The sequence below is a fragment of the Streptomyces racemochromogenes genome (genome assembly GCF_044129415.1).
GTDB classification, from domain to species: Bacteria; Actinomycetota; Actinomycetes; order Streptomycetales; family Streptomycetaceae; genus Streptomyces; species Streptomyces racemochromogenes_A.
This window is the reverse complement of sequence record NZ_JBBDHD010000002.1, coordinates 55,383-110,518: the sequence shown is the minus strand read 5'-3', so window position 1 is coordinate 110,518 and position 55,136 is coordinate 55,383. Positions and strand designations below refer to the sequence as shown.

General features: G+C 72.6%; 59 protein-coding genes and 1 pseudogene (2 of these 60 cut by a window edge). 39 read left to right on the top strand and 21 right to left on the bottom strand.

The features are described 5' to 3' along the window. The 5 genes from WDV06_RS01470 to WDV06_RS01450 all read left to right on the top strand — a co-directional run. A protein-coding gene (locus WDV06_RS01470; RefSeq protein ID WP_395507724.1) for a thioredoxin domain-containing protein crosses the window boundary here: on the top strand, positions 1 to 113 show its 3' end. 1,942 nt of this gene lie to the left of the window's left edge; 113 of the gene's 2,055 nt are visible here — the last part of the coding sequence; its start codon lies off the left edge, out of view; the stop codon is at positions 111 to 113. 255 nt (positions 114 to 368) lie between these two features. After that, the gene (locus WDV06_RS01465; protein WP_395507723.1) at positions 369 to 1,664 is read left to right on the top strand and encodes a glycosyltransferase; all 1,296 of its coding nucleotides are present in this window, start codon (positions 369 to 371) and stop codon (positions 1,662 to 1,664) included. Positions 1,665 to 1,927: 263 nt separating this feature from the next. Next, positions 1,928 to 3,478 (top strand): ArnT family glycosyltransferase, encoded by a 1,551-nt coding sequence (locus WDV06_RS01460; RefSeq protein WP_395507779.1) that lies wholly within the window; start codon positions 1,928 to 1,930, stop codon positions 3,476 to 3,478. A 6-nt stretch (positions 3,479 to 3,484) separates the two neighbouring features. Further along, complete coding sequence (locus WDV06_RS01455) at positions 3,485 to 4,723, top strand: glycosyltransferase (RefSeq protein WP_395507722.1); 1,239 nt, start codon at positions 3,485 to 3,487, stop codon at positions 4,721 to 4,723. A 22-nt stretch (positions 4,724 to 4,745) separates the two neighbouring features. Then, a complete protein-coding gene (locus WDV06_RS01450; protein ID WP_395507721.1) occupies positions 4,746 to 7,163 on the top strand; it encodes a galactose oxidase-like domain-containing protein in 2,418 nt (805 codons plus the stop codon). Positions 7,164 to 7,275: 112 nt separating this feature from the next. Here the strand turns inward: WDV06_RS01450 and trhA are convergent, their stop codons facing one another. After that, positions 7,276 to 7,962, bottom strand: coding sequence for a PAQR family membrane homeostasis protein TrhA (trhA, locus tag WDV06_RS01445; RefSeq protein ID WP_395507720.1), 687 nt, complete (start codon positions 7,960 to 7,962; stop codon positions 7,276 to 7,278). A 220-nt stretch (positions 7,963 to 8,182) separates the two neighbouring features. Here trhA and WDV06_RS01440 point away from each other — a divergent pair, with 220 nt between their 5' ends. Further along, a complete protein-coding gene (locus WDV06_RS01440) occupies positions 8,183 to 10,018 on the top strand; it encodes a phosphoenolpyruvate carboxykinase (GTP) (RefSeq protein WP_395507719.1) in 1,836 nt (611 codons plus the stop codon). 159 nt (positions 10,019 to 10,177) lie between these two features. On the opposite strand, the gene WDV06_RS01435 is transcribed toward WDV06_RS01440, so the two are convergent. Genes WDV06_RS01435 through WDV06_RS01420 form a run of 4 tightly spaced genes read right to left on the bottom strand, consistent with a single transcriptional unit; the run spans position 10,178 to position 14,739 of the window. Beyond that, a complete protein-coding gene (locus tag WDV06_RS01435; RefSeq protein WP_395507718.1) occupies positions 10,178 to 10,795 on the bottom strand; it encodes a hypothetical protein in 618 nt (205 codons plus the stop codon). Next, positions 10,782 to 12,425 carry a substrate-binding and vWA domain-containing protein gene (locus WDV06_RS01430; RefSeq protein ID WP_395507717.1) on the bottom strand — a complete coding sequence of 548 codons (1,644 nt, stop codon included), beginning with the start codon at positions 12,423 to 12,425 and terminating at the stop codon, positions 10,782 to 10,784. The genes WDV06_RS01435 and WDV06_RS01430 overlap by 14 nt, the downstream gene beginning before the upstream one ends. Next, the gene (locus WDV06_RS01425) at positions 12,422 to 13,642 is read right to left on the bottom strand and encodes a toxic anion resistance protein (RefSeq protein WP_395507716.1); all 1,221 of its coding nucleotides are present in this window, start codon (positions 13,640 to 13,642) and stop codon (positions 12,422 to 12,424) included. The genes WDV06_RS01430 and WDV06_RS01425 overlap by 4 nt, the downstream gene beginning before the upstream one ends. Next, a complete protein-coding gene (locus WDV06_RS01420) occupies positions 13,639 to 14,739 on the bottom strand; it encodes a hypothetical protein (protein ID WP_395507715.1) in 1,101 nt (366 codons plus the stop codon). Before WDV06_RS01420 ends, WDV06_RS01425 begins: the two co-directional genes overlap by 4 nt. A 137-nt stretch (positions 14,740 to 14,876) precedes the next feature. Here WDV06_RS01420 and WDV06_RS01415 point away from each other — a divergent pair, with 137 nt between their 5' ends. Further along, positions 14,877 to 15,332 (top strand): hypothetical protein, encoded by a 456-nt coding sequence (locus tag WDV06_RS01415; RefSeq protein WP_395507714.1) that lies wholly within the window; start codon positions 14,877 to 14,879, stop codon positions 15,330 to 15,332. On the opposite strand, the gene WDV06_RS01410 is transcribed toward WDV06_RS01415, so the two are convergent. Together WDV06_RS01410 and WDV06_RS01405 are read right to left on the bottom strand one after the other, a co-directional pair. Then, entirely contained in the window at positions 15,316 to 15,525 is a 210-nt protein-coding gene (locus tag WDV06_RS01410; RefSeq protein WP_395507713.1) for a hypothetical protein, read from the bottom strand. The genes WDV06_RS01415 and WDV06_RS01410 overlap by 17 nt on opposite strands. Before the next feature lie 107 nt (positions 15,526 to 15,632). Then, positions 15,633 to 15,998: a hypothetical protein gene (locus WDV06_RS01405; protein WP_395507712.1), complete on the bottom strand. Its 366-nt coding sequence runs from the start codon at positions 15,996 to 15,998 to the stop codon at positions 15,633 to 15,635. Between the two features lie 146 nt (positions 15,999 to 16,144). On the opposite strand from WDV06_RS01405, the gene WDV06_RS01400 reads away from it, so the two are divergent. The 6 genes from WDV06_RS01400 (at position 16,145) to WDV06_RS01375 (ending at position 22,229) form a co-directional block, all read left to right on the top strand. Then, positions 16,145 to 17,143: a LuxR C-terminal-related transcriptional regulator gene (locus tag WDV06_RS01400; RefSeq protein ID WP_395507711.1), complete on the top strand. Its 999-nt coding sequence runs from the start codon at positions 16,145 to 16,147 to the stop codon at positions 17,141 to 17,143. 518 nt (positions 17,144 to 17,661) lie between these two features. Then, positions 17,662 to 18,825: a multinuclear nonheme iron-dependent oxidase gene (locus WDV06_RS01395; protein ID WP_395507710.1), complete on the top strand. Its 1,164-nt coding sequence runs from the start codon at positions 17,662 to 17,664 to the stop codon at positions 18,823 to 18,825. After that, a complete protein-coding gene (locus WDV06_RS01390) occupies positions 18,825 to 19,643 on the top strand; it encodes a multinuclear nonheme iron-dependent oxidase (protein ID WP_395507709.1) in 819 nt (272 codons plus the stop codon). The genes WDV06_RS01395 and WDV06_RS01390 overlap by 1 nt, the downstream gene beginning before the upstream one ends. After that, complete coding sequence (locus tag WDV06_RS01385; RefSeq protein ID WP_395507708.1) at positions 19,582 to 20,133, top strand: hypothetical protein; 552 nt, start codon at positions 19,582 to 19,584, stop codon at positions 20,131 to 20,133. The genes WDV06_RS01390 and WDV06_RS01385 overlap by 62 nt, the downstream gene beginning before the upstream one ends. Then, a complete protein-coding gene (locus tag WDV06_RS01380) occupies positions 20,130 to 21,494 on the top strand; it encodes an MATE family efflux transporter (RefSeq protein WP_395507707.1) in 1,365 nt (454 codons plus the stop codon). Before WDV06_RS01385 ends, WDV06_RS01380 begins: the two co-directional genes overlap by 4 nt. Before the next feature lie 81 nt (positions 21,495 to 21,575). Beyond that, the gene (locus WDV06_RS01375; protein WP_395507706.1) at positions 21,576 to 22,229 is read left to right on the top strand and encodes a hypothetical protein; all 654 of its coding nucleotides are present in this window, start codon (positions 21,576 to 21,578) and stop codon (positions 22,227 to 22,229) included. 112 nt (positions 22,230 to 22,341) lie between these two features. On the opposite strand, the gene WDV06_RS01370 is transcribed toward WDV06_RS01375, so the two are convergent. After that, on the bottom strand, positions 22,342 to 22,743 hold the full coding sequence (locus tag WDV06_RS01370) for an SCO4983 family protein (protein WP_395507705.1): 402 nt from the start codon (positions 22,741 to 22,743) through the stop codon (positions 22,342 to 22,344). A 99-nt stretch (positions 22,744 to 22,842) separates the two neighbouring features. Further along, entirely contained in the window at positions 22,843 to 24,054 is a 1,212-nt protein-coding gene (locus tag WDV06_RS01365; RefSeq protein ID WP_395507704.1) for a pyridoxal phosphate-dependent aminotransferase, read from the bottom strand. A gap of 357 nt (positions 24,055 to 24,411) precedes the next feature. Between WDV06_RS01365 and WDV06_RS01360 the strand changes: the two genes are divergently transcribed. Together WDV06_RS01360 and WDV06_RS01355 are read left to right on the top strand one after the other, a co-directional pair. Further along, entirely contained in the window at positions 24,412 to 24,969 is a 558-nt protein-coding gene (locus WDV06_RS01360) for a hypothetical protein (RefSeq protein WP_395507703.1), read from the top strand. A gap of 88 nt (positions 24,970 to 25,057) precedes the next feature. Further along, positions 25,058 to 25,621: a GNAT family N-acetyltransferase gene (locus tag WDV06_RS01355; RefSeq protein WP_395507702.1), complete on the top strand. Its 564-nt coding sequence runs from the start codon at positions 25,058 to 25,060 to the stop codon at positions 25,619 to 25,621. 22 nt (positions 25,622 to 25,643) lie between these two features. Here the strand turns inward: WDV06_RS01355 and WDV06_RS01350 are convergent, their stop codons facing one another. The 5 genes from WDV06_RS01350 to WDV06_RS01330 form a co-directional block, all read right to left on the bottom strand. Then, complete coding sequence (locus tag WDV06_RS01350; RefSeq protein WP_395507701.1) at positions 25,644 to 26,096, bottom strand: nitroreductase/quinone reductase family protein; 453 nt, start codon at positions 26,094 to 26,096, stop codon at positions 25,644 to 25,646. Positions 26,097 to 26,277: 181 nt separating this feature from the next. Then, on the bottom strand, positions 26,278 to 26,463 hold the full coding sequence (locus WDV06_RS01345; protein WP_395507700.1) for a hypothetical protein: 186 nt from the start codon (positions 26,461 to 26,463) through the stop codon (positions 26,278 to 26,280). Positions 26,464 to 26,543: 80 nt separating this feature from the next. Then, a complete protein-coding gene (locus tag WDV06_RS01340) occupies positions 26,544 to 27,554 on the bottom strand; it encodes a YdcF family protein (RefSeq protein ID WP_395507699.1) in 1,011 nt (336 codons plus the stop codon). A gap of 62 nt (positions 27,555 to 27,616) precedes the next feature. Next, positions 27,617 to 29,182: an N-acyl-D-amino-acid deacylase family protein gene (locus WDV06_RS01335; RefSeq protein WP_395507698.1), complete on the bottom strand. Its 1,566-nt coding sequence runs from the start codon at positions 29,180 to 29,182 to the stop codon at positions 27,617 to 27,619. 18 nt (positions 29,183 to 29,200) lie between these two features. Further along, positions 29,201 to 30,481 (bottom strand): alanine racemase, encoded by a 1,281-nt coding sequence (locus WDV06_RS01330; protein ID WP_395507697.1) that lies wholly within the window; start codon positions 30,479 to 30,481, stop codon positions 29,201 to 29,203. Positions 30,482 to 30,741: 260 nt separating this feature from the next. Between WDV06_RS01330 and WDV06_RS01325 the strand changes: the two genes are divergently transcribed. Continuing rightward, positions 30,742 to 31,149, top strand: a complete 408-nt coding sequence (locus WDV06_RS01325) for a RidA family protein (RefSeq protein WP_395507696.1) — start codon at positions 30,742 to 30,744, stop codon at positions 31,147 to 31,149. A gap of 61 nt (positions 31,150 to 31,210) precedes the next feature. On the opposite strand, the gene WDV06_RS01320 is transcribed toward WDV06_RS01325, so the two are convergent. Then, positions 31,211 to 32,548 (bottom strand): M14 family metallopeptidase, encoded by a 1,338-nt coding sequence (locus WDV06_RS01320; protein ID WP_395507695.1) that lies wholly within the window; start codon positions 32,546 to 32,548, stop codon positions 31,211 to 31,213. Between the two features lie 137 nt (positions 32,549 to 32,685). Then, entirely contained in the window at positions 32,686 to 34,383 is a 1,698-nt protein-coding gene (locus tag WDV06_RS01315; protein WP_395507694.1) for a chitinase, read from the bottom strand. 393 nt (positions 34,384 to 34,776) lie between these two features. On the opposite strand from WDV06_RS01315, the gene WDV06_RS01310 reads away from it, so the two are divergent. From WDV06_RS01310 to WDV06_RS01220, 19 genes and pseudogenes are all read left to right on the top strand, one after another. After that, positions 34,777 to 35,673, top strand: a complete 897-nt coding sequence (locus tag WDV06_RS01310) for a hypothetical protein (RefSeq protein WP_395507693.1) — start codon at positions 34,777 to 34,779, stop codon at positions 35,671 to 35,673. 39 nt (positions 35,674 to 35,712) lie between these two features. Beyond that, the gene (cpaB, locus tag WDV06_RS01305; RefSeq protein WP_395507692.1) at positions 35,713 to 36,414 is read left to right on the top strand and encodes a Flp pilus assembly protein CpaB; all 702 of its coding nucleotides are present in this window, start codon (positions 35,713 to 35,715) and stop codon (positions 36,412 to 36,414) included. 7 nt (positions 36,415 to 36,421) lie between these two features. Continuing rightward, positions 36,422 to 37,699, top strand: a complete 1,278-nt coding sequence (locus WDV06_RS01300) for an AAA family ATPase (protein ID WP_395507691.1) — start codon at positions 36,422 to 36,424, stop codon at positions 37,697 to 37,699. 3 nt (positions 37,700 to 37,702) lie between these two features. After that, on the top strand, positions 37,703 to 38,074 hold the full coding sequence (locus WDV06_RS01295; RefSeq protein WP_395507690.1) for a TadE/TadG family type IV pilus assembly protein: 372 nt from the start codon (positions 37,703 to 37,705) through the stop codon (positions 38,072 to 38,074). Then, positions 38,071 to 38,466, top strand: a complete 396-nt coding sequence (locus tag WDV06_RS01290; RefSeq protein ID WP_395507689.1) for a TadE/TadG family type IV pilus assembly protein — start codon at positions 38,071 to 38,073, stop codon at positions 38,464 to 38,466. Before WDV06_RS01295 ends, WDV06_RS01290 begins: the two co-directional genes overlap by 4 nt. Continuing rightward, positions 38,463 to 39,809 (top strand): CpaF family protein, encoded by a 1,347-nt coding sequence (locus WDV06_RS01285; protein WP_395507688.1) that lies wholly within the window; start codon positions 38,463 to 38,465, stop codon positions 39,807 to 39,809. Before WDV06_RS01290 ends, WDV06_RS01285 begins: the two co-directional genes overlap by 4 nt. After that, entirely contained in the window at positions 39,806 to 40,744 is a 939-nt protein-coding gene (locus WDV06_RS01280) for a type II secretion system F family protein (protein ID WP_395507687.1), read from the top strand. The genes WDV06_RS01285 and WDV06_RS01280 overlap by 4 nt, the downstream gene beginning before the upstream one ends. Positions 40,745 to 40,763: 19 nt before the next feature. After that, positions 40,764 to 41,666 (top strand): DUF5936 domain-containing protein, encoded by a 903-nt coding sequence (locus WDV06_RS01275; protein WP_395507686.1) that lies wholly within the window; start codon positions 40,764 to 40,766, stop codon positions 41,664 to 41,666. Positions 41,667 to 41,668: 2 nt separating this feature from the next. Next, complete coding sequence (locus WDV06_RS01270; protein WP_395507685.1) at positions 41,669 to 42,898, top strand: sensor histidine kinase; 1,230 nt, start codon at positions 41,669 to 41,671, stop codon at positions 42,896 to 42,898. Then, positions 42,898 to 43,584, top strand: a complete 687-nt coding sequence (locus WDV06_RS01265) for a response regulator (protein WP_395507684.1) — start codon at positions 42,898 to 42,900, stop codon at positions 43,582 to 43,584. Before WDV06_RS01270 ends, WDV06_RS01265 begins: the two co-directional genes overlap by 1 nt. 110 nt (positions 43,585 to 43,694) lie before the next feature. Next, entirely contained in the window at positions 43,695 to 43,940 is a 246-nt protein-coding gene (locus WDV06_RS01260) for a hypothetical protein (protein ID WP_395507683.1), read from the top strand. Beyond that, on the top strand, positions 43,940 to 44,596 hold the full coding sequence (locus tag WDV06_RS01255; protein ID WP_395507682.1) for a pilus assembly protein TadG-related protein: 657 nt from the start codon (positions 43,940 to 43,942) through the stop codon (positions 44,594 to 44,596). Before WDV06_RS01260 ends, WDV06_RS01255 begins: the two co-directional genes overlap by 1 nt. Before the next feature lie 30 nt (positions 44,597 to 44,626). Beyond that, positions 44,627 to 45,217, top strand: a complete 591-nt coding sequence (locus WDV06_RS01250; protein WP_395507681.1) for a hypothetical protein — start codon at positions 44,627 to 44,629, stop codon at positions 45,215 to 45,217. Between the two features lie 4 nt (positions 45,218 to 45,221). Further along, positions 45,222 to 45,890, top strand: a complete 669-nt coding sequence (locus WDV06_RS01245; protein WP_395507680.1) for an OmpA family protein — start codon at positions 45,222 to 45,224, stop codon at positions 45,888 to 45,890. A 59-nt stretch (positions 45,891 to 45,949) separates the two neighbouring features. Further along, positions 45,950 to 46,324, top strand: a pseudogene (locus WDV06_RS01240) (GNAT family N-acetyltransferase); the annotation flags it as partial. Between the two features lie 90 nt (positions 46,325 to 46,414). Next, on the top strand, positions 46,415 to 46,933 hold the full coding sequence (cpt, locus tag WDV06_RS01235; protein ID WP_395507778.1) for a chloramphenicol phosphotransferase CPT: 519 nt from the start codon (positions 46,415 to 46,417) through the stop codon (positions 46,931 to 46,933). Positions 46,934 to 47,005: 72 nt separating this feature from the next. Next, the gene (locus tag WDV06_RS01230; RefSeq protein WP_395507679.1) at positions 47,006 to 47,989 is read left to right on the top strand and encodes an alpha/beta hydrolase; all 984 of its coding nucleotides are present in this window, start codon (positions 47,006 to 47,008) and stop codon (positions 47,987 to 47,989) included. Between the two features lie 10 nt (positions 47,990 to 47,999). Next, a complete protein-coding gene (locus tag WDV06_RS01225; protein ID WP_395507678.1) occupies positions 48,000 to 48,701 on the top strand; it encodes a helix-turn-helix transcriptional regulator in 702 nt (233 codons plus the stop codon). A 68-nt stretch (positions 48,702 to 48,769) separates the two neighbouring features. Further along, positions 48,770 to 49,339 (top strand): DUF4291 domain-containing protein, encoded by a 570-nt coding sequence (locus tag WDV06_RS01220; protein WP_395507677.1) that lies wholly within the window; start codon positions 48,770 to 48,772, stop codon positions 49,337 to 49,339. A 21-nt stretch (positions 49,340 to 49,360) separates the two neighbouring features. Here WDV06_RS01220 and WDV06_RS01215 read toward each other — a convergent pair whose 3' ends face one another. Together WDV06_RS01215 and WDV06_RS01210 are read right to left on the bottom strand one after the other, a co-directional pair. Beyond that, entirely contained in the window at positions 49,361 to 49,777 is a 417-nt protein-coding gene (locus WDV06_RS01215; protein ID WP_395507676.1) for a VOC family protein, read from the bottom strand. 10 nt (positions 49,778 to 49,787) lie between these two features. Beyond that, positions 49,788 to 50,207, bottom strand: coding sequence for a helix-turn-helix transcriptional regulator (locus WDV06_RS01210; RefSeq protein WP_395507675.1), 420 nt, complete (start codon positions 50,205 to 50,207; stop codon positions 49,788 to 49,790). A gap of 68 nt (positions 50,208 to 50,275) precedes the next feature. Between WDV06_RS01210 and WDV06_RS01205 the strand changes: the two genes are divergently transcribed. Together WDV06_RS01205 and WDV06_RS01200 are read left to right on the top strand one after the other, a co-directional pair. After that, a complete protein-coding gene (locus WDV06_RS01205; RefSeq protein ID WP_395507674.1) occupies positions 50,276 to 50,578 on the top strand; it encodes a putative quinol monooxygenase in 303 nt (100 codons plus the stop codon). Between the two features lie 146 nt (positions 50,579 to 50,724). Next, positions 50,725 to 51,168: a hypothetical protein gene (locus tag WDV06_RS01200; protein WP_395507673.1), complete on the top strand. Its 444-nt coding sequence runs from the start codon at positions 50,725 to 50,727 to the stop codon at positions 51,166 to 51,168. 50 nt (positions 51,169 to 51,218) lie between these two features. Here the strand turns inward: WDV06_RS01200 and WDV06_RS01195 are convergent, their stop codons facing one another. Then, the gene (locus WDV06_RS01195; protein ID WP_395507672.1) at positions 51,219 to 51,761 is read right to left on the bottom strand and encodes a TetR/AcrR family transcriptional regulator; all 543 of its coding nucleotides are present in this window, start codon (positions 51,759 to 51,761) and stop codon (positions 51,219 to 51,221) included. 98 nt (positions 51,762 to 51,859) lie between these two features. Here WDV06_RS01195 and WDV06_RS01190 point away from each other — a divergent pair, with 98 nt between their 5' ends. Together WDV06_RS01190 and qcrB are read left to right on the top strand one after the other, a co-directional pair. Further along, the gene (locus WDV06_RS01190) at positions 51,860 to 52,264 is read left to right on the top strand and encodes a nuclear transport factor 2 family protein (RefSeq protein ID WP_395507671.1); all 405 of its coding nucleotides are present in this window, start codon (positions 51,860 to 51,862) and stop codon (positions 52,262 to 52,264) included. A 103-nt stretch (positions 52,265 to 52,367) separates the two neighbouring features. Beyond that, positions 52,368 to 53,993, top strand: a complete 1,626-nt coding sequence (gene qcrB / locus WDV06_RS01185) for a cytochrome bc1 complex cytochrome b subunit (protein ID WP_395507670.1) — start codon at positions 52,368 to 52,370, stop codon at positions 53,991 to 53,993. Positions 53,994 to 54,005: 12 nt separating this feature from the next. Here qcrB and ctaF read toward each other — a convergent pair whose 3' ends face one another. Both ctaF and ctaD read right to left on the bottom strand, forming a co-directional pair. Then, positions 54,006 to 54,395, bottom strand: a complete 390-nt coding sequence (gene ctaF, locus WDV06_RS01180) for an aa3-type cytochrome oxidase subunit IV (protein WP_395507669.1) — start codon at positions 54,393 to 54,395, stop codon at positions 54,006 to 54,008. Next, a protein-coding gene (gene ctaD / locus WDV06_RS01175; RefSeq protein WP_395507777.1) for an aa3-type cytochrome oxidase subunit I crosses the window boundary here: on the bottom strand, positions 54,385 to 55,136 show its final stretch. The gene runs 913 nt beyond the window's last position; the window shows 752 of its 1,665 coding nt (coding positions 914-1,665); its start codon lies off the right edge, out of view; it ends in the stop codon at positions 54,385 to 54,387. Before ctaD ends, ctaF begins: the two co-directional genes overlap by 11 nt.

Genomic DNA, 55,136 nt, shown 5'->3' with positions numbered 1-55,136 from the left:
GCACATGCGTGCGCGACCTTCCGACGGCGTACGTGTGCCGGCACTTCGTCTGCGCGCGGCCTACGACGGAACCGGTCGAACTGGCCGACCAGTTGGGTGTGGTTCGTCCCTGAAGGCGTCGGAGTAGCGTCAATTCCGGTTGCGGTACATCAACTCGGAAATGTGGTTTTTAACCAGCCGGTGCCTGAGCTTCACATGTGCTGCCTAGTCTCGTGTCCTCGGGAGTCACCGAGGGGAGTCACCGAGACGCGCACCGGGGGGTGCGCCCGAGGGGGAACGCGGAGGCGGCGGGCCGGGGGGCCCGCGCCACGTCTCCGGGGGGTTTGCCGGTTGCCGCCTGGGGTTGCGGCATGTCTGTGGGGGACGGTTTGTTCACCTCTGTCGTTATTTCCGCCATTTCTCTTGCGCTCTTCTGGATGGCCGCCTTCACCCTGTGGTGGCAGATGCACGCCTGGCGCACGCCGGAGACGCTGGCCTCGACCCGCTTCGACCGCCCCGACGGCGGTGACCGGCTGGCGTTCTCGCTCCTGCTGCCCGCCCGCCACGAGCAGGCCGTTCTGGAACACACCATCGAACGGCTCCTGGAGTCCGGCCACACCGACTACGAGATCATCGTGATCGTCGGCCACGACGACCCGGGGACCGCCGCCGTCGCCGACCGCGCCGCAGCCCGCGCGCCCGAGCACGTGCGCGTCGTCGTCGACCACAACGAGACGAAGAACAAGCCGAAGGCCCTCAACACCGCCCTCCCGCACTGCCGGGGCGACGTCGTCGGGGTCTTCGACGCCGAGGACCAGGTCCATCCCCAGCTGCTCTCGCACGTCGACCACGCCTTCCGCGCCACCGGCGCCGACGTGGTGCAGGGCGGGGTGCAGCTGATCAACTTCCACTCCAGCTGGTACAGCCTGCGCAACTGCCTGGAGTACTTCTTCTGGTTCCGCTCCCGCCTGCACCTGCACGCGGAGAAGGGGTTCATCCCGCTCGGCGGCAACACCGTGTTCGTGCGCACCGAGGTGCTGCGCGAGGCCGGCGGCTGGGACCAGAACTGCCTCGCCGAGGACTGCGACCTGGGCGTGCGGCTCTCCTCGGTCGGCAAGAAGGTGGTCGTGGCGTACGACTCCGACATGGTCACCCGCGAGGAGACCCCGGGCTCGCTGATGAGCCTGCTCAAGCAGCGCACCCGCTGGAACCAGGGCTTCCTCCAGGTCTACCGGAAGAAGGACTGGCAGCGGCTGCCCGGCCGCGGGCAGCGCTGGCTGGCCCGCTACACGCTGATGACCCCCTTCATGCAGGCGGCGTCCGGGGTGATCATCCCGGTCAACTTCGCCGTGGCGGTCTTCCTCGACGTGCCCGTCGGGGTCGCGATCGTCACCTTCCTGCCCATGATCACGGCACTGGTGACCTTCGTCTTCGAGATCGTCGGCCTGCACGACTTCGGCCGCCAGTACGGGCTGCGCGTGCGTTTCGTCCACTACCTCAAGCTCATCGTCGGCGGCCCCTTCTACCAGGTGATGCTGGCGGGTGCCGCGATCCGCGCGGTCTGGCGCGAGCAGCGCGGCCGCAACGAGTGGGAGCTGACCAGCCACACCGGCGCCCATCTGGAGAACGCCGCGGCTCCGGCCGCGGACGCCGCCGCCCCGATCCGAGAGGACGCCCACCGGTGACCGCCACCGTGCGCACGGCCACTGACCCGCAGCCGGAGGACGCCGACGGCACCGCCCAGCTGCTGCCCGTACGCCGGCTGCCCGGCTCCCGGCTCCCCGCCGGCGAGGAAGGCGCCGGCACGGACACCGGCACCAACGCGGACACCGGCACCGGCACCGGCACCGGCACCGGCACGGACACCGGCACCGGCACCGGCACGGACACCGGCACCGGCGGCGGCGGCGGGGGTCTCGGCGTCCGTCCGCCCGCCCCCGTCCGCCCGCTGGTCCGCTTCCGCTCCTCGCGCCCCGACCTGATCCTGTGCGGGACCCTGCTCCTGGTGATCGTCCTCGTCCAGGGCTGGAACATCACGAACTTCCCGACCCTGAGCGACGACGAGGGCACCTACCTCGCCCAGGCGTGGGCGGTCCAGCAGGGCGAGGGCCTGGCGCACTACACGTACTGGTACGACCACCCGCCGCTCGGCTGGATACAGATCGCCGGGCTGACCTGGCTGCCCTCGCTGTTCGTGCCCGACGCGATGACGGTCGCGCCGATGCGCTTGTCGATGCTCGCCGTCTCCGCCGCCGGTTCCGTTCTGATCTACGTACTGGCCCGCCGGCTGTGGCTGCCGCGCTGGGCGGCCGGGCTCGCGATGGGGCTCTTCGGGCTGTCGCCGCTCTCCGTGGTGCTCCAGCGGGAGATCTTCCTCGACAACCTCGCCGTGATGTGGATGCTGCTGGCCTTCTGCCTCGCCGCGTCGCCCAGCCGTCACCTGTGGCACCACTTCGGCTCCGGGCTGGCCGCCGCCACCGCCGTCCTCACCAAGGAGACGATGCTGGTGGTGCTCCCGGCGCTGCTGGTGACGATGTGGCGCCACAGCCACCGTGACACCCGCAAGTTCGCCGTCACCGGGGCCGTCACCGCCTGCGCGCTGATCGGCCTGTCGTACCCGCTGTACGCCCTGCTCAACAACGAGCTGCTGCCCGGCGCCGGACACGTCTCCCTCATCGACGGCATCACCTACCAGATGAGCCGCCCCGGCTCGGGTTTCATCCTGGACCCCGGCTCCGGCTCCAACGGCGTCTTCCGCTCCTGGCTGTACTACGACACCGTGCTCCCGCTCGGCGGGCTGGCCGGCGCCGTCCTGCTGCTGGCCACCCACCGGTGGTCGGTCACCGCCCGGGCGCTCGCGGGTCCGGCCCTGGCCGCCGTGATCCTGGCGGTGGTGGCGATGCGGCCCTCCGGCTACCTCCCGGCGATGTACGTGATCCAGGCCCTGCCCTTCCTCGCCCTGGTGCTCGCCGCCGCCGCGGCCGGCGTCACCCATGCCGTGCTGCGCCGGCGCCGCGGTCCGGGTGAGCGGCGGGCCCTGGTGTGGGGACGCCGGGTGCTGGTCGGCGTCCTCGCCGTCGCCGCGGCCGCGTTCGTGCTGCCGCGCTGGTACGAGGGCGACCGCACCGCCCTCACCGCCGACGCCAACGCCCCCTACCGGCAGGCCGCCGCCTGGCTGGGCCGCGAGGTGCCCGACCCCGCGCACACCCGTGTCCTCGTCGACGACGCGCTCTGGCTCGATGCCGTTCACTCCGGTTTTGCACCCGGACCCGGCGCCATCTGGTTCTACAAGGCGGACCTCGACCCGGCCGTCACCTCGACCCTGCCGCGCGGCTGGCGGGACATCGACTACGTCGTCTCGTCGCCCACCGTGCGTCGTGACGCGGTGGACCTTCCCACGGTGAAGGCTGCTCTGGAGCATTCGACCGCGGTCGCCGTCTTCGGTACGGGCGAGGACCGTATCGAGATCCGCCGCACCGACCGCGAGAGTGGGAGCTGAACCGCCATGAGCGAGGACCTGTGGCCCCCGCACGCCCTGGACGATCCGGAAGTCGGCGCTCCGCCGGTGCCCTCCGCGTCCGGCGGCGTCACCCTGGTCATCCCGACGTTCAACGAGTCCGCGAACGTCGACGAGTTGCTCCGCCGGCTGCGCGACGCCCTGCCCGCGAGCCCGCCCTGCGAGGTGCTGTTCGTCGACGACTCCACCGACGACACCCCGGCCGTCATCGAGAAGGCCGCCGCCGACTGCCCCTTCCCGGTGGCCGTCCTGCACCGCGACTCCCCGGCCGGGGGCCTGGGCGGAGCCGTCGTCGAGGGCATCGGCCGGGCCGGCTCCGAGTGGATCGTCGTCATGGACGCCGACCTCCAGCACCCGCCGCACCTGGTCCCCGAGCTGGTCGCCGAGGGCGACCGCACCGGGGCCGACCTCGTCGTCGCCTCCCGCTACCTGCCCGGCGGCAGCCGGGCCGGACTGGCCGGCGGCTACCGCGTCGCCGTCTCGCGCGGCGCGACCTGGCTGGCCAAGGGGCTCTTCCCGCGGGCCCTGCGCGGCATCAGCGACCCGATGAGCGGCTTCTTCGCCCTGCGCCGCTCGGCCGTCACCGGCGCCGTCACCGGCGGGGTGCTCAAGCCGCTCGGCTACAAGATCCTGCTGGAGCTGGCCGTCCGCCTCCGGTTCTCGCCGGGAGGTGCCCCCGGGCGGCCGCTGAAGACCGCCGAGGTGCCGTTCGTCTTCCAGGACCGCTTCGCCGGCGAGTCCAAGTCCACCGCCCGCGAAGGGCTGCGCTTCCTGACCCACCTGGCCGCCCTCCGCTCGGCGAGCCCGCTCGCCCGGATGATCGGCTTCGGTCTGATCGGGCTCTCCGGCTTCGTCCCCAACCTCCTCGCGCTGTGGCTGCTCACCCACGCCGGGGCGCAGTACCTGGCCGCCGAGGTCGTCGCCAACCAGGCGGGGGTGCTGTGGAACTTCCTCCTCATCGAGGCCCTCCTCTTCCGCGACCGCCGCCGCCACCGGCACTGGGCGGACCGCGTCGGGCGCTTCGCCCTCCTGGCCAACGCCGACCTGCTGCTGCGCATCCCGCTGATCGCCCTGTTCGTCGGCCGGTTCGGCCTCGGCGTACTGCCCGCGACGGCTCTGGCGCTGGTCACCACCTTCGTGCTGCGTTTCGCCGCCACGGAGGCCCTCGTCTACCTGCCGCGCGGGCCGCGCGCGGCGGCCCGCACCCGTTCCACGACCAGGAGTTGAGCCGCACCGAAAGGACCACCGCATGCCAAGGACGATCCGACGGAGGGCGGGGCGCAGGGCCGCGCTGGCCGCCGTCGGGGCGATGACCGCAGGCCTGCTGCTCACCGCCCCCCAGCCGGCCACGGCCGGAGCGCCCAACCTGCTCGGCAACCCCGGTTTCGAGACCGCCGGCGCGCCCGGCTCCGACATGCCGTCCTGCTGGTCCAAGTCGGGCTGGGGCGACAACGACTTCACCTTCGCCACCGTCACCGACGCCCACAGCGGCACCAAGGCCATGAGGGTCTCGCTCACCCGCCGCGTGGACGGCGACCGCAAGGCCCTGGTCACCGAGAACACCACCTGCGCCCCCACGGTCGCGCCCGGGAGGCAGTACGACCTGTCCGCCTGGTACAAGTCGAACACCCCGGACGTGGCGGTGACCGTCTTCCGCCACGACACCGCGGCCGGCTGGCAGTACTGGACCGATCTGCAGAACCCGCCGGTCAGTGCCGCCTGGTCGCGCACCCAGGTGCGTACGCCCGCGGTCCCGCCGAACACCGACAAGATCGTCTGGGGGCTGTCCGTCTACGGCGTGGGCACCCTCACCACGGACGACTACGCGCTGGAGGAGGTGGGCGCCGTCCCGCCGCAGCCCACCTGTACGGGCACGGCGGAGGAGTGCGCGAAGGGCAAGTGGGAGGTGATGGGCACCCAGAACCCGGTGCGTTCGATGCATGCCGTGGTCCTGAGGAACGGCAAGGTGCTGCTGATCGCCGGCTCCGGCAACGACATCTCCCAGTTCAACGCCGGGACCTTCACCTCCGCCGTCTACGACCCGGTCGCCGGGACCGTGAAGACCGTCCCCACGCCGGTGGACATGTTCTGCTCGGGGCACGTGCAGCTGGCCGACGGCCGGGTGCTGGTGATGAGCGGCAACAAGGGCTACCCGTCCGTCGACGGCAGGATCGGCTACCAGGGGCTGAAGGACTCGTACGTCTTCGACCCGGCGACCGAGACGTACACCAGGACGAACGACCTGAACGGCGGGCACTGGTACCCGTCCGCGACCATCCTCGGCAACGGTGACGTGATCTCCTTCGGCGGGCTGAAGGAGGACTCCACCGGCAACGTCACCGCGGAGAGGTTCTCGGCGGCGCAGAACAAGTGGCTGCCGCTGAACCAGGTCAACCAGACCTGGTCGTACTGGGGCCTGTACCCGTCGATGATCCTCATGCAGGACGGCCGGCTCTTCTACTCCGGCAGCCACACCTTCGGCAACGGCACCGCCGGCTCCGGGGCCTCGGTCTACGACTACGACGCCAACACCATCACGGACGTGCCGGGTCTGCGCAGGAAGGACGAGCGCGACGAGTCGGCGAGCGTGCTGCTGCCCCCGGCCCAGGACCAGCGGGTGCTGACCATCGGCGGCGGCAACAACGAGACCAACCCGGCGGCGAACCGGCTCACCGACCTCATCGACCTGAAGAAGCCCAGTCCCGCCTACACCGCGGGCCCCGACCTCCCGCAGGGCCTCGTCGACACCGGTACGGGCAAGCGGCCGCAGACCGGGGCCGAGGGCAAGATGTACGTCTCCGCCGTGCTGCTGCCCGACGGCAGGGTGCTGGAGACCGGAGGCGGGCTGCACGACCGGGCCGACCCGGTGTTCGAGGCCTCCTTCTTCGACCCCCGGACCGACACCTACCAGCCGGGCCTGGCCACCGATCCCATCCCGCGCACCTACCACTCGGGGGCGTTCCTGCTGCCCGACGGGCGGGTCATGTCGGTCGGCGACAACCCGGGCAACGGCACGTACAACCACGCGGTGTCGGTCTACACGCCGCCCTACCTGTTCAAGGGGCCGCGCCCGAAGCTCACTTCGGTGATCGACACCGAGTGGGTGTACGGGGACACCCAGCGGATCACCGTCGACCGGCCCATCGCCAGGGCGGAGCTGATCCGGCCGGCGGCGGTCACCCACTCCTCCGACCCGAACCAGCGGTTCGTCGACCTGCCGATGACCGTGGTCGACGGCACCACCATCGACCTCCACGTCACCGGCAACCCCAACCTGGCGCCGCCCGGCTGGTACATGCTCTTCGGCGTCGACGCGGCCGGCGTCCCGTCCGTCGCGACCTGGGTGCACCTGGGCGGGGCCCCCTCCCTGGCGGCCGCCGGGCAGCGGCCCGCGGCGCACGAGCACACCTTCGCGAACGAGCTGGCCGCGCCGAAGGAGAACCCCGGGCAGCGGGCCTCCGTCCCCGTCGCCCCCGCCGTGGCGGGCTGCGACCGGCACTACGGGTCGGTGAACGTGTGCGTCCCGACGGCCTTCCCGGCGGAAGTGGCGAAGACCACACCGGCGCGTTGCGCGTGGCTGGCCGCGCACCGCTTCCCGAAGCGGATGAAGGTCAACGGCAGCGACCCGCTCCGTCTGGACGCCGACGGGGACGGCTACACCTGCTAGCCGCCCGTACGGAGAGGGGCCCCGCCGCGTGCTGCGGCGGGGCCCCTCCATGAGATGCGCCCGGAATGCGGCCTCCGGGCGGCCGTGCGATAACGGCAGGATGAAGCGCTCCTCAGTGCGAGTAGGCGGCCAGCGAGATGCCGACGTAGTGGGCCACGAAGGCCGCCAGCGTCAGGGAGTGGAAGACCTCGTGGAAGCCGAAGAAGCGGGGCGAGGGGTTCGGGCGCTTGATCCCGTAGATCACTCCGCCCGCGCTGTAGAGGAGGCCGCCGACGATCACCAGCACCAGGACCGCGATGCCGCCGGTGCGCATGAAGTCGGGCAGGAAGAAGACGGCGGCCCAGCCCATCGCTATGTAGCAGGGGGTGTAGAGCCAGCGCGGGGCGCCGACCCAGAAGACGCGGAAGGCGATGCCGGCGGCGGCCGCGAGCCATACCGCCCACAACAGGGTCCGCCCGGTGGAGTCCGGCAGCAGCAGGACGGTGAGCGGGGTGTAGGTGCCCGCGATGATCAGGAAGATGTTGGCGTGGTCGAGCCGGCGCAGCACCGCCTCGCCGCGCGGTCCCCAGGTCCCGCGGTGGTAGACGGCGCTGACTCCGAAGAGCAGGCAGGCGGTGAGGATGTACACCCCGCACGCGACCCGCGCGCGCGTCGAGTCGGTGAAGGCCATCAGCACGAGGCCGGCGACCACCACGGCCGGGAACATCCCGGTGTGCAGCCAGCCGCGCATCAGCGGCTTGGCTTCCGGGGCTGCGCGTTCGGCCGGTGCGGGAGCTGCGGCAGCGGCGTCAGAAGTCATGGTCGTCATGCTACCTACGGTTCCGTAGGTTTCCGTTAGTCCTCTTTACGGAAGATTGACTGACGTGGCGATGCTCACGTGAGAGGCCCCCTGGACATATGCGCACATCCACCGGATGATCAGATGAGTGCGGTCGACACCGGATGAGCGGAGCGCGAAGCGTCCGGGTCGCGGCCCCCACGGGGCATACACCAAACAAACCCCTCAACAAGGAGCAATCGTGGCGCGCGACAACGCGGCTCCCACCCCTTCCCTCCCGACGACGCACCAGGAGCTGATCTCCTGGGTCGACGAGATCGCGGCGATCACCCAGCCCGACCGCGTCGTCTGGTGCGACGGTTCCGAAGCCGAGTACGAGCGCCTGTGCGAGGAGCTCGTCGCCAAGGGCACGTTCAAGAAGCTCGACGAGACCAAGCGCCCGAACTCGTACTACGCCGCCTCCGACCCCTCCGACGTCGCGCGCGTCGAGGACCGGACCTTCATCTGCTCCGAGAAGGAGGAGGACGCGGGCCCGACCAACCACTGGAAGGCCCCTTCCGAGATGAAGGAGCTCTTCGCCGGTGAGAAGGGCATCTTCCGCGGCTCCATGAAGGGCCGCACGATGTACGTCGTGCCCTTCTGCATGGGCCCCCTGGGCTCCGAGCTCTCCGCGATCGGCGTCGAGATCACCGACTCCGCCTACGTCGCGGTCGCCATGCGCACCATGACCCGCATGGGCAAGGCCGTCCTCGACGAACTCGGCACCGACGGCTTCTTCGTCAAGGCCGTCCACACCCTCGGCGCCCCGCTCGCCGAGGGCCAGGCCGACGTGCCGTGGCCCTGCAACACCACCAAGTACATCTCGCACTTCCCCGAGACCCGCGAGATCTGGTCCTACGGCTCCGGCTACGGCGGCAACGCCCTGCTCGGCAAGAAGTGCTACGCGCTGCGCATCGCCTCCGTCATGGCGCGCGACGAGGGCTGGCTCGCCGAGCACATGCTGATCCTCAAGCTCACCCCGCCGGCCGGCGAGGGCGAGACCAAGTACGTCGCGGCCGCCTTCCCCTCCGCCTGCGGCAAGACCAACCTCGCCATGCTGGAGCCGACCATCCCCGGCTGGACGGTCGAGACCATCGGCGACGACATCGCCTGGATGCGCTTCGGCGAGGACGGCCGCCTCTACGCCATCAACCCGGAGGCCGGCTTCTTCGGCGTCGCCCCCGGCACCGGCGAGCACACCAACGCCAACGCCATGAAGACGATGTACGCCAACACCGTCTTCACCAACGTCGCGCTCACCCCCGACGGTGGCGACGTGTGGTGGGAGGGCATGACCGAGGAGCCCCCGGCCGAGCTCATCGACTGGCGCGGCAACCCGTGGACCCCGGAGTCCGAGACCCCGGCCGCCCACCCCAACGCCCGCTTCGCCGTCCCGGCCTCGCAGTGCCCGACGATCGCCCCCGAGTGGGAGGACCCCAAGGGCGTCCCGATCTCCGCGATCCTCTTCGGCGGCCGCCGCGCCTCCGCCGTCCCCCTGGTCACCGAGTCCTTCGACTGGAACCACGGCGTCTTCATCGGCTCGAACATCGCCTCCGAGAAGACCGCCGCCGCCGAGGGCAAGGTCGGCGAGCTGCGCCGCGACCCCTTCGCGATGCTGCCGTTCTGCGGCTACAACATGGGCGACTACATGGCCCACTGGGTCAAGGTCGCGGCCGACAAGGACCAGACCAAGCTCCCGAAGATCTACTACGTGAACTGGTTCCGCAAGAACGACGCGGGCAAGTTCGTGTGGCCCGGCTTCGGCGAGAACAGCCGCGTCCTGAAGTGGATCGTCGGCCGTCTCGACGGCACCGCCGAGGGCGTCGAGACCGCGATCGGCGTCCTGCCGACCAAGGCCGCCCTCGACCTCGACGGCCTCGACATCTCCGACGAGGACCTCGACTTCCTCCTCACCGTCGACAAGGACGTGTGGCGCGAGGAGGCCGCCCTGGTCCCCGAGCACCTCAACACCTACGGCGACCACACGCCGAAGGAACTGTGGGAGCAGTACCACGCGCTCGTCGAGCGCCTGGGCTGAGCCCGATGCCCGCCCCGGTGCGGCGGGCCACCTGAACGTGGGAGTCCCCGACCAAGGTTCTCCCACCGCTGTGGGAATCCCCGACCAAGGCTTTCCCAGAGCAGCACACGCCCTGCCGACGGGCGGGGGCCACTGTCCCGGCCGCCGCCCGTCACACCCTCAGGAGCGCCCGCGCTCTTCAAGGTAGGCCGTGTGCGTCTGCTGACGGCGGGCCTCCCTGTCCTGGAGGCCCGCCGTCAGGCGTTCCGCCTCGTCGGACAGCACCGACAGCTGCCGCTCCAGGTGCCGCTCCGGCGACTCCCCGCCCGGCGTCAGCCGGGTCCACCAGCGGGTCCGGTTGTACGTGTCCACGCATTCCGGCACGTCCAGCCGGATCGCCCGCGACAGCGCGTGCACCGCGTCCGGCTCCGTGGCCAGGGCCTCCACCCCCCGGCCCGGCTCCAGCAGCGCCGCGTACAGGTCCAGCAGCTCGCCCAGCTTGCCCTCGGCGGCCGGCGGCAGCTCCACCTCCGCCCCGTAGTCCCGCAGCCGGCCCAGGTCCTCCCGTACGGCCTCCAACTGCTCGGCCGTACCCGGGAACAGCGGGACGGGGGCCCGCTCGGGCGGGGCGATCAGCGCGCCCGCCCCGTACAGGCCCGCGACCACCACCGGCCAGTACGCGCCCGCCGCCCCGGCCACCGTCAGCGCCAGGCCGGCCAGTCCGCAGGCGCTGCCGACCAGGTTCTTCTTCGACTCCAGGTAGCCGAGCACCCGGGCCGGCGGCCTACTGGTAGCCACGGATCTCCTCGAAGGCCCCGTCCAGCGCGTGGTTGCCGTGGGTGGCGTCGAAGAGCCGGCCGCCCGTCAGCTCGGTGATGTGGGAGAGCTCCTTGCGGTCCGAGTCCCCGAACAGGACGGCGAAGACCGGCGTGTGCTTCTGCCCCTCCGGGAGGCCGGCGTAGAAGGAGTCGAAGTCCTGCACCCTGTCCCCGCTCTGCCCGTCCGTCATGAGCACGATGGAGGTGAACGCGTCCGCGTTGCCCTGCCCCAGGTGCCGGTAGGCCGCCTTCAGGCTCCCGTACACCGCCGTACCGCCATCGGGGCGCAAGGACTTCACGTCCCCCCGGATCGCGTCCAGGGCGGGCCCCGGGTTCCCGGGCTCCACGACGTGCGTCAGCACCTGCTTCACCTTGTCGCCGAACGGCAGGAGCGTCACCTCCTCGCGGTCCCGGAAACGCCGCCCCGGACCGGAACTCCCCGTCCCGGTCAGGTCCGTGAGCGCGTCCCGCAGCCGGCCGATGCGGTTGTCCTCGCCCATCGAGCCCGAGGTGTCGAGCACGTACACCGTGCGGGAGGGCCGGCGCAGCTCGTTCTCGTACGAGGCCAGCAGCCCGTCCGCGACCGAACGCGAGCCGGGGAACGGCAGCTCCCGCCGCTTCTCCGTGTCCAGCCCGGCAGCCGGCGCCACCCCGGCCGCCACCGGGCGGCGGAAGGTCCGCGCGGTGATGGCCCGCTGCGCCGCGTCACCCCGCAGGTACTCCGTCAGCCGCCGGCCCGACTCCCGGGCCCCGGCGGGGGCGGAGGTCAGGAGCGTCAGCGGGTAGTGGGCGGTGACCACCCCGTCCTTGGGACGGATCACGGTCAGCGGCGCCTTGCCGGCTCCCGCGTCCTTGTTCATGGAGAGCAGCACCGACTCGTAGTTCACGAGGGCGTCGACGTCACCGCGCCTGGCGTACGCCGTCGCCAGCCAGCCCGAGGAACCCGAGGTCAGCTTCTGCCCGTTGAAGAAGCCCTTCAGCCGGGGCCGGGCCTTCTTCACGTCCTCGTCGGTGAGCGCCGCCTGCGCCCCCGAGAGCCCCGAGGCCACCGACACGAGGGCCGAGAAACCGGAGTTGGAACGCACCGGATCCGTCATCCCGTACGTCAGCTTCCCGGCGGCCACGGCCTCCTCGACCGCCGCCCAGGTCACCTCCTGCGGCTTCCAGCCGAGCCGCGACAGCGCCTCCGGCTTGATGCCGAGGGCGACCGGCGAGGACATCACCGGGGTCTCGTTGGCGAGTTTGGCGGCCGCCTCCGGGCGCAGGCGGAGGTAGTCGTTGGAGGAGAGCCAGATCGCGTCGTACCTGCCGTCCGCCGTGCCCGAAGCCACCTGCTCGGCCGCGTCGAGCGTCCCCGACCAGGCGAAGTCGACGGAGACACCGGTGGCGGCCTCGGCGTCCCTGAGGAGCGGAGCCATGTCGGCGAGCTCGCTGGAGGCCAGGACGCGCAGCCTGCCCTCCTTGTACTCGGCCGAGAGCTTCTGCGAGGAGCCGGACGCCGTGCCGCCCTCCGGGCCCTCACCGGTGCAGGCCGCAGCCCCGAGCAGGGTCGCCGTCAGGGCCACGGCCGCCGCGAGGCGTCCGCGGATGCGCGCGGTGTGCCGCTTCATTCCCTACCGCCTTCCAGGGCGCTCGGTGTGCGGGTGCGGGCCAGGTACGCCGAGGCCGCCCGGAGCTCACCCGTCAGGGACGCGACCGTCGCCGCCATGTTCTCCGTGGCCTGGGCCTTGAAGGAGTCGATCGCGTCGAGGGTCTCGTAGATCTGGCCGAAGGCCGTGCGCAGCGTCTCCGCCCCGACCGCCGGGTCCGCGGCGATCCGCTGGATCTCCCCGCTCTGGTACGCCAGCATGTCGGCGTTCCCGCGGATCAGGTCCTCGGTGGTCCCGCGCAGCGCGTCGACCTGCTCGACGACCCTGCGCTGGCTGTCGAGGGCGGAGGCCAGCATCACCGCGATGCGCAGGGCCGAGACGGTGGTGGTCGCGGCCCGGTCGACGCCCTTGATCAGCTCGTCGTTGTTGCGCCGGACCACGTCCATGGCCAGGTAGCCCTGGGCGCAGACGGCCAGCTGGGTCAGCAGGTCCTGGTGCTTCTGGCGGACGGGGAACAGTACGTCGGAGCGGAGCGCGTCCGCCTGGCCGGGGTCGGTGCGTTCCGCCTCGGCGATCCGCTGCTCGACGGCGGCGTCCAGGGCCTCGGTGAGGACCGCGTACTCCTGGAGCCTGCCCATGGTCTCCCAGAGCCGGGCCCGCTCGGTGTGCAGGGCCGCGTTGTCGCGGCGCAGCTCGTCCTGGCCGCCGCGCAGGGCCTGCACGATCCGGTCGAGGGTGTCCTGGGAGGAGGCGTACTTGGCGACGTGGTCCCGCAGCCGGTTGCCGCCGGGCAGCTTCGCGAGCAGCCTGCGGGCCCCCTTGGCGGGGGCGCCTGCCCGCGGGTCGAGGTCCTCGACGGTACGGCGCAGCTCCACCAGGGAGCCGGCGACCCGGGCCTGGGCGTCACCGCCGCCGTCCGAGCCGATCGAACGTACGGCCCGCTCCAGCATCCGGTGGGACTGGCCGGCGGCGGTGCGCATGTCGACGGCGCCGAGTGCGGTGATGTCGTCGACACGGGCCGCGAACTCGGGGGAGCGGGCGTCGATCCCGGAGAGCCGGCCGACGTACTCCCCGGCCCGGCGGGCCATCTCGTCGCGCACGCCCTCGGCGAGCGGCACCAGGCCGGAGGCCTGCTCCCGCTGCACGGCGGGCACGGGCTCGGGCGCCGTCAGGACGAGCGGGCTCCCGGTGCTTCCGGCCCGGTCCCCGGGCGGTGGCGTCAGCGGTGGTGTCGTCATGCGTGGTCCCCCTGGCCCTTGGCGCGGGCGGCCAGCGCCATCAGCACCTTGACGGTCGGAGCGCCCACCTGCCGGATCCCGGTCAGGCCCGGGTTGAGGTAGCCGGCGTAGGGGGCGGTGGCGGCGGTGAACTCGGCGACGCCCTCCTGCGGGCGGAACCCGTGGCGCAGCGCGAGCCGGCGGAGCTTCGGATCGGTGGCGAGCAGGGCGCCGAGCTCCTTGCTCCTGTCGTTGAGCGGCACGAAGGTGTGCGGGGAGTTGACGGTGGTGTCCGGGTAGAGCACGACCATGCCGGCGACCTCGGCGTTCGTCTGCTCCTGCATCAGCAGGGAGGCCACCTGGGACTCGTACGCCAGGATCAGCGGCTCGCCGCTGCCGCTGATGAACGCGCGGAACGGGTCGTCGGTGGAGGGCTCCAGGGCCCCCTGGACCTGGACCAGCTTGCGCAGGAGGGGCGCGGTGCGGGTGATGCCGGCGTCGTCCGAGACGACCGTGCCGCCGTTGGCGACGTTGGAGGTGGCGGCGATGAACAGGGCGCCGGAGTTGGAGGTGGCGGGGTCGGTGGTCTTGACGAACAGGGTGCCGGTCAGCTCGGCGTAGGCGCCCGAGCCGTTCAGCTGCTGCCAGGTCCGGTCCTCACCGGCCGCCTTGAGGTAGGGGCCCATGAGGAGGGTGCCGGTGTTCTTCCCGTTCATCTTGACGAGCCCGTTGTCCGCGAGGACCTTCGCGGCGTTGGCGCGGGCGATGACGACGAGGGGGGAGAAGAACGGCTTGGCGGTCTGCGCCCCCTTCACCCCGGCCGCGGCCTCGATCTCCTGCGCGGGCTCACTGCTGCTGGGGAAGGCGAAGTCGAACTCCTTGAGGGCCAGCTGGTCCATGGCCCAGGAGCCCGAGGTCTCCGTCTTCACGGTGTAGCCCTTGGCTGCAAGGGCCTTGACGACGTCGGGGTCCCGGAAGAACTCGGACTTCTCCGACCCGATGACGCCACGCACGGTCTTCGTTGCCGTGCCCTCTGTTCCGTTCCTTCCCAGCACGACGACGGCGATCACGCCGCCCAGGAGAAGGACCGCCAGAGCGATTCCAAGGATGCGTCTCACGGGTGCAGCCTGCTCACGGAAACCCACATTCCGCGCGGAGGCGGGTGAACGGAAGGTGTCCGGACGGTCCCGCTTCGAAATGCTGTGTGAGCGGGTGGGTGCTGGCGGCGTGCCCGTCGCGACGGGAGGATCAGGGCATGGCACTGAAATGGCAGGGCTGGCTGGTCGCCCTCGTCGGCCTGGCCGGACTCCTGGTGTTCGCCCCGCTGGGCCTGTACGTCTGGGCCAGCAGCCCGTCCCCCCGCCCGGCCGCCGCGGCCGCCGCGCCCGTGCGGGTGGAGGTCGCCGACTGCCGCGTCGACCCGGTGAGCCGGCGGGTCCTGGCGGTGGTGGAGGCGCGGGGCGGGCAGGGCGCGTACGTGGTCACGGTCGAGTTCCGCGACCGGCCCCCGTCCGCGGGGGACGCCGACGCCCGCCTGTCCCGGTCTCTGGTCCGCCTCCCGGGCCTCACCCCGGCCGCCCCGCCGGCCCGCACGGAGGCCGTCGGCCCGGTCTGGCCCCCGGCGACGGTCCCGTGGTGCGGGGTGGCGGCGGTGGCGGAGGAGGGGGGAGGCGGGGCCGCCCGCCCCTCCGCCGTCAGTGGCCCCAGGTGACGTCGGTGCGTCCCGACTGGTGCCCCGTGGGCTGGTCCAGCGGAATGGTCACGCCGGTGTCGGTGCCGTAGGCGGAGACGTGGTGCGGTGCGGAGGGCCCGCCCGTGGTGAAGGACTGCGCCGCACCCAGGGCACCGACGGCGATGACGGCGGCGGCCACGGTCTTGGCGATACGAGTGGCGAACAAGGACATCGGATTCCCCCTGAGCACGAGCGCTGCTGCTGTTTGCGTCCCGGGCACCCGCCCGGCTTTCGGTCCCGGCCGGTCTCGCCTGCCGATGGCCCCACTCTGCTGGGACTTCAGAACGGGTGGAAGAGGTTCACGGTGGACGGATCCTGCACCTGCATATCCCGTCCATCGGAGCGCAGCACCGCGTTCCAGTACTGCGGGACCAGGGCCGCGCCGAAGGACACCACGTCCACCCCGGCGAGCGAGGGGTGCGCGTGCAGCGCCCGGTGGCAGACGTCCGAGGCGGCCTGCTCCGCGACGTCCAGTGAGGGCGCGGTCAGGTAGAAGCCCACGACCGGACCGCCCGCCGCGTCACCGTGCGCGCTGACGTGTTCCAGGCCGTCCCCGTCGCGCGCACACCCCAGGAACAGCTGTGCCGCGTCCGGGGGCAGGGGAGCGTGGTCCGGGACCCGAAGCCGGGCGTGCACGAGATACATGCCGCCCATCCTCCGCAGCGCCCACCCGCGCGGTACAGGCCGCCACAGGGGACTGTTTATGCCAGAACAGGAACCGACCAGGGGCGGTTGGTGCCTTCGTATAGTTCCCTCCAGCCGCACGTGTACTAACATCTGGGGGCATCGCCATGCTGGAACTGCTGGGGCTCGACGCCGAAGCGGAACGCGTCTACCGGGCACTTCTCGCCCACCCCGGGGACGGGGTGGCCGCACTCTCCCAGCGGCTCGCACTTCCCGAGCAGGACCTGCGCGCCTGCCTCGACCGGCTCAGCCGCCTCGCCCTGGTCCAGCCCTCGGCCCGGGAAGGCATCGGCTTCCGTCCGCTGGACCCCGAAGACGCCATGGAACTGCTGCTCGCCCGCCAGCAGGCCGAACTGGCCGCCCACCAGCAGAAGGTGGAGGCCTCCCGGGCCGCCGCCGCGCAGCTCATCGCCGAATGCGCCTCGATGCGTCCGCGCGGCGCCACCGCCGGGGCCGAGAGCCTGCACGGGCCGGAGGAGATACGCGACCGGCTGGCCCGGCTCGCCGCCCACACCCGCCACGAGATCATGACGTTCGCGCCCGGCGGCGCCCACACCGCCGCCGACCTCGAAGCCAGCCGCGGCCCCAACGCCGAACTCCTGGGCCGCGGCATCACCATGCGCACCGTCTACCTCGACAGCGTCCGCAACCACCAGCCCACCCTCGACCACGTGGACTGGCTGCACCGCCACGGCGGCCAGGTGCGCACCGCCCCCACCCTGCCGGTACGGATGATCATCTCGGACCGCCGTGAGGCCGTCCTCCCGCTCGACACCAACGACGCCCAGGCCGGCGCGGTCGTCCTCACCTACGAGGGGACCATCGCCGCGCTGTGCGCCCTGTTCGAAAGCATCTGGCAGAGCGCCAACCCCCTGGGCACCGCCGTGGAACGCAACATGGACGGCCTCACCCGCCAGCACCGGGAGTCGCTCCACATGCTCCTCCAGGGACTCACCGACGAGGCCATCGCCAAACGCCTCGGGGTCTCCCCGCGCACCGCCCGACGCATCGCCGCCGAGCTCATGGAGGCGCTGGAGGCCCGCAGCCGCTTCCAGGCCGGCGCGCACGCCGTCCAGAACGGCTGGCTCCCCGCCACCCGCATCTGAGCCCCCGGCTCCCTCCCTCCGCCCCCGCGAAAGCCGCGTCCCCGTCGGGACGCGGCTTTCGCCGTTCCCCGGCCCTTTCCGCCCAGGTGGCGGTGGACGGGATATGCCATTGCAGAATCCGTCCACCGGAAAGGACTTCCAGCGGTCTTCGAGGACCGGCACAGTAGAGGCATCGGCAGGGAACACCGGCCGAAAACGCAAAACCCGGAACGGTGAAGGGAGGTGAACGAAATGATCGACATCCAGGACATCGAGGTCATGGCCGAGGCGCTGACCTGCGGCAGCTACAACAAGGGCTGAACGCGGGCAGGGTGAAGCCTGCCGGCGGACGTGTCCGGCACATCGGATTCAGGAGAAGAGGTGAACGAAATGATCGACATCCAGGACATCGAGGTCATGGCCGAGGCCCTGACCTGCGGCAGCTACAACAAGGGCTGACCAATTGTGAGGGCGCGCTCCGGAGACGGAGCGCGCCCCCGCCGTACCCGTACCCGGAAGCCGGGGGGAGAGGAAAAGAAATGCAGACGACAGTCCAAGCGGTCCGCCCGGTCCGTGACGACCTGCTCCGCGTGGGCGGGGCATTCACGCCGGGATTTCTTGACCCGGACCCGTCCCGGAGGCTCGCCATCGTCGGCGAAAACCCCTTCCTGGAATTCGGGTTCAATGAATGGAGGAAATGGGAGGGCCTCGACGGGGTGCCGGCGGTCCCGGAATTCTCCCTCCACCTCGGCCGTACGGCGATCTGCGAGGGCCCGCGCGAACAGGCCCGCTACATCGACTACGTGATGGACCAGTCGGCCACCCGCCGCAACAAGCCGACCTCCATCGGAGTCCACGTCACCGGCGACCGGGCCCTCGGGGGCGGATCCTTCGGACTCCACTCGTACTTCACCGGCACCAAGGAGGAGGAGCAGCGGGCCGTCCGCTTCCTCTCCGACCTCCACCGGACCTCCGGCCTGCCCGTCTGGGTCGAGAACGCCAACTGCTACTCCGCCTCCGCCCGCGGGATCCTCGACGCCTGGCAGGCGGTCACGCGCATCTGCGAGAGCACCGGCACCGGCCTCATCGTCGACCTGGCCCACCTCTACATCGACGCCGTCAACTGCGGTGTCCCCGTGGAGGTGCTGCTCGGCGCGATCCCCTGGTCCCAGGTGGTCGAACTCCACCTGTCCGGCGTCCGCACCGGCCGCGACGGCACCCTCCACGACGGCCACTCCGAGGCGGTCCACGAAGGTGTCTGGTCACTGCTCGACACCGTGCTGGACCAGCGGCTGATCACCGAGACCGAACCCGTCACCGTGATCGTCGAGCACGCGGACCTCACCTGGACGGACCGCGCGGACCAGTACTACGCCGACTTCGCCCGCGCGGAATCCGTCCTGGAACGCCACCGGCGGGCCATCACCGGCGGGGCCGCGGACACCGAGCCGCACGACTACGGCGTCCCCTACTGCCGCGCCTACCTCCGCCAGCTGTGCAACGGATGGATCCCGGGCCTCGCACAGGCCTCCGAACAGCGCGGCCTCTCCTACACCGACCTGTTCGACCAGTGGGTGGACGACGTCCGCGCCCGCGGCAAGCGCATCGTCCTCAACCTCGACGAGATCCCGCCGGCCGAACGCCCCGGCGCGGTCAGCGCCCCCCAGGACCTGCTGGCCTACGCCAAGGAGAAGCTGCGCTGATGCTGATCGGTGTCAACGTCACCTCACCGGACACCCTCGGGATGGCCTGCGCCCTGCGCGACTCGGGGCACCTCGACTTCGTCGAGGTCCTCATCGACGGCTTCGCCCACCTCGACCCCGCGGAGTTCCGCCGCACGGTCGGCGACCTCCCGGTCGGCTGCCACATCATGCTCTCCCGGTTCCTCGACCCGGACCGGGCGCGCCTCGACCGCTACCTGGACCTGGTGAACCGGTGGCAGGAGGACTGCGGCCTCCTCTACGTCAGCGACCACATCGCCCACTTCTCCCACAACGGCCAGCCGCTGCCCCTCGCCCAGGAGGTCGACTACGCCGCCTGGCAGCCGGTCGTCGACTCCGTGCGCGCCTGGCAGGAGGAGCTCGGCACCACCCTCGCCGTGGAGAACTTCCCCTCGCAGACCCCCTCCGTCATCCCCCAGGCCCGTGCCTACGCCGAGCTGACCGCGGCCACCGGATGCGAAGTCCTCATGGACGTGTCCAACGCGGTGGTCGCCCAGCTCAACACCGGACAGCCCGCCGCCGCGTGGGCCGACGTGCCGGGCGTGGGCCGCAGGTTCCACCTGGCCGGCTACAGCCCCTCCCCGGCGGCCCCCTCCCTGGTCGTCGACAGCCACGACGCCCCCGTCAGCGACGAAACCCTGGACCTGGTGGCGCTGTTCGCCGGCCGCGCCGCACCGGACGCCACCCTCGTCGTCGAACGCGACGCCAACCACGACCTGGACGAATGGAGAACGGACCTTGACCGTACGCGCGCCGCAGTCGTCGCGGCTCGACGCCTGCATCAGCCCCACCGCCCGTGACTCCCTCGCCCCGGGGTCCCGCGACCGGTTGATCGCCCAGGAATCGCTGCGCATCCGCTGGCACCAGCTCTTCGACCGCATCCCGCTGCTGGCCGCACGGCTGCCGGACACCACCGACCTCTACGAGGCCTTCCTGGAGTGGGCGGTGGCCGCGGGCAGGCGCCTGGACTGGCGCATGCACCTGCACTTCCTCGAATTCCTGGAAGCCGGCGACGGCGAGGGCGCCGCCCTGCGGCCCCAGGACCACATCGAACTGCTCGCGGCCTCCGCCGCCCGCTGGTTCGCCTCACCGGACCACCGGCAGCGGGGCCTGGCCCTCACCACGGGCGCCACCGCCCCCAAGGTCGTCGTCGCGCTCAAAGGGCACGCGCCCCTGGAGCGTGGCCGCGTGAAACTGGCCGAGGTACCGGGACTGGAGGCGGCGCCCGGCATCCGCTGGTCGCTGTCCGGCCCCGGCGACTTCGCCGTCCTCACCTGGAACCCGCTGTGACCGGCGTGGCGGCCGGTCCGGCGGCCGGCGGGGCCGCCGATGCGGCTTCCGGCGCGGCCGCCGTCTCCGGCCCGTCGCTGGGGCGGCGGGTCCTCGCCCTGATGGGGCCGATGGTGATCGCGTCCGTCATGGGCCAGGCCATCGCCCAGACCGACCTGTGGGTGATCAGCACCCTGGGCGAACAGGCCGTGGCCGCCGCGGCCGTACCGCAGCGCCTGCTCCTCCTCGACGCGATCACCGCCATGGCCATGGGGCCCGTCGTCGGACTCTCCGTGGCGGGCGCCGTGTCGGCCCACGCCCGCCGGCGGGCGGTGCAGGGCGGTCTCGTCGGCGCCACGGCCGCCGGTCTGCTCATCGCGGCCGCCGGCCTCGCCGTGCTCCCGTACCTCCTGGACACCCTGGTCGCCGCACCCGGCATCCGTGACGACGCGCGGTCGGCCCTGCTGTGGCTGCTGATCGCCGCCCCGGTGCGCCTCGCCCAGTTCGTCGGAGCCATGGCGCTGTTCGCGCTGCGGCGCTCCCGCCCCCTGCTGCTCCTGTACGCCGTGGCCGTCGTCACCAACGCCGCGCTCGACTGGTTCTTCGTCCACGGCGCCGGACTCGGCTTCGCCGGCGCCTACGCCGCCACCTCCGTCATCGCCGCCCTCGAATGCGCCGTCACGGTGTGGCTGCTGCGCGACCACCTGTCCCTCCCGCTGCGGCTCCGCGACAGCGCACGCTGGCTGCGCCAGGTGGCCCGCAGCATGGTCACGGAGTGGGGGCACATGCTCTCGGTGATCGGCTTCGAACTGCTGCTGGTCCTCGCGCTGACCCTCAGGGCCTCCTGGGGGGACCGGCTCGCCGCGTTCTCCGCGGGCGCCGTCCTCACGGCGACCCTGCACATCCCGCTCACCGCCCTGGTCAACGCGACCGGCATGGTCTGCAAGGACGGCGCCCCCTCCGCCCGGGACTGGCGCGGCCTGCGCGGTGGCGTCCTGGCCGTCTCCGCGGCCGTCGCCGCGCTCGTCGCCGCGGCGGCCTGGACGGTACTGCCCGGGTTCTACGGCCTCCGCGGCACGGCCGCGACCTGGTTCGCCTGGCTGATGGCCGCCCAGGCCGCCGCCTTCCCCTTCCGCCTCCTCGCCGCCACGGCCGAAGGCCGCCACAAGGCCGCCGACCGCTTCGGGGTGGTCCTGCGCCTGCGCCTGCTCCAGGAGTTCGGCATCGCCCTGCCCGTCTTCGTGGCCGGCCTGCTGACGGACCACGCCGCCGTCGCCTGGTCGGGCCTCGTGCTGGGCGCGGCGGCCAACTGCTGGCTGCTGCGGACACCGGCACCGCAACCCGCACCGCCGGCCGGCGTGCCGAGGGACGGGACCCCCTGAGCGGTCTCGGGACGAACCACCGTGCGGCGGACTTGCTATGGTCGCGAGGACCGCCGGTCGGGGAGTAGTTCAGGGGGAATCGTGCAGCAGGACCCGTCGCAGCAGCCGGCCATGCCGCCGTACGCGCCGTACGCGCAGCCGGTACCTCCGGCGCCGGCCCCTTCGGGTACGTCCAAGGCCAAGGTGTGGGGCGCCATCGCCGCCGGGGTGAGCGCCGTCGCCGCCGTGGCCAGCGCCATCGCCGCCTTCACGAACAGCCCGTCGGCCGGCCCGTCCGCGCCGGCCGTGCCCCAGCCCGCCCCCGCCTCGACCGTGGGGGCGCAGCCCCCGGCGGCGAAGCCGGGCACCGGTGCCGCCGGTGCGGGGACGGTGCGCTGGTCGGGCAGGGTGGTCCTCGGCCTCGAAGGCCTCGACCTGTCACAGGTACCGCCGCGCACGGCGTCCGGGCTCGGCGCCCGGCCGGCGGCCGCGCGCAGCGGCAGCAGCTCGATGATGGTCAAGGGCACCGCCGTCCTGTGGACGGCCGCCGAGGCGCCCACCGCCCAGGGCTGCAAGGACCTGCTGGCGACCCAGTCGCGCAAGGAGGTCGTCGTGGCGGAAGGGGACAGCGTCTGCCTCGTCGACGAGAACTCCCCGATCGCCGTCCTGAAGGTCACCCGCACCTCCTACGAGGAGGGCTCCTACGGCCTGATCGAGGGCGACCTCACCACCTGGAACCTCCGCGCCGACCGCTGACCCCGCAGCAGGAGCAGCGCCTCCGGCGCCGTTTGGCGCCCGGCCCCGCGACGGCCCCGTGCGGGAGGTGTGGCGCCCGGTCCGGAGCCTCCGCGGCCCCGGACCGGGGCCGTCAGGGGGTGCCGGCCAGGTTGGCGGCGGCGGCGTGGGCGTCCATGCGCTGGGCGGCGAGGATGGCCACGGCGGTGTCGGCGCGGGAGGCGGCGACGAGGAGGGCGCGGGCGGCGAGGTCGTGGGCGCGGCGGTGCAGGGTGGCGGTGTCGGCACCCTCGGGCAGGGTCGGGTAGGTCATGCGCACCGGCCGCGAACCGCGCAGCCGGGTCACCTGCTCCGCGATGCGGGCGGCGCCGCCGTCCTCCAGCCCGAGCTCGTCGGTGACGGCGAGCAGGGCCGCGAGGTGCCCCGCGAGCTGGATGTCGAGGGCTTCGCCGCGGCTGCTCTGCGGGTACTGGGGTTCGCGATGGCTGCCGTCCACGACGTGGACGGCCGACTTGGAGCGGATCGGCTCGTACATGAGGAGGCCTCCTGCGGGGTCAGGAGACCATCCTACCTTGGATCCGTTCTAAAGTTGAGCTGTATCCGGACTCTGGGACGCCTCCCCGCCCGGCCCCGGTCAGTGCTGGCCGTAGCCGTCCAGGAAGCGGCCGATGCGGGTGACGGCGTCCGCGAGGTCCTTCGCGTTGGGCAGCGTCACGATCCGGAAGTGGTCGGGCTCGGGCCAGTTGAAGCCCGTGCCGTGCACGACCATGATCTTCTCGGCCCGCAGCAGGTCCAGGACCATCTGCCGGTCGTCCTTGATCTTGTAGACCGCCGGGTCCAGCTTCGGGAACAGGTACAGCGCGCCCTTCGGCTTCACGCACGTGACGCCGGGGATCTGCGTGAGCAGGTCGTACGCCGTGTCGCGCTGCTCCAGCAGCCGTCCGCCCGGGAGCACCAGGTCCACGATCGACTGCCGGCCGCCGAGCGCGGTGGCCACCGCGTGCTGCGAGGGCATGTTCGCGCACAGGCGCATGTTCGCGAGGATCGTCAGGCCCTCGATGTACGAGGCGGCGTGCTTCGTGGGACCGCAGACGGCCATCCAGCCGGCCCGGTACCCGGCGACGCGGTAGTTCTTGGACAGACCGTTGAAGGTGAGGACCATCAGGTCGGGGGCGATGGCGGCGGTGTTGGTGTGCGTGGCGCCGTCGTACAGGATCCGGTCGTAGATCTCGTCGGAGCAGACGATCAGGTTGTGGCGGCGCGCGATGTCCGTCAGGCCCCGCAGCATCTCGTCGTCGTAGACGGCGCCGGTCGGGTTGTTCGGGTTGATGATCACCAGCGCCTTGGTGCGGTCGGTGATCTTGCGCTCGATGTCCGCCAGGTCGGGCATCCAGTCGGACTGCTCGTCGCAGCGGTAGTGCACGGCCGTGCCGCCCGCCAGGCTGACCGACGCCGTCCACAGCGGGTAGTCGGGGGCCGGGACCAGCACCTCGTCGCCGTCGTCGAGCAGCGCCTGCATCGACATCTGGATCAGCTCGGAGACGCCGTTGCCGAGGTAGATGTCCTCGACGCCGAGCTCGATGCCCTTGGTCTGGTAGTGCTGCATGACCGCGCGCCTGGCCGACAGCAGGCCCTTCGCGTCCCCGTAGCCGTGGGCGTTGCCCAGGTTGCGGAGCATGTCCTCAAGGATCTCCGGCGGGCAGTCGAAGCCGAAGGCCGCGGGGTTGCCGGTGTTGAGTTTGAGGATGCGATGACCTGCCGCTTCGAGCCGCATCGCCTCTTCGAGGACGGGTCCGCGGATCTCGTAGCAGACATTGGCGAGTTTCGTTGACTGGATCACCTGCATGACGGGAGCTTACGGGCCTCTTTGTTTGTCCGCTCGGGCATTCCGCCCGGACATCAGGGAGCGAAATGTCCCCATTCACGTGATGGGCTGGTGGGGCGCCCGTCCACCCTTTGAAACGGCGGCCCCCGCCCGCTCCGACCTGCGGATCAGGTGGGGGAGGCGGCGCGGGGCCGTCCGGTGTTGCGCTCGTCACCCCGTCCGCCCGCTGCCTGTCGGGAGTGGCCCAAGCGGCGGCGGGTCCCGCCGTTCCGCGACGCGGACCTCGGATTGACGGACAGAGCTCTTTAGGTGAGCCTTACCTTGCTTTGGCGTGGCGGACGGTGCCGCGCCCCCCGTTTTCCCCCGGAGCCCGCCCCCATGTCCTCACCGGCCGCCAGACTCTCCCCGCGCCCCCTCCGCCTCTACGACTCCTGGTGGACCGTGGCGGCGGGCGCCCTGTGTGCGCTGGTCGTGCTGGCGGCGGCGCTGTGGTGCTCCCTGCACGTGCGGACCGACGCGGCCCTGCACACCGCAGCGCTCTTCGCCCACCTGGCCTCCCTGGTGCTCGGCTTCGGCGCGGTGCTCTCCGCCGACTACCACGGCCTCCTGTGGGCCACCGGCCGCTGCGCCCTGGACGAGGTGGTCGCCGCCACCGCCCGCCTGCACGTGCCGATCTGGGCCGGCCTCGGCGGACTCGTGGTCAGCGGGCTGATGCTGCACCCCGACGTCCACTCCCCGCTGACCCTCACCAAACTCGGCCTGGTCGCCGCCCTCACCGTGAACGGCCTCCAGGCGGGGCTGCTGGGCCGCCGCCTCGAAGCGGCCGACGGGGAGACCGGCCGCGGGCTGCTGGTCTGGGGCGGGATCACCGCCCTGGTCTCCCAGGCCTGCTGGTGGGGCGCGGTCGTCATCGGCTTCCTCAACACCAACGGCTGACCGCGCCGCACGGCGCGCACCGCCCCGAGGTGACATCCCGCCCGGCGCCACGCGCCCCCGGGGGAAAGGCCGTGGCAGCATCGGCGCCATGCGCTACCGATACGCCACCGAGGCCGACGCGCCCGCCCTGGCCCGGCTCTTCGCCGCCAACCACCACGACGCCCTGACCGAGGAGCAGCGCTCCGCGCAGGGCTTCGTCCAGGGCACCTTCGACGCCGCCACCCTGCGCGACATGGCCGCCGCCGACGAACTGCTGGTGGCCGACGACGGGCAGGGACGGATCGCCGGGCTGCTCGCGCTGTCGGTCGCCGCCGACATGGTGGACCCGCCGGCCGCGGTGACCGGACTGCTGCGGGCCCAGGCCGGCCTCGTCTGGCAGGGGCGCCCGCTGGACGCGGTGCCGTGGCTGCTGTACGGGCCGGTGGTCGTCGACGCGGCCTTCCGGGGGCACGGCGTGGCCCGGGGCCTGTTCGCGATGGCCGTCGAGGCGTCGGCCGGCCGGGCGCAGGCCCTGGTCGCCTTCATCGAGGCGGGCAACGCCCCCTCCTGGCGGGTCCACGTGGACGCCTTCGGCATGACCCCGCTCGGGGACTACACCGTCTCGGGCCGCACGTACCACGCCGTCGCCGCTCCCGCCGGCACGACGGCCTGACCGCCGGGGGCCCGGTGCGCCGTCAGCCCTCGATGATCACCAGCGGGAGCTCCCGGGGCCGGGCGGCCTCCCGGTAGTCGTCGAAGAGCGGCCACAGCGCCGTCATCGCCTCCCAGTACGTCTCCCGTTCCTCCGGGCCCGCCGTCCGCGCCCACGCCGCGAAGGCCGCGGTGCCCACCTGGACCCGGACCGCCGGGTGCGCGACGAGGTTCCCGTACCAGGAGGGGTGGCGCGGACCGCCCGTGCCGGCGGCCACCACCAGCAGCCGGCCCGCGTCCCGCCCGTAGATCAGCGGGGTGCGCACCGCCCGGCCGGAGGTCCGGTCGAGGGTGGTCAGCAGCAGGGTGGGGACCCCGTGCCACAGGTGCCCGTCCCTGCCGCCGCTCGACACGTACGTCCGCACGTGCTCCAGCCGCGGCCCCGGGCGGGGATCCACGGGGTGTTCCCAGTCGACGGCGACGGCGACGCTGTTCATCTGACCTCCGTAGGGCGTCCCCCCTACGGCTAACGAGTCTTCACCGGTTCTGGATGCGCCGCCCCCGCCGCCCACCCCCGCCGCGCGGGCGTCCCCGTACGGGACCGGCCCCCGGACCGGCCACGGCCCGGGGTGGTGACCCCGGGCCGTGGTCCACGGCAGCGCGCTCGGCCGGCCGCGGCTACGGCAGGTAGCGCTCGATGACGGACGGGCCCTTCTCCTCGATCAGCTTCCGCGCCTTCTCGACCCGCTCCGGAGTCGGGTCGTGGCCGGTCGCCATCACCAGGTCCTCGGGGTCGTACGGCCGTTCACCACCGGTGAAGAGCCGGTCCGACCGGGTGGGCTGCTCGCTGGTTTCACTTTCCATCGGATACCTCCTACGGTGCCCCAGGCCCCCATCCTCCGGCCCCGGCCCCAAGAACGCACGTCGGCGCCCCCACCGCCGCCTCAGCCGATCACCAGCGTCGCCAGCGCGCCGATCGCTACCAGCGCCCCGCAGATCGACAGGTTGACCCTCCGGTGCTCCCAGAACACCGCGACGAACTCGCGCAGGGTGGCGCTCGGCAGGAAGTAGCGGGCCGTCGGCGAGCCCACCACCTGCCCGTTGACCCCCGCCTTGCGGGCCATCATCGCGGCCCGGAACGCGTGGAAGTTGTTGGTGACCACCACGCAGCGGTACTCCGGGTCGTCAGCCAGCATGATCTCCTTCGAGAACAGCATGTTCTCCTCGGTCGTCCGCGACCGGTCCTCCAGCGTGACGTGCTCCGCCGGAACCCCCTCGGCGATCAGCCAGTCCGCCATCGCCCGGGCCTCCGCGACCCGCTCGTCCGAGCCCTTGCCGCCCGAGGTCAGCAGCACCGGCGGCCGTGAGCCGCGGGCCAGCTGGGCCTCGTAGATCTCCTGCCCCTTGCGCAGCCGCGAGGCCAGCAGCGGCGGCACCCGGTCCCCGCCGATCAGCCCGGAGCCCAGCATCACCACGTGGTCGACGTCCCCGCGCACCTTGATCCGGCCATAGAGGAAGGCGTAGCCGAGGAAGCACAGGAAGACGAAGGACACGTAGGCCACGACCAGGGTGAGGGTGGCCGCCATGCCGGTCAGGACGGTGGAGTGGAACATCGGGACGGCGACCAGCAGCGCGATCATGCCGAAGATCCCCAGCCCCGCCAGCATCGACAGCAGATTGGCCGGACTGCGCCCCTCCTTGCGGACCATGGTCACGCCGTTGGCTATCAGGAAGCCGCCGATCGCCATCGTGCCGAGCGTCGGCGCGGCGAGGGCGAGCCCGATGATCGTCAGGGCCGCCCATCCCGGCAGGGCCGTCACCTGGAAGAGCAGGGCGGCCGAGAGCGTGATGAACGTCAGCCCGAACAGCACCGCGTTCAGGAAGCGGCGGCGGTCCTTGTAGGCGCTGACGCACAGGGCGAGGAAGAAGAGGGCGGGGAGGGCGAAGGCGGCCATGCGGCTCATCGTATGTGCCGGGTGCGGGGCCCCGACCGGGACGAAGGTCCTGCCCGAACGCCCTACCGGCGGTGGGGCGTTCTCCGGACGGACCGGCCGGCCAGCACATCGGTCCGCCGCCCGTCCCGCATGACGAACCGGCCGTCGATCAGCACGTGCGGGATGCCCGACGGCAGCCTCCGCGGCTCCTCGTACGTGGAACCCGCCGCCACCGTCTCCGGGTCGAAGAGCACCAGGTCGGCCCGGTACCCCTCGCGCACCAGCCCCCGGTCCGCCAGCCGCAGCCGGGCCGCCGGGCGGCCCGACAGGTGCGCCACGCACTCTTCCAGGGAGAGCACGCCCAGCTCGCGTACGTAATGGCCGAGGTAGTGCGGGAAGGTGCCGTACGCCCTCGGGTGCGGCTTCGCGCCGTGCAGGATGCCGTCCGAGCCGCCGGTGTGCACCCGGTGGCGCATGATGGCCCGGACGTTCTCCTCGTGGCCCACGTGCTGGAGGACGGTCGTGCCCAGCCGGTCGCCCAGCAGCAGCCGGCGCGCGCCCTCCCACCCGTCGAGGCGGGTGCCGACGCGGTGCGCGTACGCGGGGTCCGCGGTGCCCGACACCTCCACCGCGGACCAGTCCACCGGCACCCCGTGGCACCCGTCGGACCCCTCCACCTCCAGCGCGTACCGGATCCGCGCGGCGGTGGCGTCGTCGGCCAGCCGCGCCAGCAGGGCCCCGGGACCGCCCTCGTGCGCCCAGCCGGGCAGGAGGGCGGCGAGGGTGGTGCAGCCGGGGGTGTAGGGGTAGCTGTCGAGCGTGACGTCGGTCCCGGCGGCGAGCGCCCCGTCGAGCAGGGCCAGCAACTCGGGGGCCCGGCCCTCGTTCTCCGCGAAGTTCATGGTGGCGTGCGCCAGGTGGAGGGCGCAGCCGGTCTCCCGGGCGAGGGCGAGCATCTCCGCGTAGGCGGCGAGGGCGCCGCGGCCGTACGAGCGGTGGTGCGGGCAGTAGTAGCCGCCGTAGCGGGCCACGACCGCGCACAGCTCCGCGAGTTCGGCGCCGGAGGCGTACATGCCGGGGGTGTAGGTGAGCCCGGAGGACATCCCGACGGCCCCGTCCTCCAGCCCCTCGGCCACCAGCCGCCGCATCCGGCCCGTCTCGGCGGGGGTGGCCGGCCGGTCCTCCCAGCCGAGCACGTACGCCCGTACGGTCCCCTGCGGTACGAGGTAGGCGGCGTTGACGGCCACGCCCTCGTCCAGCCGGTCGAGGTACTCCCCGACGGTCCTCCAGTCGAACGCGATGTCCTCCCCGGACCCGTTCCACCCGGCGATCGCGGTCCGCACCTGGACCAGGGTCCGCTGGTCGACCGGCGCGTACGACAGTCCGTCCTGGCCCAGGACCTCCAGCGTCACGCCCTGGGCGGCCTTCGCGCTGTGGTCCGGGTCGCGGAGCAGCGCGAGGTCGCTGTGGGCGTGCATGTCGACGAATCCGGGCGCGAGGACGAGCCCGTCGGCGTCGACGGTCCGCCGGCCGCCGCCGGGCAGCCGCCCGACGGCGGCGACGCGCCCCTCGTGCACGCCGACGTCGGCGCGGTACGAGGGCCCGCCGGTGCCGTCGGCGACCCGCGCCCCCCGTATGACGAGGTCCATGACCTGGAGGTCCCCGGCCTAGAAGAAGGTCCGCACGTACTCGCGGACGGCCCCGTCGGCGCTGACGACCGGGATCAGCGGCCACTTCTCGAAGATGGTGCAGGGGTGCGACATCCCGAGCGCCACCCAGTCCCCGACCTGCACGTCCTCGGCGGAGTCGGTCTCCAGCCAGGCGTGCTGGTCGGACAGCTTGACCACGCGGACGCCGGTGGCGGGCCGCTCGTCGCCGGTGAACGCGTCGCGCACCAGCTCGGCCTCCGGCAGCCCGAGGTCGTAGGCGACGTCGCGCTTGCCGGCGTTGACGAACGCCTGGGTCGGGGACGGGCGCGACACGACCTGCGTCCAGAGCCGGAACGCGGGCCGCAGCCCGCCCTCTTCCGGGACCCGGTTGAAGGGGGTCAGGCGGCCGTACCAGCCGTGGTCGTGGGAGACGTACGCGCCGGAGCGCAGCAGCTTGAGCACGGGCCGGGACAGCGCGGGCAGCTCCTCGAACACGTCGGCGACGGCGTCGAACCAGGCGGAGCCGCCCGCGCTGACGACGATCTCCTCCACGTCCGCCCCGAAGCGCCCGGCCTTGTCGAACTCGACGGCGAGGGCGGTGAGCCGGCGCAGCCAGGCGTGGACCTTCTCCGCGTCCGCGTCGGGGACCTCCGCCTCGTATCCGGCGACGCCGACGAGGCGCAGGGTGGCGGTGGCGGCGACGGCGTCGGCGACGGCGCGGCAGTCGTCGTCGCTGCGCGCCCCGGTCCGGGCCCCCTCGCCGGCGCCGAGCTCGACGACGACGTCCACCCGGGCGCCCTGCCCCTGGAGGGCGCGGTCCATGAGCCGCACCCCGCGCACCGAGTCGACGTAGCAGACGAACCGGAAGTCGGGGTCGGCCGCGAGCTCGGCGGCGACCCAGCGCAGGGCGGCGGGGTCGACGAGCTCGTTGGCGAGGAAGATCCGCCGGATCCCGAAGGCGCGGTAGACGCGGGCCTGGTGGGGGACGGCGGCGGTGATGCCCCAGGCGCCGTGTTCGAGCTGGCGCTCGAAGAGCTGGGGGGCCATGCAGGTCTTGCCGTGCGGGGCGAAGGCCAGGTGGTGGCGGGCCGCGTACTCGCCGAGGACGGCGAGGTTGTGGGCGAGCGCGTCGGCGTCGAGGGTGAGGACCGGGGTGGTGAACCCGCCGGTGTGCAGGTCCCGGGCCTGGCCGGCGAGTTCGCCGACGGTGAGGCCGGCGGCGGTGGCGTCCGGGGGGAGGCCCTTGAAGCGGTGGTCGACGGGTTCGGCGGCGAGGCGTCGGACGGCGTCGCTGGGCATGGGGCCTCCTGGTGGTGCGGGTGGTGCCTGTGGTGTAACACCGGTTACGACGGGGGGTCAACGGTCCCGGTTCCGCCAGGGGCGGCGGCCCCACGCGGCGGCCCCGCCCCGGGGGAGCCGCGGGGCCGCCCTCCGGGCGACGACGGGAGTTCGACGACAGGCCCTAGCGAACCGCTCGAACGGCGGCCACCGCCAGGCCGTGCCGCTGACACCATCGGGGCGGAGCACCACACATCCCATCGACCCCACAAGAGGACCCCGTGAGCGAGAAGACCGCCGTCACCCCCGAGTCCCACCCCGCCCCGCCCGCGAAGTTCTCGCACGGCGTGCGCAAGGGCAACATCCTCCAGGTCGCCGGCCAGGTCGGCTACCTGCCCGCCGTCGAGGGGCAGGCGCCCGCCGTCGCCGGGCCGGGCCTGCGCGAGCAGACCCTCCAGACGCTGGAGAACGTCCGTTCCGTCCTGGAGGCGGGCGGCGCGAGCTGGGACGACGCCGTGATGATCCGCGTCTACCTGACCGACACCGCCCACTTCGCCGAGATGAACGAGATCTACAACGCGTACTTCGACGAGCAGGGCGTCAAGGTCCCCGCCGCCCGCACCACGGTGTACGTCGGCCTGCCCGCGGGCCTGCTGATCGAGATCGACGCCCTCGCGGTGCTCGGCTGACCGGAACACGAAGGCGGGGCGCCCCCCTGGCGGCGGGGCGCCCCGGGTCACCCGGCCGCGCCTACGCGCAGTACTGGGCTTCCTTGCCGATCGACCGGTACATGCAGTCCGCGTTCTCCAGCAGCTGGAGCACCGCGTCCTTGTTGCGTGCCGTCTCACGGTCGATGACCTCGTCGGGCGGGTAGAAGCCGCCGCCCCCGCCGGTGTCGGACGGGTACATCTCGAAGGTGTAGGCGAAGATCTTCTGCGTGCCCCACAGCCAGTCGTCGATCGTGCCGTCGGTGATGTACAGGTCGCTGGACTGCTCCGGCGTGTAGCCGTTGCTGGCGGCCATGCTCGTGCCGATCTTCTTGTACACCGCGAGGTCGTCCGCGGTCAGGCCCGGCGCGGTGTCGTTGTACGTCCACCCGAAGGGCCACAGCACGAGCTCGCTGTAGGTGTGGAAGTCGATGGCGGCCTTGATCTGCTGCTTGCCGCCGACGATCCGGCTGCGCACGAAGTCGGAGACCACCTTGACCTCGGGCGCCGACGCGGCGGCCGGCCCGCGGTAGGTCTCGGAGCTCTTGCTGCTGCTGGAGCCCCCGCAGCAGCCCCACTTGTAGTCCCAGTTGCGGTTGAGGTCGGTGCCCACCGCCGTGGAGCCGGAGTTGGGCTGCCGGTTCTTGCGCCAGGAGCGGTAGGAGCCGGTGGCGATGTCGTACTCGCCGCCGTCCGGGTTGAGGTCCGGGACGATCCAGATCTCGCGGTTGTTCACCATGTTGGTGATCCGGGAGTCGCTGCCGTACTTCGAGCCGAACTCCTGGAGCAGGTACAGGGCCATCTCGACGGTCAGGTGCTCGCGGGCGTGCTGGTGGGCGGTGAAGAGCACCTCGGGCTCGTTCTCGTCCGTGCCGACGTTGTCGCTGATTTTGATGGCGACGATGTCCCGGCCCTGGTACGACTTCCCGATGACCTGCTTGCTCATGATCCCGGGGTACTGGGCGATGCGCTGGTCGATCTCCGCGCTCGCCTCGGAGTAGTTGTGGTACTTGGAGTCCGCCGAGGGGAAGTCCATCGGGCGGGTGGCGACGCCGCGCTCGGAGCGGTCCGGCGGGCCGGCCAGCGCGGTCAGCTTGTAGCCGCGGGCGCGCAGGGCCTTGGCCTGCGCGGCGTTCGCGCTGACCACCACCGAGCGGGCGTCGACCTCGTCGATGGAGACGCCGCTGCTCAGCAGGGCGGTGCGTTCGGCGGCGGTGGACGGTCCCTGGACCTCGTACTGGACGACCGCCTCGTCCTGGGTGGCCGTCGAGGGGGTGGGCGGCGGTGCTGCCGTCGCGCTCATGCCGTAGGCGGGTGCGCCGAGCGCGAGCGCCAGCAGGGCGGCCGTGACGGCGGCCCTCCGGCGGGTGTGGAGCCGCATGCGTTCTCCTGGGTGGAGTGTGGGGGTAGCCGTGCGGACGCGCACAGCGTGCTCTTGTGGCATGTCCCGGTCAATAGCCCCGCGCGTACCCGGCCGGGCGCACCGGACCGAATCAGCCACCCCCACACACCTACCGCCTACGGCAGCCCGTGGACCTTCGGACCCACCGCGTTCGACCAGGTACTACCCGCCTTGGCGTCCCAGTTCGTCGACCAGGTCATCGCCCCGCGCAGTCCCGGCCAGGTCTTCGAGGGCTTGAAGGAACCGCAGTTCGTGCCGCGTGCCAGGCAGTCCAGGGCGTTGTTGACGACGGTCGGCGAGACGTAGCCGCTGCCCGCACCGCTGGGGGAGGCCGGGACGCCGATGCCCACCTGCGAGGGGTCGAGGCCGCCCTCCAGCTGGATGCAGGCCAGCGCTGTCAGGAAGTCCACCGAGCCCTGGGAGTAGACCTTGCCGTCGCAGCCGTTCATGGAGCCGCTGTTGTAGTACTGCATGTTCACGACGGTGAGGATGTCCTTCACGGCCAGCGCGGTCTTGAAGTACCCGCCCTGGGTGGACTGCATGTCGATGGTCTGCGGGGCCATCGTCAGGACCAGCGAGGGGCCCGCCTTCGCGGCCAGGGAGCGCAGGGCCTGGGTCATGTAGGTCGGGTTGAGGCCGTTCTCCAGGTCGATGTCGATCCCGCTGAAGCCGTACTCCTGCATCAGGGCCCAGGCCGAGTTCGCCAGGTTCGCCGCGGAGGCGGAGTCATTGACCGAGATCGTGCCCTTCTCACCGCCGATGGACAGGACGACGGACTTGCCGGCCGCCTTCTTCGCGGCGATGTCCGCCTTGAACTGGGCGACCGTGTAGCCGCCGAGGCCGGCCGAGTCGAGGGTGAAGGAGATCGCGCCGGGCGTGGTCGTGGCGTCGGCGAAGGAGACGGCGATGATGTCGTACTGGGCGGAGACCTCGGAGAGCTTCTGGACGGTCGCCCCGTTGTCGAAGTTCTGCCAGTAGCCCGTCAGGGCGTGCTTGGGCACGGACGGGTTGGGGTTCGGGTTGCCCCCGCCGCCGGTGGTGGTGCCGGTGACGGGCGGGGACTTGGGTCCCTCCCCGGCCGCGTTGTACGCGCTCACCTGGAAGGAGTACGAGGTGCCCGCGGCGAGCCCGCCGATCTGCGCCGAGGTGCCCGTCAGCGTCTGGACGCGGACGCCGTCCTGGTAGACGTGGTAGCCGCTCGCCCCGCCGACCGCGTTCCACGAGAGGGTGAGGGAGCTGTTGCCCTGGCCGGAGACCGTGGCCGCGGAGGGGGCGCCCGGGAGGCTCGGGCCGGGGTCGGTGCCGCCGCCCCCGTCGGGCCCGAAGACGCTGAACTCGTCCGCCAGGTAGGCCGGCTGGCCGTACCAGCCGTGGGTCCAGACGGTGACCCGCGTGGTGTTCGGTCCGGTGGTGAAAGTGGTGGACAGCTTCTGCCAGCCGCCGCCCGAGCCGGGGGTCCAGGTGGAGACGTCCTGGGTGCCGGTGCCGGTCGCGCCCAGGTAGACGTACGAGCCCTGGACCTGGGCGCTGAGGGTGTACGTCGCATTCGGCCTGACCGTGACGGTCTGGCTGCACTGGGCGTTGTCCTGGCCCGCCGGGGTGGCGCGCAGGGCGCCCGAGCCGGCGTACACGGGCGAGGGGACGACGGTGCCCGAGCCCGCCGAGCAGGACCAGTCGGCGAGGCCGGACTCGAAGCCGCCGTTGCGGGCGACGTTGACGTCGGCGGCCCGGGCGGGGCCCGCCGCCAGGGCGGTGAGCCCGCCGGCGGCCAGGGTGGCGGCGACCGGCAGGGCGAGGGCGCGTATGCGGTTCACGTGGACTCCGTGGGGGGAGTGGAGGGGTGGAACGGAAGGGAGTTCGAAAGGGTTCGAGGGGCGGGGAGTGGGGTCCCCGCGACCGAGGGCTGGCGTGCAGCCAAGTTGGTCCAGACCAATCTCGGTGTCAAGGGTGTTTGCGAAGTGGCTTGAAATGAACGGGCTCCGGCCCCCGGTTGTCCAGGTTTTCGCCACCTGCGACATGTGCTTCCGGCACGGGAATTCCCAAGCCCCTGACCTGCGCGGGGTGACGCGGATATGGTGCTGGGGCAAGGGGGAAGGCGCGTCGGACGTTTGCGGTCGCGCAGTGCCGTGCGCGTGCCCGCGGGCGCGCGCGCCTACGTGACGGCCGGGCCAACGGCCGTCGCGTACAGGGTGAACGGGGGGATTCGCGTGCCGACCGCCATCGCTGTCACCAGTGCCGATCTGGTGCTGCCCGCCCCCGACCGGCACACCCCCGGCGCCGCCGTCCTGCGCCCGCCCGGCGAGGCCGACCTGGAGCGCGCGCTCGCCGAGACCACCGCCCTGCTGGAGCGGCACGGCCACCTCGTCGCCCTCGTACCGCCCTGGCTGCCCCCGGCGACGGTCCGCCGGATGCACACCGTCCGGGCCATCCTGGAGACCGACCGGATCGCGCTCCTGGACATCGACCTCCCGCCCCTGGGCACGGCCGTGCTGGCCCGTCAGCTCCGCCAGCTCAGCGTCAGCGACCTCAGCCCCGGGGTGCTCGCCTCCGCCGCCCGGCTGCTGTCCCACTACGTCTACGCGGGCGCGCTGCTCGGCAGCGTCGCCAAACTGGACCGGATCCCCGTCGGCCTCAAGGCCCACGCCCGCTCCTGGTCGCCGAGCGCCCAGTTCGCCGTACTGGCCCACCCGCAGCCGCACCTGGCCCGGCTCGGAGCCTCCGCCGCGCCCGCCCACGGCGGCGTCCTGCCCCCCGGCCCCGCCTTCGCCACCCACCTCACCTTCGCCCGCGGACAGCTGGCCTCCGACTGGGTCACGACCGAACTCGCCTCCGCCTGGAAGGTGCAGGGGGTCATGGAGAACCCCCTGCCGGCCGACTCGGCGCGCTGGTGGGCCACCCCCAAGCTGGTCGAGTTCGCCGCCGCCATCCCGGACGTCTCCGTCCTCTACCAGCTCGTCGCCTCGGTCCGCCGCGAACAGTGCCGCTGGTGCGGCTTCGAGCTCATCGGCGACCGCTGCGGCTTCTGCGCCGCCCCGCTCGCCGCCCCACCGCCCGGGGACGACGCCGCCTCCCCGGCCCGCACCCGCACCAGATCCGGATCCTGACCGCCCGACCGAACGAAGAACGGCGAGGTAAGACGGCCCATGAACTCACGCCAGCGCCGCGGCGTCATCCTGCTGCTCCTGTCGGTCCTGTGCGCCCTCGCGGCGTTCGCCGGGGTGCTCGTGGTGATCGGCGACGTCAACTCCAAGGTCGGCGCCGAGGTCGTCGCGTACCGCGTCAAGGGCGACATCGCACCGTACAGCGCCCTCACCGCAGGCCAGTTCGAGGAGGTCAAGGTCCCCAAGCGGTGGCTGTCGGACACCGCCGTCAGCGACCTCGGGGCCCTCCGGGGCAAGATCGCGCTCACCACCCTGAAGAAGGGTTCCCTGCTCCAGAGCGACATGTTCGTCGACAAACCGCAGCTCCAGGCCGGTGAGCAGGAGATCGCCATCATGATCGACGCGGCCACCGGGGTCGCCGGCAAGATCACCTCGGGTGCCAAGGTCAACATCATCGCCACCTTCAAGGGCGCCAAGGAGTCCGACCCCTCCCGCTCCGTGATCATCGTCGCCAACGCCCGGGTCCTGGGCGTCGGCAAGCTCACCGCCCTCGACAAGGACGGCGACAAGAAGGGCCCGGCCGAGGCCGTCCCGATCACCTTCGCCCTGAACACCAAGGACACCCAGCGCGTCGCCTACGCCGAGTCCTTCGCGGAGCACGTCCGCCTGGCCCTCGTCGCCCCCGGCACCGACTCCGCCCCCGGCCCGGCCGACCGCACGTACACCCTCGACGGGGACAAGTGAGGCGCGGATGACCACTCGAATCCTCCCCGCGGCCGGTGACGCAGACGCCGCCCGCTCCATCGTCGCCCTGCTCAGCCAGCTGCCCGACGCCGAACCCGCCCCGCCCGTCCCCGACTCCACCTCCCTCCTCGACGCCCTGGGCCGGCTCGCCGCCGACTCCCTCGACGAACTCCCCGAGGTCGTCCTCGTCCACGAGCGGATCGGACCCGTCCCGGCGCTGGAACTCGTCCGCGAGGTCGCCCTGCGCTTCCCGGCCGTCGGCGTGGTCCTGCTCTCCTCGGACACCGGCCCCCAGGTGTTCTCCGCCGCCATGGACTCCGGGGCCCGGGGCCTGGTCGGCCTGCCCCTGCACTACGAGGAGCTCGCCGCGCGCGTCGGCGCCGCCGCCCAGTGGTCGGCGGGCGTACGCCGCCACCTGGGCCGGGGCGCGGAGGCCGTCTCCGGGCCGGGCGGCCGGGTGGTCACCGTCACCGGTGCCAAGGGCGGCGTCGGCACCACCTTCACCGCCGTCCAGTTCGCCCTGGCCGCGGCCGCCTCGGGACGCCGTACCGCCCTCGTGGACCTCGACCTCCAGGCCGGGGACGTCGGCTCCTACCTCGACGTGCAGTTCCGCCGCTCCATCGCCGACCTCGCCGGCATCCAGGACATCTCGCCCCGGGTCCTCCAGGACGCCGTCTACGAGGACCGCACCGGCCTGGCCCTGCTGCTGGCCCCGGCGGAGGGCGAGCGGGGCGAGGACCTCGACGAACGCGCCACCCGCCAGGTCCTCAGCGCCCTGCGCGCCCGCTACGAGCTGGTCGTCGTCGACTGCGGCACCCAGGTGACGGGCGCGAACGCCACCGCTGTGGAGCAGGCGGACGTGGCCGTCCTGGTCACCACCCCGGACGTGGTCGCCGTACGGGCGGCCAAGCGGATGGTACGGATGTGGGAGCGGCTCCAGGTGCGCAAGCCGGAGGACACCGCGATGGTCGTCAACCGCTGGAGCAAGCACACCGAGATCCAGCCCTCCCTGATCGAGAAGATCACCAGGACCCGCCCCACCCGCACCCCCGTCCCCGCCGCCTTCAAGGAGCTCCAGGGGGTCGTGGACGCGGGCCGGGTGCAGGACCTCGACAACCGCTCGACGGTGAAACAGGCCCTGTGGGCGCTGGCGGGGGAGCTCGGACTGCTGGCCGCCCCGCAGCCGGGGCCCGCGGCCCCCGCGGCCGCCGCCGGCACCGGCTCCGCGCTGGCGGTCCGCGCGGCGGGGCCGGTGGCCCGGCTGCGGCGCGGCCGGGAGGGCTGAGCGGTGCCCGCGCGCAGGTCCCCGCGCAGGGACCGGGGGCAGGTGGCCGTGGAGTTCGTCGGCATGGTCCCGCTGATCCTGCTGATCCTGGCGGCGGTGTGGGAGTGCGTACTGATCGGATACGCCTTCTCCCTGGCCGGCAACGCCGCCGACGAGGGCGCGCGGGCGGGCGCGGTCCACGGCGACCGGGGCACCTGCGAGGCGGCCGCCGCCGAACACATCGGGGGAGCGTGGGGCATGTCGGCGGACTGCGCCGCCGCCGGAGACATCTACAAGGCCACCGTCAAGCTCAAGATCCCCGTCCTCTACCCCGGCCTGAACTTCGGCGAGATCACGGGCACGGGCGGCGCGGCGATGGAGAAGGAGGCGCCGTGAACCGGTACCGGCGACGGCCACGACCGAGGCCCCCGCTCCGCGGCGACCGGGGCCAGGTGGCCCTGGAGTACATCGGCTTCATCCCGATCCTGCTGTTCGTCGCCCTCTGCGGGATCCAGCTGGGCTGGATCGCGTACGTCCACGAGCAGGCCGACACCGCCGCCCGCACGGCGGCCCGCGTGGAGGCCCGCAAGGGCTCGGGCGGGGAGGCGGCGGGCGTGGCCGCCGTCCGCGGGGGCCTCGCCCCCGACGTGAAGGTGCGCAAGGACGCCGACGCGGTCACCGCCACCGTGACCATCAGGATCAACAGCATCGTGCCCGGACTGGGCATCGACGACGCCAAGGCCACCGCCGTCATGCCGAACGACGACCCGGCCGGAGGAACCCCATGAGCCTGCGTTCCCGGGTCAACGCCCCCGACGACCGCCACAGCCCCCGCGAGGACGGCCGCCTCGTCTCCTCCTACCGCGCCAAACTGCTGGAGGAGATCGACCTCGCCGAGATGTCCGCGCTCGCCCCCGCCGAGCGCCGGGCCCGCCTGGAGCGGGTCCTCGGCCACATCATCAGCCGCGAGGGCCCCGTCCTCTCCACCGCCGAGCGCGCCCAGCTGATCCGCCGCGTCGTCGACGAGGCCCTCGGCCTCGGTGTGCTCGAACCGCTCCTGGAGGACGCCTCCATCTCCGAGATCATGGTCAACGGCCCCGACCAGATCTTCGTCGAGCGCGCCGGCCGGGTCGAGCAGCTGCCGATCCGCTTCGCCTCGCACGAGCAGCTGATGCAGACCATCGAGCGCATCGTCTCCACCGTCAACCGCCGTGTGGACGAGGCCAATCCGATGGTCGACGCCCGCCTGCCCAGCGGGGAGCGCGTCAACGTCATCATCCCGCCGCTGTCCCTCACCGGCGCCACCCTCACCATCCGCCGCTTCCCGCGCGCCTTCACCCTGCACGAGATGATCGCCCTCGGATCGCTCGACGAGCAGATGCTGCTCCTGCTCTCCGGCATGGTCCAGGCACGGATGAACCTGATCGTCTCCGGCGCCACCGGCACCGGGAAGACCACCCTCCTCAACGCCCTCTCCGGCCTGATCCCGGAGGGCGAGCGCGTCATCACCATCGAGGACTCCGCCGAGCTCCAGCTCCAGCAGGCCCACGTCATCCGCCTCGAATCCCGCCCGGCCAACGTCGAGGGCAAGGGCCAGATCACCATTCGCGACCTCGTCCGCAACTCCCTGCGCATGCGCCCCGACCGCATCATCGTCGGCGAGGTCCGCGGCGGCGAGACCCTCGACATGCTCCAGGCCATGTCCACCGGCCACGACGGCTCCCTCGCCACCGTCCACGCCAACAGCTCCCAGGACGCGCTGATGCGCCTGCAGACCCTCGCCTCCATGTCGGAGGTCGAAATCCCCTTCGAGGCGCTCCAGGACCAGATCAACAGCGCCGTCAACGTCATCGTCCAGCTCACCCGCTTCGGGGACGGCTCGCGCCGCATCACCGAGATCGCGATCCTCGACTCGCACGGCCGCGAACCCTTCCGCACCACCACCGTCTGCCGTTACGTCGCCCAGCCCATGGCCGCCGACGGGCGCGTGCACGGCCACTTCGCCTACGCCCCCCTCCCGCGCCGGATCGCGGAGCGCCTCTACATGAACAACCAGCCGATCCCCCAGGCCTTCGGGGTCGCCCCGCCCGAGGACCGCTTCGACCCGCTGACCTCCCGGACCGTCCTGTGACCGACCTCGTCCTCCTCACCCTCGGCGCCACCCTGCTGGCCGGCCTGTTCGTCTCCCTCGGGGTGCACTTCTACTCCGCCGGCCTGGCCCAGCGCGCCGCCCTCGTCGAACGCCTCGCCGCCGACGGCGTCCCGGAGGCGCCCGGCCGCCGGCGCCGCTTCCCCGGCCTCGACCGGCGCCTGCGCCGGACGAAGCTCGGCCGGCGCATCGAGGTGAAGCTGGGAACCACCGGCCTGGACCTCACCCCGGGCGAGTTCTTCGCGTACGTGCTGATGGCGGTCGCCGGGGTGTGGCTCGTCGCCGCCGCCCTCCTGGCGCCCTTCTTCGGCCCGGTCGCCGGCCTGATCGGCCTGTGGGCCGCGAACGCCTTCCTCACCTGGCAGCGGGCCCGCCGCACCGAGCGGTTCATCAACCAGCTGCCGGAACTCGCCCGCATCCTCGCGAACGCCACCCAGGCCGGGCTCGCCCTGCGCACGGCCATCGGGATCGCGGCGGAGGAGCTGGAGGCCCCGGCGGGGGAGGAGCTGTCCCGGGTCGCGGACCGGCTCGCGGTCGGTCACTCCATCGAGGAGTCGCTGGGGGAGATCGTGGACCGGCTGCCGTCGCGGGAGCTGGTCGTCCTCGTCTCCACCCTGGTCCTGTCGGCGCGGGCGGGCGGCGCCATCGTCGGGAGCCTGCGCAACCTGGTGGTGACCCTGGAGCAGCGCAAGGAGACGCGCAGGGAGATCCGTACGCAGCTCTCGCAGGTCACCGTCACCGCCTACCTGGTCCCGGCGATCGGGCTGGGCTCGCTGCTGCTGGTCGACATGATGATGCCGGGCGCGCTGGACCGGATGACCGGCGCCCTGATCGGGCAGACGGCCGTCCTGATCGCGCTGGGCCTCTTCACGCTCGGCTTCGTCCTCATCCGCCGCCTGTCGAAGATCGACGTCTGACGGGAGGACGACGAGACCCGTGAACCCCTACCTTCCGGTCCTCCTCGCCGCGGCCGCCGCCCTCGCGGTCTTCGGCATCCTCCACGGCATCCGCCTCTACCGCGCCGACGTGGAACTCCCCACCGACCTCGCCCTCGCCCTGGAGGTCGGCGCCTCCCGCACGACCGCCGTCGGCTCCCTGGTCGACCGCCTCGGCATCCGCTGGGCGCCGCTGGTGCTGCGGCTGATGGGCCCCGGGCAGGTGGCCCGCAAGCGCGCCCAGATCGACCGCGCGGGCAACCCGGCCGGCCTGACCATCGACCGCTACGCCGCCCGGCGCGCGGTGTACGGCTTCCTGGGCGCCCTGGGCGCCTTCGCGATGCTGCTGAACGGCCAGCTCGTCGCCGCCCTGTTGATGGTCGCGTTCGGGCTGTTCTGGATCGAGGTCGGACTGTGGTCGGCGATCCGGGTCCGCCGCGACGACATCGAGCGCACCCTGCCCGACTTCCTCGACGTCCTCGCGGTCGTCGTCAGCGCGGGGCTGGGCTTCCGGCAGGCGCTGGAACGGGTGGCGGCCAAGTACGAGGGCCCCTGGGCGGACGAGGTCCGCATCACGCTCCAGCAGATGGACATGGGCGTGAGCCGCCGCCAGGCCTTCGACGAGCTCCGCCGCCGCAACGACAGCGAACAGGTGGCCCAGTTCGTCACCGCCCTCCAGCAGGGCGAGGAACTGGGCTCCCCCATCGTCGACACCCTGATCGCCATCGCCGAGGACATGCGCCGCACCGATGCCCAGAACGCCCGCCGCCGCGCCGCCCGGGCCGTCCCGAAGGCCACGTTCGCGGTGACGATGTTCATGCTGCCCGGCACCCTGATCCTGCTGGTCTGCGGCTTCGTCTACGGCGCCAACGTGGACTTCGGCGCCCTGCTGGGCGGTGGCTGACGATGCCCTCCCCGACGTCCCCGGCCTCCTTGGCCTCCCTGGCCTCCCTGGCCTTCCCCGCCGCCGGCCGTCCGGCCGGGCGCACGCGCCCCGCCGCCGGTGCTCCCGCGGCGGCCCCCGGCTCTCCGCTCCGCCTCCGGGCGAACGCCCTGCGCTCCCTGTGCCGCCAGGTCTTCGCGCTCCGCCTGGTGATGATCCCCCTGGGCGCGCCCCTGGCCCTGTCCCGCACGGCCCACGGTGCTCCGATGTACCTGGTGTCCGGGGCGGTCGTGGCCACCTTCATGCTGTCCTACGCCCTCTTCCGCGACTGGGAGCGCTGCGGCCCGCTGCTGCTGCGCCACCGCTGGCTGCTGGCCGCGGACATGGCCCTGGGCGCCCTCCTGCTGGTCACCGCCACCCCCGCCTCGCCGCTCGGCCTGGTGGCCCTCGGCACGCCGCTGCTGGCCGGGCTGGTCTACGGCTGGCGGGGCTCGGCGGTGTACGCGGCGGTGCAGACGGCGGTGGTGGCCGCGCTGGGCGGCGGCCTGCTGCTGTGCCTCCTGTGCGTCCTGTCGGGGGCGGCGGGCTCCTCGGTCCGCGACTTCCTGGTCCGCCTCACCGAGGCCCGGGCCCAGCTGGCGGTGGCCGAGGCCGTCCGCGCCGAACGGGACCGGCTGGCCCGGGAGATGCACGACTCGGTGTCCAAGACCCTGCACGGCCTGGCCCTGACGGCCGACGCCCTGACCCTCGCGCAGGACCCGGCGGCGATCCGCGTCCAGTCCGCCCTCCTGGCGGTGGCGGCGCGCCGTGCGGTGGCGGAGTCCCGCGCCCTCCTGACGGACCTGCGCGAGCCGCTCGCGGACGTCCCCCTCCTGCCGGCCCTCCACCGTCTGGCCGGCCCGGGCACGACCGTCCACACCCCGGACTCCCTGCCCGCGCTCCCCGCGCCGGTGGCCCACCACCTGCTCTCCCTCACCTCCGAGGCCCTGGAGAACGCCCGCCGCCACGCCGGTGCCACCCGCGTGACCCTGACGGCGGCGGCCACCCCCACCCGCCTCACCGTCACCGTCACCGACGACGGCCGGGGCCTGCCCGCCGGGGGACCGCCCCCCTCCGTCCCGGGCCACTACGGCCTGCTCGGCATGCGGGAACGCGCGGCGGCGATCGGGGCCGACCTCCTCCTGGGCCCCCGCCCGGACGGGGCCCCGGGAACCCGCGTCCACCTGACCCTCCCGCTGGAAGGGAGCCCCTGATGCCCGGCCTCCGCGTCCTGATCGCCGACGACAACCCGGTCGTACGGGCCGGCCTGGCCGCCCTGCTGGCGGCGGCGGGCGGCATCGAGGTGGCCGCCGAGGCCTCGGACGGCCGCGAGGCCCTCAGCCTGACCCGCCGGCACGCCCCCGACCTGATCCTCCTGGACGTCCGCATGCCGGGCGTGGACGGCATCTCGGCCCTCCCGCACCTGGTCCGCCTGGCGCCGGTCCTGATGCTCACGTACAGCCGGGAGCCGGACATCGTCCGGGAATCGCTGCTGCTGGGCGCGGGCGGCTATCTGGTCCACGGCGAATTCACGCCGGACGACCTGGTGAGGGCGGTCCACGACGTCCGCGAGGGCCGCCCCCACTTCACGCCATCCCCGGCGGCAACCCTCCTCTCCACCCTCCGCACCTCTTCGCAACCGCAACGCGGTGTGGCACAGTCGGCGGATCGGCTGCACAACTCCGCTGTGTTCGGGTTGAGTTCGCGGGAGGTGGAGATCATGGACCTGATCGCCTCCGGGATGAGCAACCAGCAGATCGCGGCGGCGTGCTTCATCAGCGAGAAGACGGTGAAGAACCACATCAACCGCATCTTCGCCAAGCTCCAGAGCACCACCCGGAGCGAAGCGATAGCCCACTGGCTGGGAACCGCCCGTCCGGGGGTGAGTGGACGTGGGTAGACACGGTGCGCAGTGGGTCCGTAATTGGGCCCCGGGACCCTTGGTTATCACTCGTCACTCGCCGTACCGTCCGCAGATCAACAGCGGCACCGGCCCGGGAGGGAACCCCCATGTCACACAACTCGCTGCTGAAGGCTTCGGTCGGGGCGAAGATCCGCCTGGCCGGCTGGACGGACACGGCGGTGTCCCGTCTCCGCAAGCGCTACGCGAACCCCGACCGGGGGCAGACCGCGTTCGAGTACCTGGGCATCATCCTGGTGGTCGTGGTGATCATCGGCGCGATCGTGGGCTCCGGCATCGGCTCGGAGATCACCAAGCGCATCAAGGAGGCCGTCACCAACATCAAAGCCGGGTGATGACGGCGCGCGTGCTGTCGTCGCCCGATCGGGGGCAGGCCTTTCCGTTGTACGTCGTGATGGTGGCAGGCCTGCTCTTCGCCGCCCTCGCCCTGTTCGTCATCGGCCAGGCAGCCGTCACCCGCAGCGATGCGCAGGGCGCGGCGGACGCGGCTGCCCTGGCGGCCGGAAGGGAAGCCCGCGACCGGGTCCTGTTCGGGCTCGACCTCACCGTGCTGAAGCCCGAGGACTGGTCGAAGATCGTCGACGCGGACTATCTCAAGTCGAAGGGCGCCTGCACCCAGGCCGACGTCTTCGCGGCCCGCAACGGCGCCAAGGCGCGGTGCGAGGCGTCGCCACCGAAGTTCACCGTGACCGTGGAAAGTGACCGGACGGTCGGCGATTCGGTGATTCCGGGTACCGGCAGCATGCACGGAACGGCGACGGCCACTGCCGTGGTCGAGTCGAAGTGCCGTCTGGACGGGGTGGCCGACCCGGGCCCCACGCCCACCGCGCCTGCCGGAGGAAGCACACCGGAGCCCACGCCGACCGCGTCGGCGGCTCCCACGGTCACCTTCACCTGCGACAAGGGCGACCCGATCAAGCTCGACCCGATGAAGCCGGGCTCCCTCCGTGAGCTGGGCAGGAAGCTCTTCAGCGTGCGTCTCGTCAACTGACGGGGAACGAGAGACAAGGAAGCGTTCCAGATGGGCATTCGGCACCAGGCAAAGGTGCGTGGAGGAGCGGCTGTTGCGGTCGTGGCGCTCTTGGCCGTCACCGCGGCCGGGTGTGGTGCGGGCGGCGGTGGCGATGCGAAGGGCGCGGCCAAGCCGTCGCAGCCGCAGTCGCAGAACGCGGGTGCTCAGGCCTCCGCTCCGGGGAAGGAACAGAGCGCTGCGCCGGCCGTGGTCATCGCCACGCTCAAGGGGCAGGAAGGCATGGTGCTGGAGATCAACTCGGTCCAGAGGGACCCGGGTGGCTTCCTCACGGTGACCGGCCAGCTCAAGAACACGGGGAGCGCGTCCTACAAGGACACCGTGGCCTGGCGCGGCATCGAGCTCAAGGGGACGGGCGAGTCCGTAGCCGGCGCGACGCTGGTCGACAAGGCCGGCAAGAAGCGTTACTACGTGCTGAGGGACACGGAGTCCCGGTGCCTGTGCACGACCGGGGTCTCCAGTGTCGACGCGGGTCAGGCGATCCCCTTCTTCGCCCAGTTCCCGACGCCGCCCGCGTCGACGAGCGAGGTCGAGTTCAACCTGCCCACCTTCGCTCCGGCCACCGTCAAGATCTCCGGGTGACCCCATGACCAAACGCCGCCACCGCGTCTCCGCCGCGACAGCCGTCGTCGGCCTCGTCATCGCCGGTACCCACCTCCTCGGCGCGACGAGCGCCTACGCCGACGACCCCAAGCCCTCCGTCCCCCCCGGCACAGAGCCTTCCCCCGCCGCGCCCGTCCCCATCGACTCCAACGCCCCCGGGCTCAAGATCCCGCAAGGTGGGACCCTCGCGCCCGTCAAGGTGCTCGACATCGCCGAGGTCGTCGAGGACCTCGGGGGTGAGCAGCGGCGGCAGGAGACCAACCAGAACGTCATGATGGCCCTCCAGTCCGAGGTCCTCTTCCCCGAGAACAGCGCCGTCTTCAACGCCCAGGCCGCCGCCCGCATCCAGGCCATCGCGCAGGAGATCAACACCCAGAAGGCCACCCGCATCCGCGTCTTCGGCTTCACCGACGACCAGGGCAGCTATGAGCACGGCAAGGAGCTCTCCAAGCAGCGGGCCGACGCCGTCCAGGCGGAGCTCGCCAAGACCGTCACCAACCCCGGCGTCACGTACGACGTCCGCGGCTACAGCGAGGACTACCCGATCGCCGACAACAGCACCGAGGAAGGCCGCAAGAAGAACCGCCGTGTCGAGATCACCTTCCCCCGCGGAGCGACCGGTGGTACCGGCGGTACCGGCACCACCGGTTGAGCCGGGGGCCGGGGTAAAGGCAATGACCGGTGAGCGGTCCCACTCCTAAGCTCCGCCGTATGCAGCCCATGACGATCCGGCGTGCCACCGCCCAGGACGCCGAACGCCTCACCGCACTCGTGCGGGGGTCCGGTGCCCACTCCGGGCCCTGCGCCGCGATCACCGCCGGCTACCGGGTGACCCCCGACTACATCGAGCGCCACCAGGTCTTCGCGGCCGTCGACGCGCCCGGCGGCCGGATCCTGGGCTTCTCCGCGCTCCTCCTGGAGCAGGCCGAACTCGACCTGGTCTTCGTCGCGGACGGGGCGCAGCGCGCGGGAGTCGGCCGGTTCCTCGTCCGCGACGCGCTCGACCGGGCGAGGGGCGCCGGCCTGACGCACGTACGCGTCGTCCCGCACCCGCCGGCCGAGCCCTTCCACCGGCGCCTGGGCGCCGAGCGGGTGGGCACGGTCGCCCCCGCGCCGCCCCGCGTGACCTGGGAACGCCCCGAGCTGCGTTTCGCCACGCACGCCCGCCCGACCCGGGTGATCGTCCTCAATGGCGGTTCCAGCTCCGGCAAGTCCGGGATCGTCCGCTGCCTGCAAGCCGTACTGCCGGACCCCTGGCTGGCATTCGGCGTGGACACCCTGGTCGACGCGATGCCGCCCTCCCTCCGCACCTCGGACGCGGGGATCGGGTTCGCCGACGACGGAGAGGTCGTCGTCGGCGAGACGTTCCGCACGCTCGACACCGCCTGGGCCCAGGGGATCGCCGCCATGGCCCGCGCCGGGGCCCGGATCGTCGTCGACGACGTGTTCCTCGGCGGGCCCGAGTCCCAGCGGCGCTGGCGGAAGGCCCTGGAAGGGCTGAACGTCCTGTGGGTCGGCGTCCGGTGCGACGCTGAGGTCGCCGCGGCCCGCGAGATCGCCCGCGGCGACCGCCCCTCCGGGATGGCCGCCGCCCAGGCCGACGCCGTCCACCGGGGAGTGGTCTACGACCTTGAGGTCGACACCACCCACACCGAATCCCTGGCCTGCGCCCGGGCCATCGCCGCCCGCACCTGAGGCCCGCATGTGATCCGGGTCACCGGAAAAGGGTGACACGGGGCTGTCGCGGAGCCTTGCGAACCTCGACGCATGACGACGAAGACACCGCCCCCGCTGCCGCTGCTGCCGCTCACCGACCAGGACCTCCTCGGCGAGACCCTCGCCTTCAACGAGCGCTTCGAGGCCGCCGCCGCGAGCCTCCCCGCCCGCGGGCGGGTCCTGGACCCCGGACTCCTCGCGCGGCTGCGCCGCAACCGGCTCGCCGGGGACGCGCCGCCCGTACGCCTGCCGCAGGGGCGGGACCGGGTCGTCGCGGGCGGGGTGCGGGTACGGACCTTCGTGCCGGACGGCGCCGAGCCCGTCGCCGGGGTGTACCTGCACGTTCACGGCGGCGGCTGGTCCTTCGGATCCGCCGACGGGCAGGACGAGCGGCTCCGGCGGATCGCCGAGGACACCCGGCTGGCCGTGGTGAGCGTGGACTACCGGCTCGCGCCCGAACACCCCTTCCCCGCCGGCCCCGACGACTGCGAGGCCGCCGCGCGGTGGCTCGTCGAGCAGGCCCCCGCCGAGTTCGGGACCGACCGGCTGCTGATCGGCGGCGAGTCCGCCGGCGCCCACCTCGCCGTCCTGACCCTGCTGCGCCTGCGCGACCGCCACGGCATCGCCGGGGCCTTCCGCGCGGCCCACCTCCTCTTCGGCCCGTACGACCTCTCGATGACCCCGAGCCAGCGCACGTTCGGCTCCCGCCGCCTGCTCAGCAACACCGACTCCCTGGCGGGCAGTTACGAGATGTTCTCGCCCGGAACCGGCCCGGAGGAGCGCCGCAGCCCCGAACTCTCGCCGCTGTACGCCGATCTGACCGGCCTGCCGCCGGCCCGCCTCGTCGTCGGCACGGAGGACCCGCTGCTGGACGACTCCCTCTTCCTCGCCCGCCGCTGGCAGGCGGCGGGAGCCCCCGTCCGCCTCGACGTCGTGGCGGGAGCGATGCACGGGTTCACGCTCTTCCCCCTCACCATCACCGCACGGGAACTGGCGCGCGAAAGGGAGTTCCTGGCCTCCGCCGCGGCCGGGTAGCGTCGGGCCCATGGACCGCACCACCCGGCTCTACGCGCTCGTGGAGGAACTGCGCGCCGCGGCGCCCCGTCCCCGTCCGGTCGCCGCGCTCGCCGCGCGGTTCGAGGTCAGCACCCGTACGGTGCAGCGCGACCTCCAGGCGCTGATGGAATCCGGCGTCCCCGTCCGCGCCGCCCTCGGGCGGGGCGGCGGCTGGACGGTCGACCCGGCGATGACCCTGCCCCCGGTCCACTTCACCGCCGACGAGGCCGCGGCCCTGGCCGCTGCCCTCGCCACCGCCGGAACCCCCTACGCCGGTGCCGCCCGGACGGCGTACCAGAAGCTCCTCGCCTCGATGACCGGCCCGGCGGCCGCCGCGGCCGAAACCCTGGCGTCCCGGATCGTCGCCCTGCCGTCCCGTACGGAGCCTGCGATCCGCGACGCGGTGGAGCGGGCCATCGCCGACCGCACCGTCCTGCGGCTCTCGTACGCCGACGCGGCCGGCCGCACCAGCCAACGCGACGTGGAACCGGCCGGCCTGCTCACCGCCGAGGGCCGCTGGTACCTCATCGGCTGGTGCCGCACCCGCCGCGCCGGCCGGGGCTTCCGCCTGGACCGCGTCACGGCCGCGACCCCGACCGACGAACCGGCCCACCCCCACGACCTGACCGCCCTCCTCCACGGCTCGGCCGCCGCCACCGCGACCCGGCCGGCGGCGCTGGCCGGGGCCTGACCCTTCGGCCACGCCGCCCCCTGAAACCCGGTCGCGGCCGGGGCCGCCCGGAGCCGATACTCCGGGGCATGCCCTCCGTGCCGCAGTACCAGGTCAGGGCGGACCACGACGCCCACGGCATCGTCGTCTACCAGGCCTACCCGCCCGCCATCGCCGACGCCGCCCTCCGTGCGGGACGGTTCGTCGCGCCGTTCTCGTTCGGGCGGATGACGTGGATCAAGCCGTCCTTCCTCTGGCTGATGCACCGCAGCAACTGGGCCCGCAAGCCCGGTCAGGAGCGGATCCTCGGCGTGCGGATCACCCGGGCGGGGTGGGAGGAGGCCCTCTCGCGGGCCGTGCTGACCACCTCGGGCCCGGACGCCCTGGCGGGCGCGGCGGTGCACGTCCAGTGGGACCCCGAGCGCTCCGCGCGCGGGGCCGCGCTCAACCACTACAGCATCCAGGTCGGCATCGGCCGCGACCTCATCCGCACCTTCACCGACGAGTGGACCACCGGCATCACCGACCTCACCCCGCAGGTCCGCAAGGCCGCCGCCCTGCTCCAGGGCGGGCAGGCCGCCAAGGCGCGGCGGCTGCTGCCGTCCGAGCGGGTCTACCCGCTGCCCGCCGCCCTGGAGGCCCGGCTCGGCCGGTCCTGAAGGCCGGGGGCGCGCCCGCGGTCAGGGCTTGCGGGGCTGGTTGAAGCGCAGCATGTTGCCGGCCGGGTCGCGGAAGGCGCAGTCGCGGACCCCGTACGGCTGGTCCATGGGCTCCTGGAGCACGTCGGCGCCCGCCGCGCGGATCCGCTCGAAGGTGGCGTCGACGTCGTCGGTGGTGAAGATGACCCCGCGCAGCATGCCCTTCGCCATCAGCTCCGCGACGGCCTGGCGGTCGGCGGGGGTGGCGTTCGGGTCGGCGAGCGGGGGCTCCAGGACGATCTCCACCTCCGGCTGCGAGGGCGAGCCGACGGTCACCCAGCGCATGTTCTCGTACCCGACGTCGTTGCGGACCTCCAGGCCCAGCACGTCCCGGTAGAAGGGGACGGCCTTGTCGTGGTCGTCGACCGCGATGAAGCACTGCGAAAGCTTGATTCCCATGGCTCCGACGCTACGCGCGGCCGTCGGGTTTGGCTTCTCCGTTCCTGACCGGCCGGGTGTGGATCTTGGCGATGCAGGCGGGGATGGCGGCGCTGTCACCGTGGTCGCGGGCCCGGTAGGCGCTCGGGGTCTCGCCGACCAGTTCGGTGAAACGGGAGCTGAACGAGCCCAGCGAGGTACACCCGACCTCGAAGCAGACCTCCGTCACCGACAGGTCCCCGCGCCGCAGCAGGGCCTTGGCCCGTTCGATGCGGCGGGTCATGAGGTAGCCGTACGGGGTCTCGCCGTAGGCGGCGCGGAAACTGCGCTGGAAGTGTCCGGCCGACATCAGGGCGATGCGCGCCAGGGCGGGAACGTCCAGCGGCTGCGCGTAGTCGCGGTCCATCGCGTCACGGGCCCGGCGCAGCCGGACGAGGTCCTCCAGGTTCACGCCCTCCACCATCTCACAGGGCGAAATCGGCCTGCCAGGGCCGATCTTGGGCGCCTAGGCTGCGCCGCATGTCGCAGCCCGTGAAACTCCTCGTCCTGATCACCACCCTTCCCGGCCGCGGCCGGGAACAGCGGGAGGCGTACGAGCGCCTCGCGCCGCTGGTCCGGGCGGAGGAGGGCTGCCTGCGCTACGACCTCCACGCGGTGGCGGGCGACCCGGACCGCTTCGCCCTGATCGAGGAGTGGGCGTCGAGGGAGGCCCTGGCCGCCCACGACGCCACCCCGCACATGACCGAGGCCGACGCCACCAGCCCCGCCTTCCGCGCGGGCCCGGCCCGGGTACTGGAACTGTCGACGACCCCGCTGGCCTGAAACCCACCCCGGTGGGCCGTCCAGACGCTCGACGAGCGAATGACATGCATATGATCACCGCCGCCGTCCAGTACGAAGAAGTTCTGGCCGTGCGCACGCGGACCGGGGCGGAGGGCTGACGGGTGGGGCGGTTGTGGGACAGGTTCATGGGTACCAAGCGCCCCGCTGAGGGGGTCAGGGCCGTGCCCGCCGCCGAGCTGCGGGAGGCGCTGTTCGCCGTGGGGGGACCGGAGGTCCCGTTCCGTCTGCGTCAGGGCTCCGCCAAGGAGAGGGCCGACGTGGTGGCCGAGCACCGGATCCCGGAGCTGGAGCTCACCGTCAAGGTGCGGATGCGGCTGCTTCCGGTGCGCCGTGAGGTGGAAGTGATCACGGAGCAGTGGGGGAGGTTGTCGTACGAGGGCGGCAGCAGGCAGTACGCCCGGGGGTCAGGCCGCAGGGTCGCCCGGCAGTGGCGGTTCCAGAAGGGCCCCGATGGGCGCCGGCGCCTGGTCGAGTCCTTCCGCTACGACTCGCGCGACATGACGGGACCCCTGCAGCGGACGGTCCTCGAAGGGGGCTGGGTCTGGCGCGAGGTGCTCTTCGGCAGTTGAGCGGCCGACCCCGCACCCTGATGCCCCAGCCGCCCCGGCCGCGCGGGTGCTCACCCGTTCGGGTCGGCGGTCGCGAGTAGGCGCTGGGCCGCCGCGCGGGCGTGGAGGGCCGGGGCCGGGCCGGGGTCGAGGGCGGCCACCACCGTCGCGCCCTCGGCCAGGATCAGGAGCTGCTCGGCGAGCTCCGGCGTGGGGGCGAGGTCCGCCAGGAGGGTGCGCAGCTCCGCCTTGTGCCGGCGGACGACGTCCAGGACGGCGGCCGGGCCGGTGCCCAGCTCCCCGTACGCGTTGAGGAAGGCGCAGCCGCGGAAGTCCGGCTCCGAGAACCAGCCCGCGAGCCAGTCGAAGACCGCCGGTACGGGCTCCGGGGCGGCGGCCACCGCCTCCCGCAGGCCGGCGATCCAGCGCCGGTCGCGCCGCTCCAGGTAGGCGGTGACCAGGGCGTCCTTGGCGGGGAACAGCCGGTAGAGCCGCTTGAGCGGCACTCCCGACTCCGCGCGGATGCGGTCCATGCCGACGGCCTGGATGCCCTCGGCGTAGAACAGGGCCTCCGCCGCGTCGAGGAGGCGGGTGCGGGCCTCGTCATCGTCCATGGGGTGAAGGGTAGTGCAGGAACGCTTGCGTTGAGAACGCTCGTTCTCTACCGTGAGAACGAGCGTTCTCCGCATCGTCGAAGTGAGAGGGACCTGCCGTGCTCGTACCGCCGTTCACCGAAGAGACCGCCCGCGCCAAGGTGCAGGCCGCCGAGGACGCGTGGAACACCCGCGACCCCGACCGGGTCGCCCTCGCCTACAGCGAGGACTCCGTCTGGCGCAACCGCGACCGCTTCCTCACCGGCCGCGCCGAGATCCGCGCCTTCCTCGCCGAGAAGTGGCGGCGCGAGCTCGACTACCGCCTCCGCAAGGAGCTCTGGTCCTACACCGGCAACCGCATCTCCGTCCGCTTCGCGTACGAGTGGCACGACGCGGACGGCCAGTGGTGGCGCAGCCACGGCAACGAGCAGTGGGAGTTCGACGACGACGGCCTGATGCGGCGCCGCGAGGCCAGCATCAACGACCTCCCGATCGAGGAGTCCGAGCGGAGGCTGCGCGGCTGAGGGCCCCGCACCCCGATGGCCCACGTGTCTGCAATGCCCCCTCCTGCCCCGGTTCGGTAGCGTGGCACGGCGTACGCGCCCGACGATCAGGAGGGGTACGCCGGTGCCCGGTTCCACGCGCAGGACACGGGCGGCGGTGCGCGGCGCCGAGGCGCTGGACGCGCGGCTGCCGCTGGGGGAGGTCGCCAAGGGGGCGGTGCGCAAGGTCTTCCCCGACCACTGGTCGTTCCTGCTCGGCGAGCTCGCCCTCTACAGCTTCGTCGTCCTGCTGCTGACCGGGGTGTACCTGTCCTTCTTCTTCGACCCCTCGATGCGCGAGAGCGCCTACCACGGGGCGTACGGGCCCCTGCGCGACGTACGCATGTCGCAGGCCTACCTCTCCACCCTCCGCCTCAGCTTCGACGTCCGCGGCGGGCTCCTCATCCGGCAGGTCCACCACTGGGCGGCGATCGTCTTCGTCGCCGCCATCGGCGCGCACCTGCTGCGCGTCTTCCTCACCGGGGCCTTCCGCCGCCCCCGCGAGCTCAACTGGACCGTCGGCGTCACCCTGTTCGCGCTGGCCATGCTGGAGGGGTTCGCCGGCTACTCCCTCCCCGACGACCTGCTGTCCGGGACCGGCCTGCGCATCGCGCAGGGCATCATGACGTCGGTTCCGGTGGTCGGCACGTACCTGGCGTTCTTCGCCTTCGGCGGGGAGTACCCCGCCGCCGACATCGTCCCCCGCCTCTACCCCGTGCACATCCTGCTGGTCCCCGGCCTGCTGCTGGGCCTGATCACCGTGCACCTGCTGCTGGTCGTGCACCTCAAGCACACCCACTGGCCGGGCCCGGGCCGTACCGGCCGCAACGTCGTCGGCCTGCCGTTCTTCCCCCAGTACCTGGCCAAGTCGGGCGGGCTGTTCCTCCTCGTCTTCGGGCTGCTCGCCGCCCTCGCCGCCGTCGCGCAGGTCAACCCCATCTGGGTGTACGGCCCCTACCGTCCCGACGTGGTCTCCACCGGCTCCCAGCCCGACTGGTACATCGGCTTCCTGGAGGGCTCCCTGCGGCTGATGCCCGGGGTCGAGACCCGGCTGTGGGGGCACACGGTGGCGTGGAACCCGTTCGTGGCCGCCGTCCTGCTGCCCGGTGCGCTCTTCACGGCGCTGTACGCCTACCCCTTCTTCGAGCGCTGGATCACCGGCGACCACGGTGAACGGCACCTGTGTGACCGCCCCCGTGACCGGCCCGTCCGTACGGGGCTCGGCGCGGCGGCCCTCGCCTGGTACGCCGTACTGCTGCTCGCCGGGGCCCAGGACGTCCTCGCGTTCGTCTTCGCCGTGCCCCTGCCGCAGCTGACCTGGACCCTGCGCGCCGCGTTCTTCGCGGTGCCGGCGCTGGTGTTCTGGCTCACCCGGCGGCTGTGCCTGGCCCTCCAGGACCGGGAGCGGGAGCTGCTGGGCGGGGAGGAGGAGACGGGCCTGGTGCGCCAGGGCGTCGAGGGCGGCTTCCACCCCGAGCACCGGCCGCTGCCGTCGGCCGAGCGGTACGTGATGCTCGTGGGGGACCGGCCCCGGCCGCTGGAGGACGACCGCGACCCGACCCGTTCCCTGCCGCGCCGACTGCTGGGGCGGGCGCGGGCGGCCGCCAGCTCCTGGTACTACCACGACCGCGTCCGCTACCCGGCGACCCCCGAGCAGCGCCGGGAGATCGCCGAGGTGACGACCGGCCCCGACCGCCCCCCGGCGCCCTGAGGACAGGGCGCCCTACTCCGCGTGGTCGAGGTTCTGGAAGGCGAAGCCGAGGATCCCCGGGGCCAGCACCCCGAGGCCGATCAGGAACAGCCACAGCCCCTGGACCACCCCCAGCCCCATCAGCGCGGTGCCCGCGGCGGTCAGGACGGGGTGGAAGCTGCGGTCGGGGAAGAAGAGCCGGCGGCCGGAGACCTCCCGCACCTCGGCGTCCCCGCGGTCCTCCGGCCGCTCCCCGCCCCGCCGGTGCTGGCGCCACAGGAAGGCGGCGACCAGCCCGGACATCACGAAGGAGACGCACAGCGCGGAGCTGCCCGCGGGGTCGGCGGAGAACCAGCGGTAGACGACGGTGGTGGCTGCGAAGAACAGGGCCGTTCCGGTGAACAGCCAGGCCTCAGCCTTCACGGGGCACCTCCGGGTGGTGCAGGTCGAAGGCCGGGGACTCCGAGCGGATCCGCGGCACGGCGTGGAAGTTGTGGCGCGGCGGCGGGCAGCTCGTCGCCCACTCCAGGGAGCGGCCCCAGCCCCAGGGGTCGTCGACCGCCACCCGCCGCCCCCCGCGCTGCGTCTTCCACACGTTGTAGAGGAACGGCAGCGTGGAGGCGCCCAGCAGGAAGGCGCCGACCGAGGAGAGGGTGTTGAGGAGGGTGAACCCGTCGGACGCCAGGTAGTCGGCGTACCGGCGCGGCATGCCCTGCTCGCCCAGCCAGTGCTGGACCAGGAAGGTCAGCTGGAAGCCGGGGAACAGCGTCCAGAAGTGCAGCTTGCCCAGCCGCTCGTCCAGCATCCGGCCGGTCAGCTTGGGCCACCAGAAGTAGAGCCCGCCGAAGGTGGCGAAGACGATCGTGCCGAAGAGGACGTAGTGGAGGTGGGCGACGACGAAGTAGCTGTCGGTCAGGTGGAAGTCCAGCGGCGGCGAGGCGATCAGCACCCCGGTCAGGCCGCCCAGCAGGAAGGTGACGAGGAAGCCGATCGACCACAGCATCGGCGTCTCGAAGGAGAGCGAGCCGTGCCACATCGTGCCGATCCAGTTGAAGAACTTCACCCCCGTCGGCACGGCGATCAGGAACGACAGCAGGGAGAAGAACGGCAGCAGGACCGCGCCGGTCGCGAACATGTGGTGCGCCCAGACGGTGGCGGACAGGC

Coding starts and splice junctions, on each gene's coding strand:
- WDV06_RS01225 (WP_395507678.1), top strand. CDS start 48,000: ATGGACCGCACCACCCGGCTCTACGCGCTCGTGGAGGAACTGCGCGCC.
- WDV06_RS01200 (WP_395507673.1), top strand. CDS start 50,725: ATGGGTACCAAGCGCCCCGCTGAGGGGGTCAGGGCCGTGCCCGCCGCC.
- WDV06_RS01195 (WP_395507672.1), bottom strand. CDS start 51,761: ATGGACGATGACGAGGCCCGCACCCGCCTCCTCGACGCGGCGGAGGCC.
- WDV06_RS01415 (WP_395507714.1), top strand. CDS start 14,877: ATGGCACTGAAATGGCAGGGCTGGCTGGTCGCCCTCGTCGGCCTGGCC.
- WDV06_RS01355 (WP_395507702.1), top strand. CDS start 25,058: ATGCGCTACCGATACGCCACCGAGGCCGACGCGCCCGCCCTGGCCCGG.
- WDV06_RS01340 (WP_395507699.1), bottom strand. CDS start 27,554: ATGGCCGCCTTCGCCCTCCCCGCCCTCTTCTTCCTCGCCCTGTGCGTC.
- WDV06_RS01400 (WP_395507711.1), top strand. CDS start 16,145: ATGCTGGAACTGCTGGGGCTCGACGCCGAAGCGGAACGCGTCTACCGG.
- trhA (WP_395507720.1), bottom strand. CDS start 7,962: ATGACTTCTGACGCCGCTGCCGCAGCTCCCGCACCGGCCGAACGCGCA.
- WDV06_RS01350 (WP_395507701.1), bottom strand. CDS start 26,096: ATGAACAGCGTCGCCGTCGCCGTCGACTGGGAACACCCCGTGGATCCC.
- WDV06_RS01390 (WP_395507709.1), top strand. CDS start 18,825: ATGCTGATCGGTGTCAACGTCACCTCACCGGACACCCTCGGGATGGCC.
- WDV06_RS01250 (WP_395507681.1), top strand. CDS start 44,627: ATGGGCATTCGGCACCAGGCAAAGGTGCGTGGAGGAGCGGCTGTTGCG.
- WDV06_RS01265 (WP_395507684.1), top strand. CDS start 42,898: ATGCCCGGCCTCCGCGTCCTGATCGCCGACGACAACCCGGTCGTACGG.
- WDV06_RS01270 (WP_395507685.1), top strand. CDS start 41,669: ATGCCCTCCCCGACGTCCCCGGCCTCCTTGGCCTCCCTGGCCTCCCTG.
- WDV06_RS01245 (WP_395507680.1), top strand. CDS start 45,222: ATGACCAAACGCCGCCACCGCGTCTCCGCCGCGACAGCCGTCGTCGGC.
- WDV06_RS01260 (WP_395507683.1), top strand. CDS start 43,695: ATGTCACACAACTCGCTGCTGAAGGCTTCGGTCGGGGCGAAGATCCGC.
- WDV06_RS01300 (WP_395507691.1), top strand. CDS start 36,422: ATGACCACTCGAATCCTCCCCGCGGCCGGTGACGCAGACGCCGCCCGC.
- WDV06_RS01430 (WP_395507717.1), bottom strand. CDS start 12,425: ATGAAGCGGCACACCGCGCGCATCCGCGGACGCCTCGCGGCGGCCGTG.
- WDV06_RS01395 (WP_395507710.1), top strand. CDS start 17,662: ATGCAGACGACAGTCCAAGCGGTCCGCCCGGTCCGTGACGACCTGCTC.
- WDV06_RS01255 (WP_395507682.1), top strand. CDS start 43,940: ATGACGGCGCGCGTGCTGTCGTCGCCCGATCGGGGGCAGGCCTTTCCG.
- WDV06_RS01335 (WP_395507698.1), bottom strand. CDS start 29,182: ATGGACCTCGTCATACGGGGGGCGCGGGTCGCCGACGGCACCGGCGGG.
- WDV06_RS01425 (WP_395507716.1), bottom strand. CDS start 13,642: ATGACGACACCACCGCTGACGCCACCGCCCGGGGACCGGGCCGGAAGC.
- WDV06_RS01230 (WP_395507679.1), top strand. CDS start 47,006: ATGACGACGAAGACACCGCCCCCGCTGCCGCTGCTGCCGCTCACCGAC.
- WDV06_RS01285 (WP_395507688.1), top strand. CDS start 38,463: ATGAGCCTGCGTTCCCGGGTCAACGCCCCCGACGACCGCCACAGCCCC.
- WDV06_RS01360 (WP_395507703.1), top strand. CDS start 24,412: ATGTCCTCACCGGCCGCCAGACTCTCCCCGCGCCCCCTCCGCCTCTAC.
- WDV06_RS01205 (WP_395507674.1), top strand. CDS start 50,276: ATGTCGCAGCCCGTGAAACTCCTCGTCCTGATCACCACCCTTCCCGGC.
- WDV06_RS01320 (WP_395507695.1), bottom strand. CDS start 32,548: ATGCGGCTCCACACCCGCCGGAGGGCCGCCGTCACGGCCGCCCTGCTG.
- WDV06_RS01450 (WP_395507721.1), top strand. CDS start 4,746: ATGCCAAGGACGATCCGACGGAGGGCGGGGCGCAGGGCCGCGCTGGCC.
- WDV06_RS01455 (WP_395507722.1), top strand. CDS start 3,485: ATGAGCGAGGACCTGTGGCCCCCGCACGCCCTGGACGATCCGGAAGTC.
- WDV06_RS01220 (WP_395507677.1), top strand. CDS start 48,770: ATGCCCTCCGTGCCGCAGTACCAGGTCAGGGCGGACCACGACGCCCAC.
- WDV06_RS01345 (WP_395507700.1), bottom strand. CDS start 26,463: ATGGAAAGTGAAACCAGCGAGCAGCCCACCCGGTCGGACCGGCTCTTC.
- WDV06_RS01215 (WP_395507676.1), bottom strand. CDS start 49,777: ATGGGAATCAAGCTTTCGCAGTGCTTCATCGCGGTCGACGACCACGAC.
- WDV06_RS01370 (WP_395507705.1), bottom strand. CDS start 22,743: ATGTACGAGCCGATCCGCTCCAAGTCGGCCGTCCACGTCGTGGACGGC.
- WDV06_RS01365 (WP_395507704.1), bottom strand. CDS start 24,054: ATGCAGGTGATCCAGTCAACGAAACTCGCCAATGTCTGCTACGAGATC.
- cpaB (WP_395507692.1), top strand. CDS start 35,713: ATGAACTCACGCCAGCGCCGCGGCGTCATCCTGCTGCTCCTGTCGGTC.
- WDV06_RS01405 (WP_395507712.1), bottom strand. CDS start 15,998: ATGTATCTCGTGCACGCCCGGCTTCGGGTCCCGGACCACGCTCCCCTG.
- WDV06_RS01330 (WP_395507697.1), bottom strand. CDS start 30,481: ATGCCCAGCGACGCCGTCCGACGCCTCGCCGCCGAACCCGTCGACCAC.
- WDV06_RS01410 (WP_395507713.1), bottom strand. CDS start 15,525: ATGTCCTTGTTCGCCACTCGTATCGCCAAGACCGTGGCCGCCGCCGTC.